The sequence below is a fragment of the Oceanicaulis sp. UBA2681 genome, from assembly GCF_002354675.1.
Lineage (GTDB): Bacteria > Pseudomonadota > Alphaproteobacteria > Caulobacterales > Maricaulaceae > Oceanicaulis > Oceanicaulis alexandrii.
The window spans coordinates 1-57671 of record NZ_DEMB01000003.1; the positions used below are offsets into that span (position 1 = coordinate 1).

Annotated in this window: 44 protein-coding genes (1 of these 44 running past the window's edge); 25 read left to right on the forward strand and 19 right to left on the reverse strand. The window is 63.6% G+C overall.

Annotation, left to right across the window (positions count from 1 at the left end; genetic code table 11):
- The first annotated feature begins 12 nt into the window (after positions 1-12).
- The 3 genes from B3M53_RS14730 to B3M53_RS00690 are packed head-to-tail and all read left to right on the forward strand — an operon-like array spanning position 13 to position 1332.
- The gene (locus B3M53_RS14730) at positions 13-147 is read left to right on the forward strand and encodes a hypothetical protein (protein ID WP_414690690.1); all 135 of its coding nucleotides are present in this window, start codon (positions 13-15) and stop codon (positions 145-147) included.
- Positions 144-503 carry a copper resistance CopC family protein gene (locus B3M53_RS00685; protein WP_286799460.1) on the forward strand — a complete coding sequence of 120 codons (360 nt, stop codon included), beginning with the start codon at positions 144-146 and terminating at the stop codon, positions 501-503. Before B3M53_RS14730 ends, B3M53_RS00685 begins: the two co-directional genes overlap by 4 nt.
- Positions 496-1332 carry a CopD family protein gene (locus B3M53_RS00690; protein WP_273145858.1) on the forward strand — a complete coding sequence of 279 codons (837 nt, stop codon included), beginning with the start codon at positions 496-498 and terminating at the stop codon, positions 1330-1332. The genes B3M53_RS00685 and B3M53_RS00690 overlap by 8 nt, the downstream gene beginning before the upstream one ends.
- On the opposite strand, the gene B3M53_RS00695 is transcribed toward B3M53_RS00690, so the two are convergent.
- The 4 genes from B3M53_RS00695 to B3M53_RS00710 form a co-directional block, all read right to left on the reverse strand.
- On the reverse strand, positions 1329-2672 hold the full coding sequence (locus B3M53_RS00695) for an APC family permease (RefSeq protein ID WP_286799461.1): 1344 nt from the start codon (positions 2670-2672) through the stop codon (positions 1329-1331). The genes B3M53_RS00690 and B3M53_RS00695 overlap by 4 nt on opposite strands.
- Before the next feature lie 21 nt (positions 2673-2693).
- Positions 2694-4952 carry a copper-transporting P-type ATPase gene (locus B3M53_RS00700; RefSeq protein WP_273019455.1) on the reverse strand — a complete coding sequence of 753 codons (2259 nt, stop codon included), beginning with the start codon at positions 4950-4952 and terminating at the stop codon, positions 2694-2696.
- Between the two features lie 291 nt (positions 4953-5243).
- On the reverse strand, positions 5244-5594 hold the full coding sequence (locus tag B3M53_RS00705) for a DUF3147 family protein (RefSeq protein WP_273019453.1): 351 nt from the start codon (positions 5592-5594) through the stop codon (positions 5244-5246).
- A 19-nt stretch (positions 5595-5613) separates the two neighbouring features.
- Positions 5614-6021 carry a hypothetical protein gene (locus B3M53_RS00710; protein WP_286799462.1) on the reverse strand — a complete coding sequence of 136 codons (408 nt, stop codon included), beginning with the start codon at positions 6019-6021 and terminating at the stop codon, positions 5614-5616.
- A 12-nt stretch (positions 6022-6033) separates the two neighbouring features.
- On the opposite strand from B3M53_RS00710, the gene B3M53_RS00715 reads away from it, so the two are divergent.
- Positions 6034-6657 carry a hypothetical protein gene (locus B3M53_RS00715; RefSeq protein ID WP_286799464.1) on the forward strand — a complete coding sequence of 208 codons (624 nt, stop codon included), beginning with the start codon at positions 6034-6036 and terminating at the stop codon, positions 6655-6657.
- Here the strand turns inward: B3M53_RS00715 and B3M53_RS00720 are convergent.
- A complete protein-coding gene (locus B3M53_RS00720; RefSeq protein WP_273019449.1) occupies positions 6654-9791 on the reverse strand; it encodes an efflux RND transporter permease subunit in 3138 nt (1045 codons plus the stop codon). The genes B3M53_RS00715 and B3M53_RS00720 overlap by 4 nt on opposite strands.
- A gap of 12 nt (positions 9792-9803) precedes the next feature.
- Entirely contained in the window at positions 9804-10991 is a 1188-nt protein-coding gene (locus B3M53_RS00725) for an efflux RND transporter periplasmic adaptor subunit (RefSeq protein ID WP_273019447.1), read from the reverse strand.
- 6 nt (positions 10992-10997) lie between these two features.
- Between B3M53_RS00725 and B3M53_RS00730 the strand changes: the two genes are divergently transcribed.
- Positions 10998-11450: a hypothetical protein gene (locus B3M53_RS00730; RefSeq protein WP_286799465.1), complete on the forward strand. Its 453-nt coding sequence runs from the start codon at positions 10998-11000 to the stop codon at positions 11448-11450.
- On the opposite strand, the gene B3M53_RS00735 is transcribed toward B3M53_RS00730, so the two are convergent.
- The 3 genes from B3M53_RS00735 to B3M53_RS00745 all read right to left on the reverse strand — a co-directional run bounded on the left by B3M53_RS00735 (position 11423) and on the right by B3M53_RS00745 (position 14034).
- A complete protein-coding gene (locus B3M53_RS00735; protein WP_160093331.1) occupies positions 11423-12601 on the reverse strand; it encodes a TolC family protein in 1179 nt (392 codons plus the stop codon). The two genes, B3M53_RS00730 and B3M53_RS00735, sit on opposite strands and share 28 nt — an antisense overlap.
- Before the next feature lie 72 nt (positions 12602-12673).
- Entirely contained in the window at positions 12674-13534 is an 861-nt protein-coding gene (locus B3M53_RS00740; RefSeq protein ID WP_273019443.1) for a M56 family metallopeptidase, read from the reverse strand.
- A gap of 98 nt (positions 13535-13632) precedes the next feature.
- The gene (locus B3M53_RS00745; protein ID WP_160093511.1) at positions 13633-14034 is read right to left on the reverse strand and encodes a BlaI/MecI/CopY family transcriptional regulator; all 402 of its coding nucleotides are present in this window, start codon (positions 14032-14034) and stop codon (positions 13633-13635) included.
- 462 nt (positions 14035-14496) lie between these two features.
- Between B3M53_RS00745 and B3M53_RS00750 the strand changes: the two genes are divergently transcribed.
- The 9 genes from B3M53_RS00750 (at position 14497) to B3M53_RS00790 (ending at position 25897) form a co-directional block, all read left to right on the forward strand.
- Positions 14497-14811: a hypothetical protein gene (locus B3M53_RS00750; RefSeq protein ID WP_160093362.1), complete on the forward strand. Its 315-nt coding sequence runs from the start codon at positions 14497-14499 to the stop codon at positions 14809-14811.
- A 35-nt stretch (positions 14812-14846) separates the two neighbouring features.
- The gene (locus B3M53_RS00755) at positions 14847-16112 is read left to right on the forward strand and encodes an efflux RND transporter periplasmic adaptor subunit (RefSeq protein ID WP_273019441.1); all 1266 of its coding nucleotides are present in this window, start codon (positions 14847-14849) and stop codon (positions 16110-16112) included.
- A complete protein-coding gene (locus B3M53_RS00760) occupies positions 16096-19254 on the forward strand; it encodes an efflux RND transporter permease subunit (protein ID WP_273019439.1) in 3159 nt (1052 codons plus the stop codon). Before B3M53_RS00755 ends, B3M53_RS00760 begins: the two co-directional genes overlap by 17 nt.
- Before the next feature lie 29 nt (positions 19255-19283).
- Positions 19284-19958: a hypothetical protein gene (locus B3M53_RS00765; protein ID WP_273019437.1), complete on the forward strand. Its 675-nt coding sequence runs from the start codon at positions 19284-19286 to the stop codon at positions 19956-19958.
- Positions 19955-20818 (forward strand): M23 family metallopeptidase, encoded by an 864-nt coding sequence (locus B3M53_RS00770; RefSeq protein WP_273019435.1) that lies wholly within the window; start codon positions 19955-19957, stop codon positions 20816-20818. The genes B3M53_RS00765 and B3M53_RS00770 overlap by 4 nt, the downstream gene beginning before the upstream one ends.
- Positions 20819-20895: 77 nt before the next feature.
- The gene (locus B3M53_RS00775; RefSeq protein ID WP_273019433.1) at positions 20896-22887 is read left to right on the forward strand and encodes a methyl-accepting chemotaxis protein; all 1992 of its coding nucleotides are present in this window, start codon (positions 20896-20898) and stop codon (positions 22885-22887) included.
- 222 nt (positions 22888-23109) lie between these two features.
- Positions 23110-23640 (forward strand): hypothetical protein, encoded by a 531-nt coding sequence (locus B3M53_RS00780; protein ID WP_022701456.1) that lies wholly within the window; start codon positions 23110-23112, stop codon positions 23638-23640.
- A gap of 95 nt (positions 23641-23735) precedes the next feature.
- Entirely contained in the window at positions 23736-24659 is a 924-nt protein-coding gene (locus tag B3M53_RS00785; protein ID WP_273019431.1) for an SDR family NAD(P)-dependent oxidoreductase, read from the forward strand.
- 35 nt (positions 24660-24694) lie between these two features.
- Positions 24695-25897: an acetyl-CoA C-acyltransferase gene (locus tag B3M53_RS00790; protein WP_273019429.1), complete on the forward strand. Its 1203-nt coding sequence runs from the start codon at positions 24695-24697 to the stop codon at positions 25895-25897.
- 104 nt (positions 25898-26001) lie between these two features.
- Here the strand turns inward: B3M53_RS00790 and phoB are convergent, their stop codons facing one another.
- The 6 genes from phoB to B3M53_RS00820 all read right to left on the reverse strand — a co-directional run bounded on the left by phoB (position 26002) and on the right by B3M53_RS00820 (position 33276).
- Positions 26002-26688, reverse strand: coding sequence for a phosphate regulon transcriptional regulator PhoB (gene phoB, locus B3M53_RS00795; RefSeq protein WP_022701459.1), 687 nt, complete (start codon positions 26686-26688; stop codon positions 26002-26004).
- Between the two features lie 14 nt (positions 26689-26702).
- Entirely contained in the window at positions 26703-27410 is a 708-nt protein-coding gene (gene phoU / locus B3M53_RS00800; protein WP_022701460.1) for a phosphate signaling complex protein PhoU, read from the reverse strand.
- Between the two features lie 37 nt (positions 27411-27447).
- On the reverse strand, positions 27448-28266 hold the full coding sequence (pstB, locus tag B3M53_RS00805) for a phosphate ABC transporter ATP-binding protein PstB (RefSeq protein WP_273019428.1): 819 nt from the start codon (positions 28264-28266) through the stop codon (positions 27448-27450).
- 13 nt (positions 28267-28279) lie between these two features.
- On the reverse strand, positions 28280-30025 hold the full coding sequence (pstA, locus tag B3M53_RS00810) for a phosphate ABC transporter permease PstA (protein WP_273019426.1): 1746 nt from the start codon (positions 30023-30025) through the stop codon (positions 28280-28282).
- On the reverse strand, positions 30018-31709 hold the full coding sequence (gene pstC / locus B3M53_RS00815) for a phosphate ABC transporter permease subunit PstC (RefSeq protein WP_273019424.1): 1692 nt from the start codon (positions 31707-31709) through the stop codon (positions 30018-30020). The genes pstA and pstC overlap by 8 nt, the downstream gene beginning before the upstream one ends.
- A gap of 136 nt (positions 31710-31845) precedes the next feature.
- Positions 31846-33276: a sensor histidine kinase gene (locus B3M53_RS00820; protein ID WP_273019423.1), complete on the reverse strand. Its 1431-nt coding sequence runs from the start codon at positions 33274-33276 to the stop codon at positions 31846-31848.
- Between the two features lie 202 nt (positions 33277-33478).
- On the opposite strand from B3M53_RS00820, the gene B3M53_RS00825 reads away from it, so the two are divergent.
- The 6 genes from B3M53_RS00825 to B3M53_RS00850 all read left to right on the forward strand — a co-directional run bounded on the left by B3M53_RS00825 (position 33479) and on the right by B3M53_RS00850 (position 45643).
- Positions 33479-34861 carry an efflux transporter outer membrane subunit gene (locus tag B3M53_RS00825; RefSeq protein WP_273019422.1) on the forward strand — a complete coding sequence of 461 codons (1383 nt, stop codon included), beginning with the start codon at positions 33479-33481 and terminating at the stop codon, positions 34859-34861.
- A 46-nt stretch (positions 34862-34907) separates the two neighbouring features.
- Entirely contained in the window at positions 34908-36185 is a 1278-nt protein-coding gene (locus B3M53_RS00830) for an efflux RND transporter periplasmic adaptor subunit (RefSeq protein ID WP_022701466.1), read from the forward strand.
- Positions 36186-36206: 21 nt separating this feature from the next.
- The gene (locus tag B3M53_RS00835; RefSeq protein WP_022701467.1) at positions 36207-39428 is read left to right on the forward strand and encodes an efflux RND transporter permease subunit; all 3222 of its coding nucleotides are present in this window, start codon (positions 36207-36209) and stop codon (positions 39426-39428) included.
- A 112-nt stretch (positions 39429-39540) separates the two neighbouring features.
- Complete coding sequence (locus tag B3M53_RS00840) at positions 39541-41571, forward strand: M13 family metallopeptidase (RefSeq protein WP_273019418.1); 2031 nt, start codon at positions 39541-39543, stop codon at positions 41569-41571.
- A gap of 184 nt (positions 41572-41755) precedes the next feature.
- Complete coding sequence (locus B3M53_RS00845; protein WP_160093376.1) at positions 41756-43837, forward strand: M13 family metallopeptidase; 2082 nt, start codon at positions 41756-41758, stop codon at positions 43835-43837.
- 117 nt (positions 43838-43954) lie between these two features.
- Entirely contained in the window at positions 43955-45643 is a 1689-nt protein-coding gene (locus B3M53_RS00850) for a serine hydrolase domain-containing protein (protein ID WP_286799468.1), read from the forward strand.
- A gap of 75 nt (positions 45644-45718) precedes the next feature.
- Here the strand turns inward: B3M53_RS00850 and B3M53_RS00855 are convergent, their stop codons facing one another.
- Together B3M53_RS00855 and B3M53_RS00860 are read right to left on the reverse strand one after the other, a co-directional pair.
- The gene (locus B3M53_RS00855) at positions 45719-46501 is read right to left on the reverse strand and encodes a metallophosphoesterase family protein (protein WP_273019414.1); all 783 of its coding nucleotides are present in this window, start codon (positions 46499-46501) and stop codon (positions 45719-45721) included.
- Positions 46498-47391: a diacylglycerol/lipid kinase family protein gene (locus tag B3M53_RS00860; protein WP_273019412.1), complete on the reverse strand. Its 894-nt coding sequence runs from the start codon at positions 47389-47391 to the stop codon at positions 46498-46500. The genes B3M53_RS00855 and B3M53_RS00860 overlap by 4 nt, the downstream gene beginning before the upstream one ends.
- Positions 47392-47510: 119 nt before the next feature.
- Here B3M53_RS00860 and B3M53_RS00865 point away from each other — a divergent pair, with 119 nt between their 5' ends.
- Positions 47511-49112 (forward strand): alkaline phosphatase, encoded by a 1602-nt coding sequence (locus B3M53_RS00865; protein ID WP_273019410.1) that lies wholly within the window; start codon positions 47511-47513, stop codon positions 49110-49112.
- Positions 49113-49506: 394 nt separating this feature from the next.
- Here the strand turns inward: B3M53_RS00865 and B3M53_RS00870 are convergent, their stop codons facing one another.
- Positions 49507-52101 (reverse strand): bifunctional aspartate kinase/diaminopimelate decarboxylase, encoded by a 2595-nt coding sequence (locus B3M53_RS00870; protein WP_273019408.1) that lies wholly within the window; start codon positions 52099-52101, stop codon positions 49507-49509.
- A gap of 146 nt (positions 52102-52247) precedes the next feature.
- On the opposite strand from B3M53_RS00870, the gene B3M53_RS00875 reads away from it, so the two are divergent.
- The 3 genes from B3M53_RS00875 to B3M53_RS00885 all read left to right on the forward strand — a co-directional run bounded on the left by B3M53_RS00875 (position 52248) and on the right by B3M53_RS00885 (position 55373).
- Positions 52248-53549, forward strand: coding sequence for an ectonucleotide pyrophosphatase/phosphodiesterase (locus B3M53_RS00875; RefSeq protein WP_273019406.1), 1302 nt, complete (start codon positions 52248-52250; stop codon positions 53547-53549).
- A 102-nt stretch (positions 53550-53651) separates the two neighbouring features.
- Positions 53652-53867: a hypothetical protein gene (locus tag B3M53_RS00880; protein ID WP_022701476.1), complete on the forward strand. Its 216-nt coding sequence runs from the start codon at positions 53652-53654 to the stop codon at positions 53865-53867.
- A gap of 3 nt (positions 53868-53870) precedes the next feature.
- Positions 53871-55373 (forward strand): AMP nucleosidase, encoded by a 1503-nt coding sequence (locus B3M53_RS00885; RefSeq protein WP_273019404.1) that lies wholly within the window; start codon positions 53871-53873, stop codon positions 55371-55373.
- A 9-nt stretch (positions 55374-55382) separates the two neighbouring features.
- Here B3M53_RS00885 and B3M53_RS00890 read toward each other — a convergent pair whose 3' ends face one another.
- Positions 55383-57434 (reverse strand): putative bifunctional diguanylate cyclase/phosphodiesterase, encoded by a 2052-nt coding sequence (locus tag B3M53_RS00890; protein ID WP_160093383.1) that lies wholly within the window; start codon positions 57432-57434, stop codon positions 55383-55385.
- Between the two features lie 114 nt (positions 57435-57548).
- Between B3M53_RS00890 and B3M53_RS00895 the strand changes: the two genes are divergently transcribed.
- A protein-coding gene (locus B3M53_RS00895) for a tyrosine-protein phosphatase (RefSeq protein WP_273019402.1) crosses the window boundary here: on the forward strand, positions 57549-57671 show its beginning. 651 nt of this gene lie beyond the right edge of the window; only the first 123 of its 774 coding nucleotides appear in the window; the start codon lies at positions 57549-57551; the stop codon falls past the right edge of the window.

Below are 57671 nucleotides of genomic sequence, written 5' to 3' on the forward strand. Positions count from 1 at the left end.
CCGGAAATGACCATGGACATTCCAGTAACCGGCACGGTCGACCTCTCCGGGTTCAGCGAGGGCGACACGGTGCGCTTCACCGTCCGGCGCGGACGCGACGACGTCTTCCGAATCGTCGACATGGCCCCGACCGAGGCGGACGAATGATGGTGCGCAGTCTTACCGCTGCGATCGCATTGGTCAGTTTCACCGCGGCCGCCTACGCCCATGCCGGCCTCAGGTCATCCTCGATCGAGGATGGCGCGACGCTGGTAACGGCGCCGAGCGAGATCACGCTCGAATTCACCGCAGAGGTCGGATTGGCGTCGGTGCAATTGGAGACCGCCGATGGTCGTTCCCTCGAAACCGGGTTTTCGCCAGACCGGTCGTTCGCGGTCGAGCACACCGCGCCGCTTCCTGAACTGTCCGAAGGCGCATACGTCCTTGAATGGCGCGCGCTTGCACGAGATGGCCACGTCATGACCAGAGAGATCAGCTTCTCCGTGACCGGCGGCGATGCCTGACGCATTTACGCTGGCTGTCTTCGCGACGAAGCTCTGCGTCCTTGCCGCTGCGCTTATGTCGGCGGGCCTGGGCTGGGCGATCGCGCTCGGCGGCGATCTAAGCCGCCGCGTGAGGTCGAGCGTTGTCGCCGGCTCCGCCCTGGCGGCAGCTCTTTGCTACGCGGTCCTCCTCCTTACGACAAACGCCCAGCTCGGCGGCGCGTGGGCCTCTGCGCTCGATCCTATGACGTTCGCCTGGATATGGCCCGGCCGGCAAGCTCAGGTTCTGGTGCTCAGCCTTGGACTTGTGGCGGCGGTCGCGGCCTCCCTCGCCAAGCTGCGCTTGCTCGGTCTCACCGCGGCGGTACTTATCGGCGTGTCGTTCTCCCTGAGTGGCCATGCCGCGGGTCTGGAAGACGGGCTCTCCGCCCAGATCGGCGTGGCGATTCATGGGCTCGCCGCGTCGTTCTGGTTCATCGCCCCGCTGCTCCTTTGGCCTCAGGGCGATGGCTACGACGCGAGCGTCGTCCGCCGCTTCAGCGAAGCGGCGGTCTGGATCGTCTCGATGGTCTTCGCTGCAGGCGGATATCTCGTCTGGCGCCTCGCCGGTGGGCTGGCCGAACTCTTCACCACCGCGTACGGCCAGCTCCTGACCGCCAAACTCGCTGTCGCCTTGGTCGCGCTCGCACTCGGCGCCGTCAACAAGCATCTAGTGAGCCGAATACTCGCCGCCGATCTGCCTCGTGGACGCCGTCTGCTGCAAATCACGCTTGGTGCTGACGCAGTGCTGTTCCTGTCAGCGCTCGCCCTCGTCACGTGGGTGACGACGGTCAGCGGTCCAGCTTCCTAGCTCGAGCTTTCATCTTCCGGCCTACCCTCAGCTTGAACGCGGCGCAGGAACCAACTTTCAAATGCGAAGATCGCGACGATGCCTCCGAGTGAGATCAAGATGATCAGCGGGTCGTTCAGCGCCTTCACCACGATGAAAGCGGTTAGAGCGACGGCGTCGAGAATGATTGCGCTGACCAGGATGACCGGGTTCGCGTCGACCTCCTCGCGCATGCGCCGGAGCACGCCCCAATGGATGATGATGTCCATCACCAGATAGAAGATCGCCCCCATCGACGCGATGCGGCCCAGGTCGAAGAAGGCGGCCAGGATGCCCGCAGCGACCACTGTATAGACCAAGGTATGCTTCTGGATGTCGCCGGGCATCCCGAAATGCTTGTGCGGTACCAGCTTCATGTCGGTCAGCATGGCGATCATGCGCGAGACGGCGAAGATGCTTGCGATGACGCCGGACGCGGTCGCAATGATGGCGAGCGCCACGGTGAACTGGACCCCGAGATCCCCCACAGCCGGCCGAGCAGCTTCAGCCAGCGAATAGTCTCGCGCGGCGATGATTTCCTCAATGGAAAGCGTCGAGCCGACCGCCCAGGCGACCAGCATGTAGACCACGAGGCAGATAGCGAGCGCGATGATGATCGCGCGGCCGACATTGCGGTGCGGATTTTTAAGCTCCGAGCCGCTGTTGGTGATAGTCGTGAAGCCCTTGTAGGCGAGAATGGCGAGAGCGACGCCGGCGAGAAAGCCGCCGATCGAACCCGCTTGCGCCGGTTCATCGCTTGTCGCCGGCTCGAAATTGAATCCGGCCGCGGCCAGCGCGACGATTGCGAAGATCAGAATGCCGCCGATCTTCACCACCGCTGCGACCTTGGAAAGGCCTCCAACGAACCGGTTGCCGGCGACGTTCACGATGAAGGCGAACATGATGAGTCCGACCGCCAGAACCGGAATGAGCACAGACGGCGTGTCACCTTGAAAGAGCTGCAGCGTGTAGGTGGCGAACGTGCGCGCCACGAGGCTCTCGTTGATGATCATGGAGAAGGCCATGAGCAGAGCTGATCCGCCGGTCACGGCGACAGGACCATAGGCCTTGTTGAGGATCATCGCGATGCCACCCGCCGAAGGGTAGCGGTTGGACACCTTGATATAGGTGTAGGCGCTGAAGCCGCTGATGATGGCGGCCACGAGGAAGGCGAGAGGGAACCAGGGACCGGCGAACTCGGCGATCTGGCCGGTCAGTGCGAATATCCCCGCGCCTATCATAACCCCGGTTCCCATCGCCACTGCGCCGGCGAGGGTCAGACTGTTTGCAACGTATCTCGCCGAGCGTTCGTCGTTCTTCAAGGGAAGGCCTCCTGCTTCTGCCTAGAGCCGAACGCTGCGAAGACGCAGCGCGTTGCCGATCACGGAGACCGAAGACAGGCTCATCGCCGCGGCTGCTATCATCGGGCTGAGGAGAACGCCGAAGACGGGATATAGGAGCCCAGCAGCCACCGGTACGCCGGCCGCGTTGTATATGAAGGCGAAGAATAGATTCTGGCGGATATTGGCCATCGTGGCGCGGCTAAGGCGGACTGCTTTCGCGACACCGCGCAAGTCACCGCTCATCAGGGTGACGCTCGCGCTTTCCATCGCGACGTCAGCGCCGGTGCCCATGGCGATGCCCACATTCGCACCGGCGAGCGCAGGTGCGTCGTTCACGCCGTCGCCAGCCATGGCGACGATGAAGCCCTTCGCCTGAAACTCTTTGACGATGCGGCTCTTGTCCTGAGGCAAGACATCGGCGTGAATTTCGTCAATACCGAGCTTGGCGCCGATGGCTTCGGCTGTGCGCCGGTTGTCGCCTGTCAGCATCACCACACGGATATCCGCGCCATGGAGGTCGGCAAGCGCCTCGCTCGTCGTTTCCTTGATCGGATCGGCGACGCCTATCATTCCGGCGACCGTGCCGTCGATGGCGGCGAACATCACTGTCTGGCCCTCTGCTCGCCAGGAGTCGGCCTCTGCAGCGATTTCGGCGGACATTCCGCCGAACGCCTCCATCATCGCCGCATTGCCAACCGCGACCGTATGCTCACGAACCTCGCCGGCCACACCCTTGCCGGTTGTGGACTGAAACCCAGAAACATCGCTGATAGAGGCGCCACGCGCTTGGGCGCCAGCAACGATCGCGGCGGCGAGCGGGTGCTCGCTGCCTTGCTCGAGTGAGGCGACAAGGCCCAATACTTCATCCTCTGAAAGCTCGCTGAAACACTTGATCGAGGTGAGCTTGGGGCGGCCTTCTGTCAGGGTGCCGGTCTTGTCGACGACGAGAAGGTCAACCTTCTCCAGAGTTTCAAGGGCCTCTGCGTTCTTCACAAGGACGCCGCGCTTCGCCCCCTGACCGGTCGCCACCATGATCGACATGGGTGTAGCGAGCCCGAGTGCGCACGGACAGGCGATGATGAGGACGGCGACTGCGTTGACCAGCGCATAGGTCATCGCGGGTTCAGGGCCGAAGGTCGACCAAGCAATGAAGGAGATCACTGCGACTCCGATAACAGCTGGAACGAACCAGCCCGATACCGTATCGGCCAGTCTCTGGATCGGTGCACGGCTTCGCTGTGCTTCGGCGACCATCTGAACGATCTGTGAGAGGGTTGAGTCTTCGCCAACCCTTGTAGCTTTGATGATCAGCCCACCGGTCTGGTTCACGGTGCCTCCCGTGACTGCATCGCCATTCTGCTTGGCCACAGGTATGGCTTCGCCGGTGATCATGGATTCGTCGACCGTGCTGGAGCCGTCCTCGACTGTCGCGTCCACCGGAATTTTCTCGCCAGGGCGCACCCGCAGCCGGTCGCCCTCCGCTAGTTCGTCGAGAGACACTTCCGCTTCCGATCCGTCTGTTTCGATCCGCCGCGCGGTCGGCGGTGCAAGTTCCAGGAGCGCGCGGATCGCCCCCGAAGTCGCGTTGCGTGCTCGAAGCTCAAGCACTTGCCCAAGGAGAACCAGCGTCGTGATGACCGCTGCGGCCTCGAAATAGACCCCGACCTCGCCGTTGGCGTGACGGAACGCGTCTGGAAACAAGCCTGGCGCCACGGTGGCGACGACGCTGTAAATATAGGCGACAGAAACACCCAGCCCTATGAGGGTGAACATGTTCAGGTTCATGGTGCGAACCGACTGCGTTCCGCGCACCAGGAAGGGCCAGCCGCCCCACAGGACGACGGGAGAGGCCAGAAGAAGCTGTAGCCATTGGGCTGACGCGCCCCTGATCAGCGCGTGTAACGGGCTGCCTGGCACCATTTCGGCCATAGTGTAGAGGAACAAGGGAAGTGTGAACGCCGCGCTGACCCAGAAGCGCCGGGTCATGTCAGCCAATTCCTCGCTGTCCTGCTCGCCCCCGGCGACCGCGCTCTCGGGCTCAAGCGCCATACCGCAGATCGGGCAGGGTCCCGGTTTCTGCTCACGAACGCCTGGATGCATGGGACAGGTGTAGACCACGCCGTCAAAGTCGTTGGGGATGCGATCGTACTTCCCGCCGGGCTGCTGCCCCGGATCGCGCTTGTCAGACGGGGCGTCGTGCTCATGACATTGATGATCCAACTTTCCCTCCCATGGGCGTGCAGCGCTCTTATCCTTCATACGCGGCGCAACCGGCCCTCCCTCAGGATTGCTGAAACGCCTATCCGGCAGGCTCTCTGCGTTGCCGCTGGCCCGTGAAACGAAAACAGGCAGAGGAAAGGCGCGTCATGCAAACCGCACCCGGACCCTGTCGGCTTGAGGACAGAGCCAATAACTTCACCGCCATGCGGATCGGGTTCGCCGTCCTGCTTCTCTACGGGCACGCGCTCATGCTGCCGCAGGGACTGCCCACGACCGGGGCTTGCGCCCCGGTCTGGACGGTGTGCTCGCGCTGCGCCGCGCCCGCTCGCTTCAGAGCTGAACCCCGAAGCGTGACACGATTGCGGCTGTGATCAGGTAGAGGACGACCGTGAGCGCAAGCCCGGCGCCGAGGGAGGGATAGAAGTCCACGCCCCGCCGGATCAGGGCCGGGATCAGCAGGAACATGGGAAGGCTCGGCAGGACGTACCAGAAGGTCGCCTCGGCATGGGCGGCCATGCGCTGAGGGTCGGGGGCGTCACGCCACAGCCAGATCATGCCCAGAACCGAAATAAGCGGGAGCGAGGCGAGGAGCGCCGCCATGGCCGGGCTACGCTTGGCCAGTTCGGATACGGCGACGATGATCAGGGCCGAAATGACCGCTTTGACCGCCAGATAGACCATGGCGTGCGCTCCTTTATCGCTACTCCGCGACGACGAGCGTGAAGGGTGCGGTCACCAGCTCGCCGTCATGGCGGATTTCGACGAAGAGACGATGCACGCCCCGCTCTTCGAACCCGACTTCGAAGGCCAGGTCCGGCCCCGCGCGCTCGTCCGCGCTCAGCGGCGCGTCGCCCAGGGGATGGGCGTGGGCCATGCTCGTCGCGGCCGGACCGAATCCGACAATGTGGGCGTATGCGCCGAGATGAGGCTCGAGGCTTCCGTCCGCACCGGCGACCGACAGCGCCATTGAAACCGTCCCCCCGGCGCGGGCATCGCTCTGCGGGGACAGGGTGAAGGCGAGGCCGCCGGCGTCCGCGGTCAGCACGTCTGCAGGGATGATGAAGGGCGCGGCTTCATCGCCGACCCGGACCCAGTCGGTGGCGCGCACCGCACCCTCGCCATGGGCTTCATGATCACCGTGGCCGTCTTCATGCCCATGATCCTCATAGCCGTGATCGGCGTGGTGGTCACCGCCATGATCATCATGGCCGTGCCCGTGATCGTCGTCGTGTCCGGCGTCGTCATGATGGTCGGACTGCGCGGCCGTCATGTCGAACGGTTCGGCGAGCCGGCCGTCCACCCAGACCCGGTAGATACGGGCATGAGCGGGCGTGAAGCTGAGCGTAGTGCGCCCCTCGGCGTCCGGCTCTACATGCAAGTGGTGGAAGTCCTCAAGACCTTCATCAACGATCAGCACGTGAACCAGGCGCTCATGACTGTCCACGAAGTCCGCGGCAGTCACCGGCGCGCCATCAGGACCAGAAAGCTGCAAGCTCAACGTCGCCGAACGGCCTGGGACGAGATCGCCGGCCGGTTCCACATCGAGACGAAGCCCGCTCGGGTGATGCTCGTCTTCATGGGCGTGAGCGCCATGGCCCTGATCATCGTGGGCGTGGCCATGATCATCATGCTGGTGTCCGTGATCGTCGTGATCATGGCCATGCTCCTGAGCGATGGCCGGAGCCGCGAGAAGCGCTGTGCTAAGAGCGGCGAGGCTGATGAGAGAAAGACGCATGGGGTTTAGCTCCGTGAGGGATCAGGGATCGGGTCAGACGGCATGTCGCGCGTGTCGGCGCCGAGATGGCGCACGGCGCCGAAGCGGGCGTAGAGCGCAGGCAGGACGATCATGTTGAGCAATGTGGAGGATACAAGGCCGAATAGGATCACCACCGCCATGGGGGCCTGGATTTCGCTGCCCGGTTCACCGCCGCGCAGAGCGAGCGGCACGAGCGCAAGCGCCGTGGCGAGCGCGGTCATCAGGATCGGCACCAGCCGCTCCATTGCGCCGCGGCGCACAGCCTCATCGAAGCTCTTCGCTTCCCCGCTCAGGGTGAGATGCCGGATATGGGAGACCATCATCACGCCATTTCGGGTGGCGATGCCGAACAGGGTGATGAAGCCAATGATCGAGGCGACCGACAGCACGCCGCCGGCTGCAAAGACGCCGACCACGCCGCCGATGAGAGCGAACGGCAGGTTCGCCATGACAAGTGCGGCGTCACGACCTGAACTGAACGCCATATAGAGCAGCAGGAAAACGCCCACCACCACGCCGGCCGACAGGATTGAGAGCCGGGCCGTGGCTTCATTGGCGCTCTCGAACTGACCTCCGTACTCGATAAAATAGCCCTGCGGCAGGGTCAGGTTGGTCGCGACATTGTCCTGAATATCGCCGACTACACCGAGCAGGTCGCGCCCGGCTACGTTGGACATGATGACGATCTTGCGCTGGACGTTTTCACGACTGATCGTGTTCGGTCCGCGGTCGCGGCGAATATCCGCAAGGGCTCTCAAAGGCACTTCCGCTCCGGATGGCGTGAGGAAGCGCGTATCACCCACCGCCTGGAGGTCTTCCCGATTTTCCTGGGCATAGCGCACGACGAGATCGTAGGCGGCCCCGGCTTCAAGCACCTGGCTGACCTCGGCTCCGGCGAAGGCGGCTTCCACAGCCTCAGCGACATCGCGGACCTGCAGTCCGTGCCGGGCGATTGCGTCGCGCCGGAAATCTACCGTCAAAACGGGCACATCGGCCTGCTGTTCGACCGACAGGTCGACAACGCCGTCCACGTTTTCCATCTGCGCGCGGACCTGCTCGGCGATCCGGCGCAGCTCGTAGAGGTCCGGGCCAAAGAGTTTCACAGCGATATTGGCTCGGGTGCCCGAGAGCATGTGGTCGATCCGGTGAGAGATCGGCTGGCCAATGGTGATGTTCATGCCCGGAAGGACGCTGAGCGAGGCGCGCAAATCTTCAAGGAAGGCGTCCTTGGAACGGTCTCCCATGGAGAGGGTCACTTCGATTTCCGACGCGCTCACCGCCTGAGCGTGTTCGTCCAGCTCTGCGCGGCCGGTGCGTCGGGCGGTCGCCACGACTTCCGGCTGATCAAGCAGGATGCGCTCCACCATGGCGCCCAACGCGTCAGATTGCTCGAGCGATGTGCCGGGCAGGGTGACGGCGCTGACGGTCAGACTGCCCTCGTTGAAGTCGGGCAGGAAGGCGCGCCCCGCGCTCGCCAGCAAGGCCAACGCCCCTAGAAGAGCGACCAGCGACAGCCCGCCAAGGGTCGCCCAGCGCTGGAGAGAAACGTCTAGGACCGGCCGGTAGGCCGCCTGGGTCATGCGCGCCAGCCAGGGTTCGCGCTTGGATCGGATAGTCTTCGAGCCCGGCATCAGGATGGCGGCCAGCGCAGGCGTGACCGTAACTGCGACGAGCAGCGAAGCTGCAAGGGCGATTACATACGCGAGACCCAGGGGCTGTAGCAGGCGGCCCTCCACGCCCGACAGGAAGAAAAGCGGCAGGAAGACCAGCATGATGATCAGGGTCGCAAACACGATTGACCCTTGAATTTCACGTGTGGCCTCTTCGACTACCTTCAGGACCGGTTGCGGTTCGGATTTCACGAGATTGCCGCGCAGGCGGCGCACCACGTTTTCCACCACGATGATAGCATCGTCCACAAGAGCGCCGAGCGCGATCGCCATGCCACCGAGCGTCATCGTGTTGATGCTCGCGCCCAGCAGGCGCAAAGTCAGGATGGAGACGACCAGCGAGAGCGGAATGGCCAGTAGCGAGATTAATGTCGCCCGCCCGCTCATAAGGAAGGCGAAGACAATCACTACGACGAGGATCGCCCCGTCGCGCAAGGCGTGGAGCACATTGGTGACCGCCACCTCGATGAAGTTCGCCTGACGGAACAGATTAGTCTCGATGAACATGCCGTCGGGCAGGCCCGCCTCGACCTCGCCGATGACGCGGTCCAGCTCTTCAGTGAGGGTGAGCGTATTGGTGTCTGGTTGCTTCTGTATGCCGATGACTACAGCCGGATCGCCGTTCTGAGAACCTGTCCCGCGCGTGATCGCTGCGCCCATGCGCACCTCGGCCACGTCGCGCACCAGAACGGGTACGCCGTCCACCTGACCCACCGCAGTAGCGGCGATGTCGTCCAGGGACTCAATACGCCCCAATCCCCGGATCAGGTATTCTTGCCCGCCTTGGGAGACGAAGCCGGCTGCAGAGTTGGCGTTCGTCTCGGACACCGCCTCTATCACCGCTTCCAGGGTGACGCCAAAAGCGGCGAGGCGTTCGGGGCGGACATCCACTTGATACTGACGCACTTCGCCGCCGATGGGGATGACCTGGGCGACGCCTGGAACGGCTAGCAGCCTTCTGCGCAAATTCCAGTCCGCTGCGGTGCGTATGTCCATCTCGCTATGCCGGTCGGAGCCGAGCGCAATGAACATGACCTCGCCCATGATCGACGAGACTGGGGCCAGCACCGGGGCGGGTACATCAGGGGGCAAAGTCTCGCGCACCAGCTGAAGCTTCTCTGCAACGATCTGGCGGGCGCGGTAGATGTCTGTTCCCCATTCGAAATCGGCCCAGACCACCGCGCTGCCCACTGAGGTGGACGACCGGACGCGGCGCACTCCCGATGCGCCGTTCAGCGCGGTTTCGATGGGAAGGGTGATGAGGGTCTCTACCTCCTCAGGGGCCATGCCGTGCGCTTCGGCGACCACCGTCACGGTGGGTGCAGTCAGATCGGGAAATACGTCCACCGGCATGCGCGTGGCTTCCCATGCGCCCCATAGCAGCATTGCGAGGCCGCCGATTAGCACAAAGGCGCGGTTCAGAAGCGAGAAGCGTATGGTCTGATGTATCATGATCGTCCCGGTTCAGTGTGCATGGCCGTGGCCGGCTTCCGCCGGACCACTGGCGGCCAGGTGAACCAGATAAGCGCCCTGGCTGACGACCCTGTCTCCAGGCTCAACGCCGGACGCCACACCGATGAGGTCACCGTCTCTGACGGAAATGCGGATGGGCTGGCGGCGCCAGTTCTCTCCATTCTCCATCACGAAGACAACGCTCACGCCGGCCTCGTCCACGATGGCGCTCGCTGGAATGACCGGTCCGTCAAAACGCCGAGATGTGCGTACGCGCGCGGAGGCCAAGGCCCCCGCGGCGAAGCCGGACGCGTTCTCGAACTCGAAAATCACGGGCATGGTGCGTCGGACCGTGTCCACCGCGCCGCCAGCCGCGACCAAACGGCCGCCATAATCAGCTAGGTCATAAGCGGCGTCTTGTCCAAGTAGGGTGAACCACGCGCCTTGCGGCTGGCCAAGGTTGGGCGCGTCTATTTCAGCGACCTGGGCAACAAGCCGCATACGGCTCGGATCGACAATCCGGAACAGCTGTTCGCCTGCCTGAGCGTAGCTTCCGGGGCCCACATTGACCCTTGCGATGCGTCCGGCGACAGGGGCGCGCACGGCGACGCCGCCTTCCAGGCTACCCTGCGAACCTTCCAGACGAGCCTGAGCGGCGGACAGGCGCGCGCGCGTTGTTTCGAGATCGGCGCTGGCTTGTTCGACCCTGCTTTGCGCCACCGCACCCGCCTCGAACAGGCCTTCAACACGTTCAAACTCGGCCTGAGCCACCGAATAGGCGGCACGCGCAGCGTCGCGCTCGGCGAGAAGGCTCGCGAAGTCGCGCTCGCCGCCCAGATTTGGGGCGATGCGTGCAATCACTTGACCGGGCTCGACGCTGTCACCGATTTCAGGAAACCCGTCTTCTGCGGCCAGCACGACCCCTTCGGCCTGTGCGGTCAGTGTGGCGTCGCCGCCGGGGGCGGGCTCAAGAGTGGCTGGCGCGCGGACAGAGTGGAACAGGACGGCCTCACGCACCGGGGCGGTCGCGAAATCGACCTGCCATTGCTGCTCTTTCAGGAAGGCGATCAGGCCTTCTCCCGCCGCCTCGTCCGGCAAAGAAGCGTCTGCGTCTGCGACCGTTTCAAAAACCTGAAAGTTCCCAAGCTGATGCACGGATACCAGGTCGCCTGACTGAAGGATCACGGTCACTTCGCGCATGGCGGCATGTCTTGGCCTCGCGATTGGTCTAAATATGCCCGCCGTGGGCGAGGGGCCTGCGGTGAAGATTTCCTCTGGCGCGCCTCCTCCCGCCAGTCGAATCATGACGCTTCCTTCGGCTACAGGCGTGAAGTCATTCAGCCGTGTGAAGTGGGCCGCAAAAGGCGACTCTCGTCCCACAGCGAATGGCGGAAACTCGACGAACAGCTCGGTCGCATCGGTGAAGTCAGTGACTACAACGCCGCCACCATGGCCGTGCTCGTCTTCTCCATGGGCGTGTTCGTCATCTCCATGGTCGCCATCGCCATGACCATGGTCGTCCGCGCCATGGCTGTGCCCGCCATCTTCGTGATTATGTGTCTCGCCGGAACCATTGCAGCCGGCGAGGAGGCCGGAGAGAAGTCCGGTCAAAAGCAAAAAGTCGCGGCGCATCATTCGGTCTCCGCAAGAAGGGCGTGAAGCGCAATTTCAGCTTCGCGCATGCGATGTTTAAGGGAAATGGCCTGCCGCTCGGCTTCAAATGCCGCGCGCATGGCGTCTATGGCTTCAAGCGCGCCTATCTCGCCGGCGCTGTAGGAAACAAGCGCGATCCGGCGCAGCTCGCGTGCCGAGGTCAGCGCTTCAGCTTCATAGCTCTGCGCAGTCTCATGCAATGCGAGGGATCGGCGGGCAAGAAGCGCGGCCTCCGCCTCCAGGCGACGGCGCTCGCGACGCAGACGAGCTTCGGCCAGCCTAGCGTCAGCCGCACGCGCGTGTTGCTCGCCCCGGTTCCTGTCGAACAAGGGAAGCGGAACGCTGGCGCTCATAAGGACGCCGGTCTCCTCGCCCATGCCTTCAATATGACGCACGCCCACACCCAGCGTTACCTCAGGGGCGATCCTAGAAGCCGCGTCTTCTCGGGCCTCAGCCGCTGCGACTTCGGCTTCGAGCACGCTAAGCCGTGCCGAGCCGTCCAGCGAGGACAGTGCTTCAGCTGAAACCGTTTCCGGCAGTAAGTCGCCGACCGGATTAGCTGTAGTGACGAGGTCCGCTCCGGTCGCCACGAAAAGCGCGTCGCGCGCCGCTTGCACTGCAAGCCGCGCCTCTGCGGTCAAAGCCGGAAGGCGCAGTGTCTCCTGACGCACTCGCTCAAGCTCCAGACGTGACGCGTCGCCCGCATCGACCCTGCGCCGCGTTGCGTCTTCAAGGGCGGACAGCTGGTCGCTAAGCGCAGTGACCGCCGCCTGTTCGGCTTCGGCCGCGAGTACGGCATAGAACGCGGTGAGCGTTTCGGCCCTAAGCTCTGCGAGCGTGATCCGCCCTGCATTTCGTGCGGCGAGCAGTTCAGCCTGGGCGCTGCGGATTTCCAGAGTGCGACGACCTGAAAAGTCGAAATCGCGTTCAATGGACACTGAAGTCTCCGACCCGTCACCGCCAAAGCCGTCCTCGCCTTCCCGGTCCACAGACAGCACCGGATTGCGCCAGGTCTCTGCGGAGATTACCGCACCCTGCGCTGCTTCAGCCGGGGCTTCTGCGAACACTCGGTTCTCTGCATTTTCTAGGGCCAGCTGAACGGCCTGCTCGGCGGTCAGCGTCTGGGCCGTGGCGACGCTCGTCCAGATGAGCGTCACCGCTGTAGCAGCGAAACACCGAGCCAGGATCGGCCTTTTCAACACGGGTCGTCGGTCTGGGGAACGCACGGCTTAGCCTCCAAGCATGAGGAAAAGGGCTTCGATCTTGTGGTGAAGCGGCTCCAGCGCCACAAAAACTGCTGCGATCAAGACGGCGCTGATCGCGCTGGTGCGCATCATCGAGCGATTGAGAGGTTCGAAATCCGGCTCAAGCAATGCGCGGACTCGCAGGGCGATGTCCGCATTCTGAAACCCGGCGCAAAGATGAGAGCGCACACCCCGGCTCCGCTCCATGCGCACAAGCGTTTCTGCGATCTCCAGACGCGAATGGCTGTTCGAGACGGCGGCGTCACAGGCTTGTTCCTGGGCCAGGATCAACGCTTGCTGGAGCGTGGCCACGACCCGGTCGGGATACAGCCCGCAGACCACGGTCATCGCGAAGCGCGCCCAGAGGTCGCCGCGGGCAAGGTGGGCCCGCTCATGTGCTTCAACGATTTCGCATCCATCAGGACCCAGGTGCTCCGCCACGGCGTTGCTGATGAAGATAGAGGGCCGAAACAGACCGACGGCTAGCGCGATAGGCTCAGCGTAAGGCACATTCCAGCGCCCCGAAGCAGTTCGGGTCGCGCTACGCTCCAGGAGCCGCCTGATGCGGCGTATCGCAAGAATGCTCTCGGTGGTCACCTGCACAAGACGCAGCATCAACAGGGACGCCGTGATCAGCGTAACCCATGCGATCACGCCAGAGCCGGTGAATGCCCGATGGGTCGACCAACCTGCGAGGCTGCCGTGTCGATGGACCGGGGCGAGGTCCAGGGGAGATGCATGCGGGAACAGAATGACGCCCACCAGTCCGAACGCGCCGAACAGGAAGGGGGTTGTGGCCAGAAGGAGCACCATGACGGCCCGAAGATCAGGGCGGGTATGGCTCAAATTCCGCGTCACAGGTTCGGCCATAATCGACACCGCACCCCATGAGACCGCGAAGACAAACATGCCTGCGGCAAGCGCTATGATCGCCTCGCCGCCGGTCACCGGTCTTCTCCAGCGATCATGCGCTTATGTTTCGCTATGAGCGCCTCAAGCTCGTCGAGCAGATCGGGGTCGGCCTGCGAGGCGTAGCCGGCGAACGCCGCCATAAGCCCGCCCTCATGTCCGCTGCTGAAACGGCTGAGCGAACCCTCTATGAGGCGCGCCATGACCGCCTCGCGGGTTTCGGTCGACCGATACACATAGGCATGGCTGACCCGCTCACGTGTCAGCAGTCCCTTGCGATGCAAGCGCTCCAACGTCGATTGAATTGTCTGAAGCGAGTTGCCGCGCTGCGTTCCGATGCGTCTATGAAGATCGCGCGCTTCGACCTCGTCATGGCGCCAGATATCCTCTAGCACCGCAACTTCCAGCTCACCCAGATTCAACTCCGAACACGACATGCCGGTCTCCTTGAAGTCTAGGGGATACCCGCTGAAAGACCGACTGGCAATCGGTGTTTCGCTCAAATCCGAAACTCATATGGGTCAAATCGATTTCAGAGGTGATTTACACCCGAAGGACCCGGGTTATTGAGCCGGTTTTTTTCTAAGACTTCTCTGTTCTGGACGTGCGGTCATCAGGAACGGACCCGGCACGGGCCGGGAACAGGGCTGGCGGGAGCATGCTGCACGTATGCTGCATGGAGCAGTTAAGGTATTGAAATTATTATCTTGAAGTCAGACTACGAATCTGGGGGTCGGGAGTTCGAATCTTCCCCGGCGCGCCATTCTTCCCAAAACTCAAATCTATAATCTTTGATCTTTCAGCTCGTCAGAAACTTGGCGGGCTCTGTTCCGTTCGTGAATGTGCAGTCTGTTCGGCCCGGCTTGCCCGCGAAGACGCTGCTGTCTAGTTTCACGATCATGATGTTTCGCGCGTTCAAAATCGTGTTTGTTTCGCTGGCCCTCATCCTGCTCGGCGGACAGATCGCGTGCGCGGCTGTGGACGCGGTGACCGAAGCGGGACCCGGGCATTCCATCCATCACGCCGAAGAAGAGCATGACGCGGACGGGCCGTGCGCGGATGTATGCGCGACGCACCATCTGGTGATTTTCCCCGATCTGGCCGTCACAGAAGCGCGCGCCGCTTTGCCGATCCGTCGGGTTTTGAAGCCTATGGCGTTCACCTCCATCCCCGCTGCGCCGCCATTTTCACCGCCCCGGAGCGTCACCGTCTGATCCGTTTGAAGACGCACTGACCTCCAGGGACTGACATGACATTGACTTATGAACTGGGGCGGTTCGCCCTCTTCCTCGCCGCGTGCAGCGCGGCGGGAAGCTTGGCTTTGATCGGTTGCAGCGATGCAGCGCCGGGAGAGCTTTCACATTCCCATGCGGACGAGAATGGTCACGCTGACGGCCACGCGCCTCATGGTGAGGCGGAGGAGTCTGAACCGTCCGGCCACGCTGACTCTCACACCGAAATCGCGCTGACCGACGCCGAGCGCGATGCGCTGGGCGTGGTGCTGGGCGCGGTCAGCCGCGGGCCGGTCGAGGGCTGGGTCGAGCTGCCTGGCGAGGTGCGCTTTGATGAGAACCGCATCGCTCTGGTCTCGGCGCCGGTTGAGGGCGTGATCCGTGACGTGTTCGCCAGCGTCGGCGATCAGGTGCGGCAAGGCGATGTGCTGGCGGTGCTCGACAGCCGGGAGCTGGCCGAAGCCAAGGCGGCCTATCTGTCGACCCTGGCGTCGATGGAGCTGGTGCGCCCCGAGTTTGAGCGCGAGCGCGCCTTGTTTGATCGCGGCGTGTCCACCGAAAGCCGGTTCCAGACCGCACGGCGAGAGCTGGAAGAAGCCCGCATCGCCGTCAGGAGCGCGCAATACCAGCTGGACGCGCTGGGCGTGGATGAGACCGCCCGCGACGCCTTGGCGGATCCCGAGACGGGGGCGCTCAGCCGTTACGCCTTGATCGCGCCCATGGACGGCGTGATCACCGAGCGCCATGCGGTGCGCGGTGAATTCGCCGAGGCTGGCGATGTGGAGCCGACCTTCGTCATCGCCGATTCCCGTCAGGTCTGGGTGGATGCGGCGATCTACGGGCCGGACATGCTGCGGGTCCGCCAAGGGGCCCGCGCCCGCATCCGTCTCAATGACGCCGGGCTGATCCGTTCAGAGGTCAGTTTCGTGGCGCCCCAGATCGGTGAGGCGACCCGCACCGGTCTGGCGCGCCTGATCGTGGACAATGAGGACGGGCGGCTGATGCCCGGCGCGTTCGTGACGGTCGAGCTTGAAGACGCGGCGGCGGCGCAAAGCCTGCGGGCGCCGGCGAGCGCCATCCAGATGCTGGAGGGCGAGACGGTGGTGTTCGTCCCTGAGGGCGACAGATTTGAGGCGCGCCCGGTCCGTCTGGGCCGTCGCGGGCCGGACTTTGTCGAGATCGTCTCCGGGCTCGCTTTGGGCGATGCGCTTGTGGTGGAGGGCGCCTTTGCGCTCAAGGCCGAACTTCAAAAAGGGGAGTTTGGTGATGGCCACGCCCATTAACGCCGCGCATTCGGCGGCTTTCAGCCTGGTTCGACAGATTGTCTCGGCGCGCAGCATCGCGGCGCTGGTTTTCCTGGCCGTGCTGGCGGCGGGCGTCTGGGCCTGGCGCACCACGCCGGTGGACGCCTTTCCCGACATCACCCCGCCGCTGGTTCAGGTCTTCACGACGACGGACGGGCTGTCGCCCCAGGAGGTGGAGCGCTATGTGACCTTCCCGGTGGAGACCGTGATGAGCGGCCTGCCCGGCGTGCGGCAGGTGCGCTCGAACTCAAGCTTCGGCCTGTCCGTGGTGACGGTGTATTTCGAAGACGGGACGGATATTTATCTGGCGCGCCAGCTGGTGTCTGAACGTCTGGCGGCGGCGCGAGACGCTATCCCGGACGGCTTTGGCGAGCCTGAACTCGGGCCGCTCGCCTCGGGGCTGGGCCAGGTCCTGTTTTACTATCTCGACAGCGCGGATGGCGATCTGATCGGTCTGCGCACGGTGCAGGACTGGCTGGTGAAGCTTGACCTCCAGACCGTGCCGGGGGTCGCTGAAGTGTTGTCGCTGGGCGGGTTTGAGCGCCAGTACCAGGTCAATGTGCGCCCCCAGGCGCTGGTCCAGTACGATCTGAGCATGAGCGAAGTCGTAACCGCGCTTGAACGCGCGAACCTGAACGCCGGCGCGCAATACATTGTGGAGAATGACGAGCAATACACGGTGCGCGCCGAGGGGCTTTTGCAAGGTGAGGCGGATTTGCGCCAGGTGGTCGTCAAGGCTGTGGACGGTGTGCCGGTGCTGATGAGCCAGATCGCCGAGATCGCCGTAGGCGGCGCCCCGAGGCAGGGGCTCGCCACCATGAATGGCGAGGGCGAGGTCGTGGCCGGACTGGTCCTCAAACTGATCGGCGCCAATACGACCGCCGTTATCGAGGGCGTCCAGGCGCGCCTCGACGCCATTAATGCGGCCTTGCCCGACGGTGTGGTGGCGCGGCCCTATTATGACCAGTCCGAACTGGTCGGGCAGGCGGTCTCCACCATGACGACCGCGCTCTGGCAGGGGGCGTTGCTGGTGGGGCTGGTCCTGATGGTGTTCATGGGCGGCTGGCGACCTGGACTTATCGTCGCCGCTTCGATCCCGTTTTCGGTCGCCTTCGCCCTGATCGCCATGCGGGGCTTCGGGGTGTCTGTGAACCTGATGTCTCTGGGCGGGATCGCCATCGCCATCGGCATGATGGTGGATGGCGCCGTGGTCATCGTCGAGAACGCTCGTCGGCATGTGTCCGAGACGGCGCACAGCGATCGCGCGAGCGTCATCGCGGGTGCGGTGACGGAAGTGCTCAAACCCTTGAGCGTCTCCATCGCCATTGTGATGCTGGTCTTCCTGCCGATTCTCACCTTGCAGGGTGTGGAGGGCAAGACCTTCCGGCCGCTCGCTTTCTCCGTCATCCTCGCCATGGCGGGGTCTTTGGTGTTTGCGCTGGTGATCGCGCCGTCCGCATCGCGGTTTTTGAAAGTATCGCGCGCTCAGGCGGTCAGCGCAGGACGGATCGACCGGCTGATGGGGCGGGCGATCGGGTTTTTCGTGGGTCGGAGCAGCCTGGCCGCCGGATTGGCGGCGGTGATGCTGCTCATGGGCGGTCTGGCGTATACCCGGCTCGGTTCGGAGTTCTCGCCGCGTCTGAACGAGGGCGATATCCTGGTGCGTCTGACCATGGCGCCGTCTATTTCACTCGAAGCGGCGGGCGAGACGGTCACGCGGTTTGAACGGCAAGTGCTTGAGCGCTTTCCCGAGGTCGAGCGTGTGGTGACGCGCGTGGGCCGCGGCGAAGTGGGCGCCCATGCCGATCCAGTCAACAATGCGGAAGCCTTTCTGGCGCTCAAACCGCGATCAGACTGGCTGACGGCCCGCAATCAGGCCCAGCTGCTTGATGTGATGAGTGAAGCGTTCGAGGATTTCCCCGGCGTCCAGTTCAACTTCACCCAGCCGATCGCCGCTGCGACCGATGAGCTGCTGACGGGATCGCGCGCCGAGATCGCCATCAAGCTGTTTGGTCCTGATACGGATGTGCTGGCGCGACAGGCGAGCCGCATCGCTTCGGTCGTGGGCGGCGTCCGCGGCGCAGCGGATGTGCAGGTGGAACAGGTCACCGGCGCGCCGCAAATCCGCATTGTGGTGGATCGCGCCGCCATCGCCCGCTACGGCCTGCAGGTCGCAGACGTGCTGGAGACGGTCCGACAGGCGGTCGGCGGCGCCCAGGCCGGGCAGGTCTATGACGGGGTGCGCCGGTTTGACATTGTCGCCCGCTATGCCGAAGCTGATCGGGACACGCCTGAACGCATCGCCCGCACCCTGATAGAGGGGCCCAATGGCGAGCGTATGCCGCTGGGCGCTCTGGCGCGGGTGGAGCGCATTGAAGGGCCACGTCAGGTGACGCGCGAGAACGGACGGCGTTTCATCACTATTCAGAGCAATGTGAGGGCGCGCGATATCGGCTCCTTCGTGGAAGCGGCGCGCGCCGCCGTAGAGCAAGAGGTGGATCTGCCGCCCGGCTATCTCGTGGAATGGGGCGGCCAGTTCGAGCTGCAGCAGCAGGCGAACGCCCGGTTCGCCATGATCATCCCGGTGACTTTGGCGCTGGTCTTTGTCTTGTTGCTCATGGCGTTCAACCGCCTCAAAAGCGCGGTCCTGATCGTGTTGAACATCCCGCTGGCGCTGGTTGGCGGGCTGGTGGCGCTATGGGCGTCGGGGCTGAATCTGTCGGTGCCAGCGTCCGTGGGCTTTATCGCCCTGTTCGGCATTGCGCTGGGCAACGCCATGGTCCTGGTGTCCTTTCTGGACCGTCTGGCGGTCACGCAGCGCGATCGCCGCGCGTTGAGCGTGACGGGCGCGCTGTTGCGGGTCCGGCCTGTTCTGATGACGGCCTCCACCACCTTGCTGGGATTGGCGCCCTTATTGTTCGCCGATGGCGTGGGCTCGGAAGTGCAGCGCCCGCTAGCGGTTGTTGTGATCGGCGGTCTGGTCAGTTCGACCCTGGTGACCCTGTTCATCCTGCCTGCGGTCTACGCCTGGTTCGCGCCAGCCTATCCCGAACACCCGCAAGATCTTGAAATACAAGGAGGGCCGACAGGATCGCAAAAAACCGCGCCAGAATTAGGGTAAATCTGGTATTCTGGCGTCGGGAGGCGCGCATGTCTGACGGGCGCAGTCGAGGTTTGGGAGCCATGCTGGCGGGGCTGAGTCTCGCCATCTGCAGCGGATTTGCGGCGCAGGCCCAGACCGCTCAGCCGGCCCGTCTCGCCCAGCCCCAGAGTATCCCTCGGCCAGACCAGCCGGTCGCGGCCGAGGTGGACTGGGACGCGGTGCGCGCTGATGTCGCCCGAAGCCAGAGCGCCGGGCGGCTGACAGCGGCGCGGCCTGTGATCTTTCCGGTGCTGCCGCGCAATCTTGAGGCTGGCCAATCCATCGAGACAGAGGTTCCGATCCTGACGCCGAGCACTGCGTCGCTGGGGTTTGAGCGTCAGGCCGAGGTCCTTCTGTTCGCCCGCGGAGACTTTTACACGCTCGTCATCCAGGGCGAGGGCGTCATCATCGAGGTGTTCGGCACCCGGCTGGCCCATGCACCGGTCGAGGATGCGAGAACTGCGCGCTTCCTGCGCGGATCAGGCCCTGAAGGCTACCGGACGACGCGCACGCGTTCGGGGCGGGAGCTCAGCTTCAATCGCTACAATGCAGCCTATTCCATCACGCTCGAGTGTGACGCCCCGGAGCAGGATGTGCGCTGCGTCGAGCCGGAGTATGGCGAGCGTTTGATGCAATCGCTGCAAGTCATGCCCGGAACACGGGGACGGGAGGGCGCGGGATGAGCCGGCGTCCTGTCGAATACGGGCTTGCGCTTTTGGTCGCTTTGGTTGGTGGCGCCGTCCTGGTGTTCTGGCCGCACGCTTCGGACACGCCGCCCCCTGATACGCCTGCCGAACAGGAAGCGCCCGCTGAAGAGGCCGAGCCGTCCGAGGAAGAGGCTGAACCTCCCGTCGAACCGCCTGAGGAGCCTGAGCCGGAAGGGCCTGTTGTTGATGCGTCGGGGGACCCAGTGTCATTCATGCCGCCGGGCGATCTGACGCCGGGCAGTGGATCGGGGCAGACCGAGCAGATCAATTATGCCCCGCAGATGCGGTTTCCGCTGGAGGCCGGACAGGCCTACGCCAATTCCCAGGTCTATGGGCATGGCGGTTATCTGGGGCCGGGCGGCGGCCAGTGCGACGCCGCGAATTATTCGTATGCCTGGCGCGATAATTTTTGCGAAACGCGGTCGTATTCCGCGCCGCTCTGTCCGTCCGGCACGGGGCATCAGGGGCAGGATATCCGTCCCGCAACCTGTCAGGACGCGGTGCACTGGGCCGTCGCCGCTGATGACGGCGTGATCACGTCTGTGGGCAGTTACTCGGTCCGCCTGATGAGCGAGACCGGCGTTCGCTACACCTATCTGCATCTGGAGCGCGACAGCTTGCAGGTGGCGCCGGGTGACACTGTGAGCAAAGGCGAGCGCTTGGGCTTCGTGTCTAACGAGTTTGGCGGCACGCCCACCACCATTCACTTGCATTTCGAGATCAAGATGGCGCTTGAGACGCCTCATGGCCTGCAGAACGTCAATGTTCCGCCCTATGTCGCGCTTGTGGACAGCTATCAGCAGCTGTTGTCTGAAGGCGAGAGCGATCACGGTTAAGCGCCTGACGCGTATGATTAACACATCTACAAGTGGAATGGTGGTCCGTTCTGAACCTCTGTGACCGGGAGGTGAACATGGCGGCGGCGCTCTCAACCCAGGCTGCGACGGACCAGGCCCCTCAAGAGGGTGCGGCGTCGGGACGGCAATTACTGAGCTTTCTGGACAAGGCCGACCCCAATGGGGGCCGAGCCAAGGCGATCTGGTCGCAACTGGAACCGGCCTTGCCGCGGATTCTGGATCATTTTTACGCGCATATTCAGAACCAGCCGCACCTGAACGCGATTCTGCAAGGCTCCCAGCAGGGCGTGGCCAAGCTCAAGGCGTCACAGACCGAGCACTGGCGCGCCATGTTCTGCAGCCCGGTTGATGACGCCTTTGACGCGCGCGCCCGTAAAGTCGGCGAAGCGCATGTGCGCATCGGGCTTTCCTCTGACTGGTTCATCGCCGGGTATGGCGTCGTTTTGATGGAGGCGATCCCGGCCATCTTGCAGGCGCACCGCTTTACGCCGCAGCGCGCGGCGGGTGATTTGCAGATCCTGATTTCACGCATGTTTCTGGACATGGGAGTGGCGGACGCGACCTATTCCATGGGCGTCAACCAGCAAGAAAGCCAGAGCTGGCGCGAGGAGAACGACTATACGAGCCTGAGAACCGTCGCGAGCACGATTGTCGAGCTCAATGAGGTGATGCTCAACCTGGCGGTGCTCAGCAGCTCGACTGCAAAAACCACCACGGGCAGTCATGCGATTTCGGACTCCGTAGGCCAACTGGTCGAGGCCATGCAGCAGATCGCGGAGACCTCGCAATCGGCGTCCAGTGAGGCTGAGCAGACCCATGAAGCGCTGCGCGACGGCGTGCAGAGCATGATGCAGGCCAAATCCGCCATCACGAGCGTGACCGGTGCGGCGCAACGGTCAACAGAGAGCCTCAAGGCGTTGCAACAGGCCTCCCAGGAGATCACCGACTTTCTGGGGGTGATCCAGTCCATTTCCGATCAGACCAATCTTCTGGCGCTGAACGCGACGATCGAAGCCGCGCGCGCCGGTGAAGCGGGCAAGGGGTTTGCGGTGGTGGCCAGCGAGGTGAAGGCGCTCGCCAGTCAGGCCGCCTCCGCCACCGAGGATATCGGCGGCAAGATCGAGGCGCTGCAGCGCGGGATTGAAGCGATCAGCGCCGGATTCGCTGAAACCCATGAGGCTTTGCAGACAGGCGAGAGCACGCTCGATGAAACCAGCGTTCAGATCGAAGAAGCGGGCAGCCGGATGGGCTCTGTGACGCGCGGGATGAGTGAAGTCGCCGGGATTCTCGAACAGCAAAAGGACTCAAGCACCAAAATCTCCGAACACGCCGGAGAGATGTCGGATCTGACTGAAGATAACGCCGAGCGCCTGTCCGCCATCGCAGAGGCCTTGCGGGCGAGCAATTCGCGCTTCGCCGGGACGGCGGCTCAATGGCACCGCAATGGCTCTGACCGGTCCTTGTGCGAGATGGCGAAAATCGATCACGTCTTGTTCAAGAAGCGCGTGGTCGAGGTCGTGCTCGGCAAGGAGACCTGGCCGTCAGCAGATGTGCCGGACCATCATAGCTGCCGGCTGGGCCGGTGGTTTGATTCAACCGCCGATGAGTCGCTGAAGCGGATCGCCCCGATGCAAGCGCTCGAAGCGCCGCACGCCAGGGTCCATGAAGTCGCCCGCGCTGCGTTGAAGGCCTATGAAGCCGGCGATCAGGATCGAGCCATTGAAGAGCTCAAAGCGCTTGAGACCGCCAGCAGCGAAGTGGTCAGCTTGCTTGAAGAGGTGTCGAAGCATCTCAGTGCAGGCGAGACCAAGACGGATCGTCGCCAGTCAAACCGGACTCCTGTCGTTGGCGATACGATCGTGCTGACAAGCGGTGATGAACGGCGTGAAGTGAAGCTGGTGGATCAGAGCGAGGGCGGTTTCAAAGTCAAAGGGTTGACGTCAATCGATATCGGACGCCATTTCCAGTTGGAATATGAAGGAAAAACAATGTCTTGCCAGGTGCGCTGGTCGGATGGAAAAGGCGGCGGATTGCAAGTGCGCTTCTAGCAATACACGCTTAGGTGATTTTATTTTCGTGCCCCGGAAATGCCCGTTTCCGGGGTTTTTATATTTAATCCAAGGGGTTAATCGAGTTTTCTGAGAGTTATTTGCGTATAACTCAGGAATCGTGGAAATGCTTCGTTAAGACAATTCGACGAATCTGTTTATTAGACGAACTCAATATATGTATTCAATATTGAGATTCGCACGGATAAATAGGGGGCAGATATGCCAGCTTTCGCCGAACGGACGGATTTCACCCTGCGTGACCCTGGCGCTCTTGGGGCCTTGCTTGTTTACGATTGGCGTTTGCGAAAACTGCTCACTGATGACGAAGTGATCACCGAAGCGGTGGATCGGCCCGTCTCGACCGGCGTATTGCGTCACCTGCAGCGTCTGGGTTTCATCAAAGCTGTTCATGGCGTGCGCCCCCATGGCGGGCGCATGAGACTCTGGCCGATTGTAGAGGTGCTCAAGCTTCAGATTGTGCTCGACCTGCGCCATATGACGGGCGCGCGGTTGTCCGCCTGTGTGGATGCGCTCAACCTGGACCCGACCGCTATCGAACTGGCGATTGAGGACTGGGAGCGTCATGTGGGCGCCAAAGGCGATGAGCGCAGCGCTGTCAGCCGATCGTCCGATGGCGGACACCCGCTCGCCGATACGGCCTTTATCGCCGGGCTCTCCGCCGCGTCGGTACAGGCCTTTATCAGCCGCAGCGGTTTTGACACCGTGTCTGAACCGGCATTTCTTTTATAGCTTAACTAGCTTGCGCGGCGCCGCAGCAATTGCTTTCCTGATCAAAACCGGTTCGCATAAGCGAAAAGACCGATTGATCAGGGAGGCATATTGCCATGAGCGATATTCGTTTTGACGGGCGCGTAGCCATCGTCACGGGCGCAGGCGCCGGTTTGGGCCGGTCTCATGCGCTGGAGCTGGCGCGTCGCGGCGCCAAAGTCGTCGTCAATGATCTGGGCGGCGCCGTGGATGGCACAGGCTCTTCGCTCAGCGCCGCCGAAACCGTCGTCGAAGAGATCAAGGCCGCTGGCGGCGAGGCGATGGCCAACGGCGCCAATGTCACCAACCCCGATGAAGTCGCCGCCATGGTCGCCGCCGCGCGCGAGACTTGGGGCAAGGTCGACATCCTGGTGAACAATGCCGGGATCTTGCGCGACAAGAGCTTCACAAAAATGAGCCTTGAGGACTTCCGCGCCGTGATGGAGGTCCATCTGTGGGGTGCGGTTGTCTGCACCAAAGCGGTCTGGGATCACATGAAAGAGGCGGGTTATGGCCGAATCGTGATGACCAGCTCATCCTCTGGAATCTATGGCAATTTCGGCCAATCCAACTATGGCGCCGCCAAGATGGGGGTTGTGGGCCTGATGAACGTCCTCCATCTGGAAGGGCGCAAGAACAACATCAAGGTCAACACCCTGTCGCCCACCGCCCATACCCGCATGACCGAAGGGCTGATCCCTGAAGAGGCCGCCAAGCTGATGACGCCCGAAAGCGTCACGGCGGGCCTGATCGCGTTGTGCGCCGAAAACGCGCCAGACCGCACCATTCTGTGCGCCGGAGCCGGCGGGTACGCCGCCACCAAGATTTACGAGACGCCGGGCGTCTATCTGCCGCCTGAAGACCAGACGGCGGAGAACGTCATGGCCAACATGGACAAGATCACCTCTGATCATGGCCAGGAAGAATATGAAGAAGGCGCGCGCCAGACCTTCAAATTCATCCAGTACGCCGCCAAGCATTTCGACCTCGCCCTGGGCTAGGTCCACCCCCTTAACGCCAGCAAAGGAGCCTCACCATGCGTGAAGCGCTTATCGTCTCCACCGCCCGTACGCCGATCGGCAAGGCCTATCGCGGCGCCTTTAACGACACCCAGGCCCAGGAACTGGGCGGCCACGCCATCAAGCACGCCGTCGAACGCTCCAAGGTCGCGCCCGACGAGATCGAGGACGTGATCATCGGCGCCGCCATGCAGCAGGGCTCGACCTTCCAGAATATCGGCCGTCAGGCCGCCATTCGCGCCGGCCTGCCCACCGCCGTGTCCGGCATGAGCATGGACCGCCAGTGCGCCTCGGGGATGATGGCCATCGCCACCGCCGCCAAGCAGATCATCTCTGACGGCATGAACGTCACCGTCGGCGGCGGCCTGGAATCCATCTCTCTGGTGCAGAACGAGCATATGAATCTGCACAAGGCGTTTGATCCGTGGATCAACGAACACCGCCCGGACCTGTACATGTCCATGCTGGAAACCGCCGAGATCGTCGCCGAGCGCTATGGCGTGTCCCGCGAAGCCCAGGACGAATACGCCCTGCAATCGCAACAGCGCACCGCAGCCGCGCAGGCGGCGGGCAAGTTTGACGACGAGATCGTGCCGTTGCCCTCCACCATGTTGGTGAAGGACAAGGCGACGGGCGAGATCTCCAAGCAACAGGTCACGCTTGAGAAGGACGAGGGCAATCGCCCGTCCACCACGCTTGAGAATCTGCAATCTCTGAACCCGGTCTTCTCCAACGGCCAGCAGATCAAGGAAGGCAAGTTCATCACGGCGGGCAACGCGTCCCAGCTGTCTGATGGCGGCTCCGCCGCCGTGCTGATGGAAGGCAAAGAGGCTGAAAAACGTGGTCTTGAGCCGCTGGGCGCCTATCGCGGCATGGCCGTGGCGGGCCTGGACCCCGACGAGATGGGCATTGGCCCGGTCTACGCCGTGCCCAAGCTTCTGAAAGCGAATGGCCTGACCATGGATGATATCGGCCTGTGGGAGCTCAATGAAGCCTTCGCCGTGCAGGTCCTGTACAGCCGCGACAAGCTGGGCATCCCCAATGAGAATCTCAACGTCAATGGCGGCGCGATCTCGGTGGGTCACCCCTATGGCATGTCCGGCGCGCGCATGGTCGGCCACGCGCTGATCGAGGGCAAACGCCGCGGCGTGAAATACGTCGTCTGCACCATGTGCGTCGGCGGCGGCATGGGCGCTGCGGGCTTGTTTGAAGTGCTGTAAGGCGCTCAATATCCCGAAATGTTAAAGGCCGGCCTGGTGATCCAGGCCGGCCTTTTGTAACAGCGTTTCAGGGTCTGCAGTTCCCAAATCGCCGCATTTGAATTCTATCCGGCGTTCAGCGCATATCCGGCTGACCGCACGGTGCGGATCGGGTCGAGTTCGCCCCCGATGCTCAACGCCTTCCGCAGGCGACCAATATGCACGTCGACGGTGCGCGCCTCTACATAAACATCAGAGCCCCACACAGCATCAAGCAGTTGCTCGCGTGAGAACACCCGTCCGGGGTGCTGCATCAGATAGTCGAGCAGCCTGAATTCGGTCGGGCCGAGATGGATTTCCGTGTCAGCCCGCACCACGCGGTGGGCCACCCGGTCGATGGTGATGTCGCCGACATTGACGGTGTCTTCGGCCAGGCCCGGCCGGATGCGGCGCAGAACGGCGCGGACACGGGCGAACAGCTCTTTCATCAAGAAGGGTTTGACGATGTAGTCGTCCGCCCCGGTGTCGAGCCCGCGAATCCGGTCCGCTTCCTCGCCGCGTGCGGTCAGCATGATGATCGGCAGATTGCGCGTCTCATGACGGCTGCGCAGCCGGCGGCAGACTTCGATGCCCGAGATTTTCGGCAGCATCCAGTCGAGCACCACCACATCGGGCTGGCGCTCCTCCACCAGCATCATCGCCTCTTCGCCATCGGCGGCGAGCGAGACCCGGAAGCCTTCTTTTTTCAGATTGTACTGAAGCAGCTCGGACAGAGCGTCTTCGTCTTCTACGACCAGGACATGCGGTTGCATGGCGATCCCCTTCGTCAGGACGTTTCAGGACGAGGGCCGCGCGGCCGATCAGCCGTCAGCTCTTGCCCGGTAACCAGGTAATGGACCACTTCGGCGACATTGGTTGCATGGTCGCCGATACGCTCAAGATTCTTCGCGATGAAGAGAAGGTGCGCGCCCGGTTCGATCATCGAACCGTCTTCGCGCATGGCGGTGACGAGATCGCGGAACAGAGCATTGTAATGCTCGTCCACATCGTCATCGCGTTCCCAGACAGCGACGGCCCGGCTGGCTTCGCCGGTCGCGTAGGCGTCCAGAACCTGATGGAGATGGCTTTGCACCACACGCCCCATCCGTTCCACCGCGCTGTTGAGCGCGGTGGGTTCGGACGCGTTCAGCGTATGAACGCGGCGGGCGATGGATTTGGCCAGATCGCCAACGCGTTCGAGATCGGACACGATCTTCAGCGCTGCAATGCACACGCGCAGATCCTGCGCGATGGGCTGGCGCAGAGCCAGCAGGCGGATGATCTTCTTCTCGATATCACGCTGCATCTGGTCGACTCGGGCGTCACGAAGGCGCACCTCGTCGGCCAGATCGCCGTCACGACTGGTCGCGGCATGCAGCGCATCCCTGACCATGCTTTCGGCCAGACCGCCCATGGCCGCGACATCTGCGGTCAATTGTTCAAGCTCTTCAGAGAAGGCTTTGACGATGTGCGGCGCATTATGCGTCGTGTTCATTGCGATGGCCTTTCAAAGGTCCGTTGCCGCGTGAGGCTTATCCAAAACGTCCGGTGATGTAGTCCTGCGTACGTTGGTCGAGCGGGTTGGTGAAAATCTCTTCGGTCGGCCCGTACTCGACGAGCTTTCCAAGGTGGAAGAAGGCGGTCATTTGCGACACCCGCGCCGCCTGGGCCATGGAGTGGGTGACGATGATCAGCGTGTAATTCTCGCGCAGTTCGTCGATCAGCTCTTCAATGCGCGCGGTGGCGATGGGATCGAGCGCCGAACACGGCTCGTCCATCAAGATGACTTCGGGGTTCACCGCGATAGCGCGCGCGATCACCAGGCGTTGCTGCTGGCCGCCCGACAGCGAGGTGCCGGGATGGTGCAGACGGTCTGAGACTTCAGCCCAGAGCCCGGCCTTGACCAGGCTGGTCTCGACAATGTCTTCAAGCTCGCTCTTGGTGTCCGCCAGTCCGTGAATGCGGGCGCCATAGGCCACGTTCTCGAAAATGGATTTCGGGAAGGGGTTGGGCTTCTGGAACACCATGCCGACCCGGGCGCGCAGCACCACCGGGTCCACATCGCGTCCGTTCACCTCTTCTGAGTCGATGCGGATGGAGCCGGAGACACGCGCATTGTCGATGGTGTCGTTCATGCGGTTCAGGCAGCGCAAGAATGTGGACTTGCCACAGCCAGACGGACCGATGCAGGCGGTGACCGCCCGGTCTGGAATTTCCAGCGAGACGCTTTCCAGCGCCGGCTTGTCGCCATACCGCACGCTGACATCTTGCGTCGCCACCTTGATGGGACTCTGCGTTGTCAGCGGGTGATAGCGCGTCGGCTCACCCTGAGCTTGGAAATCAGGTTTCATCAGTGTGTTCACCTTACCAGCGCCTCTCAAAGCGGCGCCGCAGATAGATGGCGACGGCGTTGAAGCTGATCAGCAGCGTCAACAGCGCCAGGATCGCTGCGGCGGTGCGCGCTTCGAAGGCGCGCTCTGCGCTTGAAGACCAGATATAAATCTGAACCGGCATGACCGTGGCCGGTTCCGTGAAGCCCGCGAGCCCCAGCGTGGGCGGGTCGGCGATAAACGCCACCATGCCGATCATAAGCAAAGGGGCGGTCTCGCCCAAGGCCTGCGCCAGACCGATGATCGAACCGGTCAGGATGCCCGGCATGGCCAGCGGCAGAACGTGGTGGAAGACCGCCTGGGTCCGCGAGGCGCCCACGCCCAGAGCCGCCTCGCGGATGGAGGGCGGCACCGCTTTCAGTGAAGCGCGGGCCGAAATGATCACCGTGGGCAGCGTCATCAAGGCGAGCACCATGCCGCCCACCAGCGGCGCGGACCGCGGCAGGCCGAACAGGTTTATGAAAACCGCCAGCCCCAACAGCCCGAACACGATGGAGGGCACGGCGGCGAGATTGTTGATGTTCACCTCGATGAAATCGGTCAGTCGGTTCTTGGGCGCGAATTCTTCCAGATAAATCGCCGCGCCCACCCCGATCGGCACCGCCAGGAACATGGTGATGATCATGGTCAGCACCGAGCCCGCCAGCGCGCCGGCCACGCCCGCCAGTTCCGGCTCGCGGCTGTCTGCGCTGGTGAACAGGGTGGTGTTGAGCCCATTCTTGACCAGGCCGCGCTCTTTCAGCGCCCGCGCCCAGACGATCTGGCGATCACTGATGCGCCGGGCGATGGCCGGCGTTTCAATGACCCAGAGCGACCAGCGCTCGACGGTGCGCGCCGCGTCGTCCGGAGCGATCAGCCATTCGCCGGTCGCCTGCCGGGCGTCCGCACGGATTTCATTGACCCGCAGCACTCCGCCTTGCGCTCGCAACATCAGGGATGCGGTTTGCGGGCCCAGCGTGATCACGTTGTCTGATCGGGCTTCTGCGCTCAGTCGCTCCGCCAGGGCCTCGGCCCGCCGGGCTTCAAAGTCCAGGCTGTCGCGGGCGTCGGAGTCCAGTTCGGCCTGGGCGTCTTCGCGGGCTCGCGCGGCGCGCAGCCGGGCCTCATCGGCAGCGACTTCCAGGCGGGTGCGCACGCTGTTGACGAAATCCGCGAAGACCGGGTCTGAGCTTGCGGACTGAATCTCGACGGGGCCGTTCGCGCTTTGACTCAATGTGATCGGCGCGTCGCCCGACAGACGGCGTTCATCTGTGGCCAGGCCTTTGAGATACAGGTCGGCGTCATCAGACAGTGGAAAAGAGAAAGACACGCGTTCGCCGATCAATTCAGGTGCGTTGACGACCTGATTGAGCAGGCGTGCGGCGTTGACCGCGCTATAGAGCCCGTACAGTTCGCGCAGCTCGCTGACCGTGTCAGCTTCCGGAAACTGTTCTCGCAGGCTGTTCTGGATCAAGGTGTTATACGCGCCGCGCCTGAGCGAGGCTTCGCTGCGATCGCCGCGCGGATCGGCGATCTCGGCGTGGATTTGCACATCCAGCACCATCCTGTGCGCCGTGAAGGCGGGCAGCGACTGCACGATGATCGAGCCCAGAAGCAGGCACAAAAACAACACGGCTGCGCTGATCGCCGCCAGTCCGTAGAACTGGAAACGTTGCTCGGCGCGATGCCGGCGGGCCAGGCGCGCCTGAACCGCGTCGCGTATGGACGGCGCGTTACTCATAGCGTTCCCGGAAGCGTTGCACCACGCGCAGCGCGATGATGTTCAAGATCAGCGTCATGACAAACAGCACCAGTCCCAGCGCGAAGGCGGAGAGAGTTTTGGGGCTGTCGAATTCCTGGTCGCCGGTCAGCAGCATGACGATCTGAACGGTGATGGTGGTGACCGATTCCAGCGGGTTCGCGGTCAGGTTCGCGCCCTGTCCGGCGGCCATCACCACGATCATGGTTTCGCCTACCGCGCGCGACACCGCCAGCAGCAGCGCGCCGACTATGCCGGGCAGGGCGGCGGGAAACACCACATGCCGGACGGTCTCGGACTTCGTCGCGCCCATGGCGTAGCTGCCGTCGCGCAGCGCCTGAGGCACGGCGTTGATGACGTCATCAGACAGCGAGGAGACGAACGGAATGATCATCACGCCCATCACCAGCCCGGCGGACAGGGCGGACTGGGTGACGGCGTCTTCATAGCCCAGCATCAGGGCGAATTGGCGCAGGAACGGGCCCACCGTCAACAGCGCGAAGAAGCCGTAGACCACGGTGGGCACGCCCGCCAGAATCTCGAGCGCAGGCTTGGCCCAGGCGCGCATGCGGGGGCTGGCGTATTCCGACAGATAGATCGCGGAGAGCAAGCCGATGGGCGCGGCCACGGTCATGGCGATCAGGGTGATCAAGGCCGTGCCAGCGAACAGCGGCACAGCGCCGAAGGCGCCCGACTGGCCAATCTGGTCCGCGCGAATGGCGATTTGCGGGCTCCAGTGAAGACCGAACAGGAACTCGTGTATGCGCCAGTCGATGGAGGCGAAGAAGCGGATCGATTCAAACAACAGCGAGAAGACAATGCCCAATGTGGTCAGGATCGCGATGGCCGAGGTCATCATCAGCGCCAGGCTGACCACGCCTTCCACACGGTCGCGGGCGCGGAAGTCCGTCTTGATGCGGGTGCGGGCGAAGGCCAGCCCCGCCAGCGCCAGGGACAGGGCGACGCCCGCCGCGCTCCAGCGAAACAGGTCCTCCCAGGGGCGCAGCGCCAGCGCGGCGGCGCGCACATCTTCGGTGTTGCGGCTGGCGAGGCCCTCATTGAAGGCCAGCGCGCGGGCGTCAGCGATGAAAAGCTCGCGCCGCTCTCTGGGCGCCCGCCAGTACTCAAAACCGGCGCGGGCGCGTACGCCTGGAACGGTATGCGGCGCGCGGGCGGCGACGGAGGTTGCGATCAGGGTCCGCCGTGCTTCACGCTCGGCGGCGATTTCATTGCGCTCGGCGGTCAACGCCCCGAGCGCACGCAAATAACGCTCGGCGTCGCCGCCCTCACGTTCGGCGCGGGACATGGCGTCGCGCGCCGATTGCGCCTCGGCCTCAATGCGCAGCGCTTGCTCGGCCAGAGCTTGATAATCCGTGTCGGCGGCGATCTGGGCTTCGTATTCGCGGATCAGCGGCGCGGCTTCTCGCTCAAGCTCGCCAAAGGCCAGCGTGTTGACCAGGCTTGCGCCGAACAGGCCATACACAGCCAGCAAAATGAAGGCGGGCAGTCCGGTCCACAGCGCCAGATAATAGCCGTAGTAATTGGGCAGGGAATGCAACCAGGACGCACGCCCGTTCGACACCGCGACAGCGCGGCGACGACCGACCAGAAATCCGACAGCTGTCAGCACCAAAAGCGCCAGGACAGCAAAGAGAGACGATTGCATGAACCCACCGGGTGAGGGCTCGGTTCCGTAAGAAACGGATCAGGGCCCTTTCAGACTGATTGAGCCGGGAACATGGTCGGGATCGATCAATCCAATATGAAGGAACGATGACAGTTTCGTGACGCAGGCGGTCGACTTATCGCCCTGCGCTGGTTTCGATCCGTTGCCCTTCAGCCTGCGTTGAGCCTTTTGACTCTGTGGCGACCGGGAAGAAGACCGTGAAAACCGAACCGATATCGGGGGCGCTTTCAACAGTGAAGCCGCCGCGGTGGCGATTGACGATGTGTTTGACGATCGCCAGCCCCAATCCGGTCCCCGAGGTTGGTCCGCTTTTCTGACCGTCCACACGGAAGAACCGTTCCGCCAGCCGGGGCAGATAGCGCCGCTCGATGCCGCCGCCCTGGTCTTGCACGCGGACAACGCCAAAGCGGGCGTCTGGATCCAGCGCGGGTGCGGTCAGGGTCAACCGTCCTGAATCCGGGGCGATGCGCGCGCCCAGATGCTCGGCGGCGTCGCGCGAAATGCTATGGCTGACGCTGATGTCGATCCGGGAGCCGTCGGGCGAATACTTGATGGCGTTTTGCACCAGGTTCTCGATCACTTCGTAGAGTTGATCACGCTCGCCACGAACCGGCGCGACGCCGTTCTCGGTTTCATCAAGCTTCAAGGTGATTTTCCGGCTCGTCGCCACGGGAGCCAGCGCTTCGGCCACGTCGACGGTCAACGCGTTAAGATCAACCAGCCCGGTGGGCGGCATGTGTTCGTTCATCTCGACGCGGCTCAGCGACAGAAGGTCATTGATCAGGCGACGCATGCGCTCGGTCTGGACGGTCATGATGCCCAGGAACCGGTCTCGGGCTTCTTCATCGTCCCGCGCCGGGCCGGACAGGGTTTCGATAAAGCCCGCCAGTGAGGCGAGCGGCGTGCGCAATTCGTGACTGGCATTGGCCAGAAAATCTGCGCGCATCCGTTCGGCGCGCTTGGAGTTGGTGTCGTCGGCCAGCACCAGCATGGCGCGAAACGGCATCGGGCCAGGCGCAGACAGGCGGATCGGCTCCACAAAAGCGCGCACATGGCTTTCCAGGGGCGCCAGGGTGGAATATTCGACCGTCGCGCCTCGATCGCCGCGCAGGGCCGCGCTCACCGCTTCCAGCACGCGGGGCTGCCGCAGCACGGTCGATAGAAGCCCGCGTTCCGATCCCAAGCCCAGAAAGGTCCGAGCAGCAGGGTTGGCGCGCTCGATTCGCCCGCCCGCGCCGATCAGCAGAACCGGGATGGGCAGACGCTCCAGCATGGTGACGCTGGCCTCGCCCTCCAGGTCGCGCGGCGTGTTCACTGTCGCCGGCCGCGGGCGAGGCTCGGCGGTGGTCAGGGCGGTGAGATAATAGATCAATCCCAAGGCGATAAAGGCCAGGCTTCCCCCTAGAAACGCGCCCGCTGACAATTCGCCAGCCAGGGTCAGAACCAGCATGACGCTGAGTCCGATCGAGGCGGTCAGGGCGATGTCGCGCCGACGCGGACGATCACCGGTGAGGCGCTTTGGAGCAGGGGTGCGGTCTTCAGCCATGCCTTTTGGTAGCACGGGAATGTGACACCTCGGAAACCCTTGTTGTTTTATGGATTCAACATGTCTGACGCTAAGTGTGAGCGCCTAAATTTTTTGTAATTCGAGAAACTTTTAGCGTTTTTCGATAATCTTTGATTGACTTTCGAGAGCGCGCTTATAGGGTGCAATTCAGGTTTTGTACTTTTTGTTCGGGGGAGGGCCCGTGTCCCTTTTGCGTATTTCACCGTTTTTTGCGCCTTTGCTGCTGGGCGCTTGCGCCAGCGTCGTCACGCCAGGCGCATCGGACCTTGTCGTTTCTCCTGAAACGTTTTCAGCGATCCCGTCGGAGATGGATGCGTCCGCGTCTGACTGGGTGGCGGCGTTTGAGGATCCCATTTTGCAGGCTCTGGTGTCTGAAGCGCTCGACGCCAACCCCACCGTCGCTGCGGCGCTCGCCAACTATGATGCGGCGCAGGCCGGGGCGCGGGTTTCCGGCGCAGCGCGTTTGCCGTCTCTGGACGCGTCTGGCGGATATACCGACCAGACGCCGGGCAATACGGGCTGGTCCTCAGGTCTTGAAGCCAGCTGGCAGGCGGATGTCTGGGGCCGGTTAAGCGATCAGGCCCGGTCCGGCGCGCTGACGGCTGACGCCGCCCGCGCGGACTGGTACGGGGCGCGGCTGTCGATCGCCGCCTCCGTGGCGCGGTCCTGGTACGCCCTGATCGGCGCCAGCCAGCAGGCCGCGCTCGCCCAGGCCGATGTCGAGGCGCGCACCAATCAGCTTGAAATCGTCGAGCGTCGCTTCCAGCGCGGGGTTGTCCGCTCTTCGGACGTGCGCACAGCGCGCTCTGCTCTGGCGTCGTCTGAAGCCACCTTGGCCTCGCGCCAGCGGGCGGTGTCTAACGCAGCGCGCGCTCTGGAGGTCAATCTGGGCCGGTATCCCTCCGCCCAGATCCTGCCCGCCGAAGATCTGCCGACGCTGGGCGCTTTGCCCAATCCGGGGCGTCCTGAAGCCATGCTGGCGCGTCGTCCTGACGTGGTGGCGGCTCAGGCGCGTCTGGCGGCGGCGGGCTATTCCGCCTCTGCGGCGCAAAAAGCGCTCTATCCCGGTCTGAGCCTGCGGGCCAGCCTGGGCGATGGCGGCGCGGATCTGGCCGATGCGCTCGATTTTGACGATCTGGTCCGCACGGTCGCAGGGTCCATCACCGCGCCGATCTTCCAGGGCGGCCGCCTGCGCGCACAGCGCGATCAGGCTGACGCCCAGGCCGAGCAACTGTCCGCCCGGCTGGTGAGCACGGCGCTGACGGCGCTGCGTGAAGCGGAGGACGCCATCGAGGCGGACCGCCGTCTGGACCAGCGGGTCGCAGCGCTGACCGTTGCGGCGGATGAAGCCCGCGAAGCGCTGGCGCTGGTCGAGCGTCAGTACGCGTCGGGATTGTCCACGATCTTTGAACTGATTGACGCGCAGACACGACAGATCTCCGCGCAGTCGCAGCTGATCACAGCGCGCAATGACCGGGTCGACAACCGGATCGCGCTGCATCTGGCCATTGCGGGCGATTTTCGCGCCGGCGGCGGCGTCACTGCATCCAATATCGATAACTAGGACATCATAAGACCGGCATACCGGTCAGGCATAATAGAGGTTGGTCATGAGCAAGTTTGTTGGTCGTTTGTTGATTATAGGGTTGCCGGTCGCGGTGCTCTTCGCATTCATCGTTCTGTACGTCGTGCTGGCGGCGGCTGCGCCGCAGGCTGAGCGCGCTGAAGTCGTCGCGCGGCCGTCTGCGGTGTTCGTCACCGAAGCCGAGTTGAGCCCGGTGCAATTGTCGGTCACCACCCAGGGCGAGGTCACCCCGCTCACCGAGATCGATTTGACGGCGCAAGTGTCGGGCCGGATCACCTATGTGAACCCCAATTTCGTGGATGGCGGTTTCTTTGAAGCGGGCGAAGTGCTCGTTCGCCTGGAAGACGCCGACTACCGCCTCGCCGTCACCCGTGCGGAAGCCCTTGTCGCCCAGAGCCGCCAGGCGCTGGTGCGTGAACAGGCCGAAGCCGAGCTGGCGCGTGAAGAATGGGCCTCTCTGGGTGAAGGCGAAGCCAGCCCGCTGACTTTGCGTGAACCGCAAATGGCCGAAGCGCGTGCCCAATTGGCGTCTGCTCAGGCCACCCTGGATGAAGCCCGCCTCAATCTGAGCCGCACCCGCATCACCGCCCCGTTTGAAGGCCGGGTGCGCGCCAAGTCCGCTGACTTGGGCCAGTATGTGGGCCCGGGCGCACGACTGGGTCGCGTGTTCGCCACGAACCGGGTGCAGGTGCGTCTGCCGTTGACGAATGCCGAGCTGGCCACCTTGAACCTGCCGCTGGCCTTCCACGCCAATGAAACCAATCCGGGCCGCCCGGCGCATCTGAGCGCGAACGTGGCCGGCCAGGTGCGCAACTGGGAAGGCCTGCTGGTGCGCTCTGAAAGCGCCATCGACCCGCAGACCCGCACCATGAGCGCCATCATCGAGGTTGAAGACCCTTATGGTGAAGCGGCTGAAGCCGCCGGCGCCCCGCTGGCTGTGGGCCTGTTCGTCACGGCTCGCATTGACGGGCGCGAGCTGGAGAACGCCATCGTGCTGCCGCGCAGCGCCTTGCGCGGCGCGGACCAGGTGTTCGTGGCGCAGCTGGACGGCACGTTGGCCATCCATCGCGTGACGGTGATCGACACCAGCGCGGAGCGCGTTGTGGTCACCGCTGGCGTTGAGCCGGGCGACCGCATCGTCACCTCGCCGCTGCGCGGCGCAGCCGACGGCATGCTGGTGCGCGCGCTGGACGCCAATGGCGATCCGCTCGACCCCGAGCCTGAGGCCGAAGACGAGTCCGAAGATGAACCCGCCACGGATGCGATGGTCGAACAGACCACCACCGCATCGCGGGCCAATTAATCAGGATTGAGGAGAACGATCATGGTTCATAATCCTGAACATGACCAACACACCGGCATCCTGGCCTGGTGGGCCAAGAATTCGGTGGCCGCCAACCTTCTGATGCTGATCGCGCTGATCGGCGGCGTCGTGGGGTATTTCTCCATGCAACGGGAGAACAACCCCGGCGCCGTCTTCCCCGGTGCATCGATCTCGGTCGCCTGGCCGGGCGCGTCGCCCCAGGAGATTGAAGAACAGATCATTGTGCGCATTGAAGAAGCGCTGAGCGATCTGGACGGGGTGGACGAACTCTCCGCCGTCGCCCGTGAAGGCTCAGGCTCGGTCTATGTGTCCGGTCTGCCCAGCCAGGAAGCCTCGGCCTTTATTGACGAGATCAAGCTGCGCGTGGACTCCATCAACAACCTGCCGCGCGAATCCTATCGCCCGCAGGTCTCGCGCTGGCAGAACTCCGACCAGATCGCCGGCTTCGCCTTGCATGGTGAGATTGACCGCCGTGATCTGCAACGGATCGCCCGTGAAATCCGCAACGAGATTTCCTCCACCATCCCCGGCGCCTCTCTGGTCGAGATCATGGGCACGCTGGGCGAGGAAGTCGCGATTGAAGTGTCGGAAGAAGACATGCGCCGCTATGGCGTGGGCTTCGCCGAGATCGCCCAGGCGATCGCCAGCACCTCCATCAACACCTCGGCCGGCTCGGTCCGGACGGATCTGGGCGATGTGCGCATCGCCTCGCGAGAGCTGGCGGACACCGCTTACGACTTTGAAAACATCATCGTGCGTCAGACGCCTGATGGCGGCGTGGTGCGCGTCGGCGATGTGGCGACCGTGATTGACGGTCTGGTGGACGCCAATCTGAACGCCACCTTTGATGGCGAGCAGATGGTGATCATCGCGATCCGCTCCACCGGCAGCTCGGACATTATCGACGTGTCCAACGCCATGAAGGAGTATCTCGAGCGCAAGAACACCGAACTGCCCTCCACCGTTCAGCTGTCGGTGTGGTGGGACGGCGCCGACCAGTTCAATTCGCAATTGCAGGTGATCGGCTCGTCCGCCCTGCTGGGTCTGGTGCTGGTGCTGGGCATTCTGGTGCTCTTCCTGCGGCCCATCGTGGCCTTCTGGGTGACTATCGGCATCGCCACGGCCTTCGCCGGCGCCTTCCTGGTGCTGCCGATGATCGGTCTGACGCTGAACTTCCTGTCGCTGTTCGCCTTCCTGATCGTGATCGGGGTGGTGGTCGATGACGCCATCATCGTGGGTGAGAACATTCACGCCCGTGTGGAACGGGGCGAACAGGGCCTGACGGCCGCAGTCGTGGGCACCCAGATGGTGGCCAAGCCTGTGGTGTTCGCCGTGATCACCACCATGATGGCGTTCGCGCCCTGGATGATGCTGTCGGGACCCGAGGTTCAGTTCACCCGTCAGATCTCGCTGGTGATCATTGCGGCCCTGGGCTTCTCGCTGATTGAATCGCTTTTGATCCTGCCGGCGCACCTGGCGCATATCAAACCGCAGCGCACGGACGGGTTCTTCGGGCCTTTCATCAAGTTCCAGGCGATGATCGCCGATAGCCTGCTCGGGTTCGCGCACGCCGTTTACGGGCCGATCCTGGCGACGGCGATCCGCTTGCGCTACGCCACCTTGATGTTCTTCATCGGCGTGTTCGGCCTGGCCATCGCCCTGCAGGCGAACGGCTATGTGAAATCTGCCTTCATGCCGGAAATCGAGAGCGATCTGATCCGGGTGAACATCCAGCTGGCCGAAGGCACGCCCTGGTCGCGCACCGATGAAATCCGGGCGCGTCTGGACGAGGCCGAGCTGGAAGTTCAGCAGGCGTATCGCGAGGAGTTTCCGGACGAAGACGACATGATCCGCTCGCGCTCCACCCTCGCCGTGGACGGCGCGGTGCGCGCCTGGATCAACATCGCCCCGCCGGAAAACCGTCCGGGACGGATCCCGACAGCGGATGTGGCGCAGCGTCTGCGCGATGCGCTCGGCCCTGTGCCGGACGCGGAGGAAATCCGTTTCGAAGCGACGCTGAACGGCAATGGTCCGGCGATCCAGTTCGCCATCAACCACCCCGATCTCGACGTTCTGCGAGCGGCGGCGGCGGAGCTGCGCCAGCATCTGGCGACGTTCGAGACCACCTATGACATCGTGGACAATCTGCAGTCCTCCGCGGACGAGCTGCGTCTGACGCTGCGGCCCGACGCACGGGCTCTGGGCCTGACGCTGGCGGACGTGACCCGTCAGGTCGGCCAGGCGTTCTACGGTTATGAAGTCCAGCGCTTGCCGCGTGACGGCGAGGATGTGCGGGTGATGGTTCGCTATCCCCGGGAGGCTCGCAACAGCCTGGATGCGGTGAACAATCTGCGCATCCGCACCAGCGACGGCCGGGAAGTGCCGCTGGCGGCCGTGGTCGACGCCGAGTTTGCGCCGGGGATCAACCAGATCCGCCGTCGTGAGCGTCAGCGCACCGTGACGGTCAGCGCCGAGCTGACCGACAATGACGCGGCGGCCAGCATCCGCGAGGAATTGCAGGAAGAGTTCTTCCCGCAGTGGGAAGAGCGCTTTCCGGGCATCTCCACCGGGGCCATCGGCGAGGCGGAGGGCGAAGCCCAGTTCCTGGCCGAAGTCATCAAGTATCAGCTGATGATGCTGGTGATGATGTATGTCCTGCTGGCGGTGGCGTTCCGGTCCTACGCCCAGCCCATCATGATCATGACCGCCATCCCCATGGCCTATGCCGGGGCGGTGTTCGGCCACCTGATCCTGGGCGAGCCCTTCGCGCTGTTCTCCATGTTCGGCATCGGGGCGGCGGCCGGGATCGTGATCAACGACAACCTGGTGCTGGTGGACTTTGTGAACCGGCTGCGCGATCGCGGCGTGGGGGCCATGCAGGCCCTGGTGGATGCGGGCGTGCAACGCTTCCGTCCGATCCTGCTGACCACGGTCACCACCTTTATCGGCATCCTGCCGATGATCGCGGAACGCTCCACCGCGGCGCAGTTCCTCAAGCCCATGGTGATCTCGCTGGGCTTCGCGGTGATCTTCGCCCTGTTCCTGACCTTGCTGATGGTGCCGGCGCTCTATGCCATCGGCGCGGATATCGGCCGCTTCTTCAAGGGCATGTGGACCGGTGAGAAACAGCCCCGCGTCGGCGACAGCTATAGTGGTCATGACTCTGGCCTGGACGGCGTTGATGTGGGCCATCCTGAAGAGGGCGCGGCTCCGGCCGAATGAACCCTCCGGATTGTCGCGCGGAGTGCTGCCTCACAGGCTCCGCGCGACAACTTTTACCTCTGACGCCGATCTTTTTGAGGCGCCTGCAATAAAAATCTCAAAGGGGAAAATGATGAAACATCTTATGACCGGCGCCGCGTTCATCGCGCTCGCCGCCGCCACGCCCGCCTTCGCCATTCAGGAACCGGTGCTGGGTGATTTCGGCTTTGACGCCACCGGCATGAACGCCACGCTTGATCCCGGCGACGACTTTTTCCAGTACGCCAACCAGGCTTGGCTTGAGCGTACGGAAATTCCGTCCGACCGCTCCAATTACGGCATGTTCACCAAGCTCGCCATCGAAGCGGACGAGCATGTGCGCGAAATTGTCGACGAAGCCGCCGCCACAGACGCCGCACCGGGCTCCAACGCCCAGCTGGTGGGTGATCTGTTCAAGTCCTGGATGGATGCCGACACGATCAATGCGCGCGGCCTGGCGCCGGCGCAGCCCTATCTCGACGAAATCAACGCCTCCAATAGCTGGGAGGATGTGGCGCGTCTGTTCGCCAGCGTGCATTACGCCTCTCCCTGGGGCGTTGGCGTGATCCCCGACCCTGCCGACACCAGCCGCTACACCCTCTATATGGGGCAGGGCGGTCTGGGGCTGCCCGATCGCGATTACTATCTGGAAGACGATGAGTCCTCCGCCCGTTATCGCGAGGCTTATCTCGCCTATATCGAGCGCATTTTCGATCTGGCCGGCATTGACAGCGGCGCCGACAAGGCCCAGGCGGTCATGGCGCTGGAAACGGCGCTGGCCGAGGTTCACTGGACCCAGGAGCGCACCCGCGAGATCACCGAGATCTACAATGTGCTGAGCCTGGATGAAGTGGAGGCGCTCGCGCCGCCATTTGATTTCCGCGCCAATCTCGAGCGTTTCGGCCTGGGCGGCCAGGAACGCTTCATGGTCGCCACGCCGAGCGCCATCGCGGACGCCGGTGAGATTTTCTCCGAAACGGATCTGGACACGCTGAAGGCCTATATGACCTTCCACTTCCTGTCTGACCGGGCCAGCTGGCTGGGCGATGACTTTGATCAGGCCAGTTTCGAGTTCTTCTCGCGCACCCTCAATGGCGTCGAAGAACAGCGCGATCGCGACAAGCGCGGCGTGGATCTGATCGGTGGGGCGCTGGGCCATGCCGTGGGCCAGATCTATGTGGACCGGCACTTCCCGCCGGAATCCAAAACCCAGATGGACGAGCTGGTGCTCGGCCTGCGCGACGCGTTCCGCATTCGCCTTGAAAACCTCAGCTGGATGGATGACGAGACCCGCGAGCAGGCGCTGGAGAAACTCTCCACCTTTGAATCGCGCGTGGGCTATCCGGAAGTCTGGGACACTTATGAAGGTCTCGAGATTTCAGCGGACGACTATTTTGGCAACCGCATGCGCATGGCCGAATTCGCCTGGGCGGAACAGCTGGAAGATCTCGCCGGTCCCGTGGATCGTCGCGAATGGAGCTGGCCGCCGCAAATCGTCAACGCCAGCTATAATCCGCTTTTGAACCAGATCACCTTCCCCGCCGGCATCCTGCAGGCGCCGTTCTTTGACCCGAACGCCGACATGGCGGTCAATTTCGGCGGCATCGGCGCGGTGATCGGGCACGAAATCGGCCACGGCTTTGATGATCAGGGCCGCCGCTTCGACGCTCAGGGCCGCATCCGCGACTGGTGGACGGCGGAGACCAATGAGCGCTTTGTCGAACGCTCGGACGCTCTGGTCGCCCAGTATGACCAGTTCGAACCGCTCGAAGGCCACACCGTCAATGGCCGTTTCACCCTGGGTGAGAACATCGGCGATCTGGGCGGTATGGAAATGGCGTACTCCGCCTGGCGCGCCTATGTGGACGAGCATTATGACGGCGAAGCGCCGGTCATTGACGGCTTCACCGGCGATCAGCGCTTCTTCCTGGGCTGGGCTCAGGTCTGGCGTCGCCTGTATCGCGAGGACAATCTGATCAGCCGTCTGCGGACCGACCCGCACAGCCCGTCCGAGTATCGGGTCAACGGCGTGGTGCGCAATATCGACGCCTGGTACGCCGCGTTCGACGTGGATGAGAGCGATGAGCTCTATCTGCCGCCCGAACAACGCGTTTCGATCTGGTAGACCAACCTCTGATCGGAACCGTTGAAGCCCGGCGCCTCGGCGCCGGGCTTTTTCATGGGGTTAGCCCAGACTTTCAGCAATTTCACTTGCTATCCATCTTGGCGAACGTGAGGGTGCGGCACAATTATGACATCACCCGGCGCGCCGGGCAGACGTCATCTGTGACGATCAAGGGGAAAATCATATGAAACAAATGCTGCTGTCATGCTCGGCGCTCGCCGTGCTCAGCCTTGCGGCGTGCGGCCCGGCCGACGCGCCTGCTGACTCAAACTCTGGCGCGCAAGTCGCCGCCACCGAAACCGCCGCCGCGCCGGTCTATGGCACGTTCGGTTTTGACGTGGACGGCATGGATTCCAGCGTTCACGCCGGTGACGACTTCAACCAGTTCGCCAACGGGACCTGGCTGACGGAAACCGAGATTCCGGGCGAGTTTTCTCGCTACGGCACCTTCTCGATCCTGGCGCTGGAAGCGGAAGAACAGGTTCAGGCGATCATTGATGACGCCGCGGCTGAAGGCGGTGAAGCCGGCTCCAACAGCCAGCTGGTGGGCGATCTGTACGCCTCCTGGATGAACGCCGACGCCATCGAAGCGGCGGGCGTCGCCCCGCTTCAGCCGTATCTGGCTGAAATCGACGCGGTCGAGACGCTGGACGATGCAGCGGCCCTGTTCAACTCGATCCACCATCAGTCGCCTTACGGCTTCGCGGTCTGGGCGGATCCGTCCGATCCCACGGTCAACGCGCTGCGCCTGTTCCAGGGCGGTCTGGGCCTTGGCAATCGCGACTATTATCTCGAAGACACCGAGCGCTTCCAGCAGTATCGCGACGGCTATCGCAACTACATCATCCGCCTGCATGAGCTGGCGGGCCTTGAGAACGGCGAAGCCAACGCCGACGCCATTCTGGCGCTGGAAACCCGCATCGCCGAGGCGCACTGGACCCGCGAAGACAGCCGCGACGTGACGCAGACCTATAACGTCATGACCATGGACGAGCTGGACGCGCTGGCGCCGTCCTTCAACTTCGTCGAAGGCGCTCAGGCGCTGGGTCTGGACGTTGAAAACCTGATCGTGGTGCAGCCCACCGCCATCGAGCAGACCTCCGCAATCTTCGCCGAGACCGACATCGACACCATCAAGGCGTGGATGACCTTCCACTTCATCTCCGACCGCGCCTCCTGGCTGCCGGCCGAATTTGATCAGGCGAGCTTTGAGTTCTTCGGCCAGACCCTGCGCGGTCAGACCGAACAGCGTCCGCGCGACCGCCGGGGCGTGAACCTGGTGGGCGGCGCCCTGGGCCACGCCGTGGGCCAGATCTATGTGCAGCGTCACTTCCCGCCGAGCTCGAAAACCCAGATGGAAGACCTGGTCAACCGTCTGACCACCGCCTTCCGCGGCCGCCTCGAGCAGCTGGAATGGATGGATGACGAGACCCGCGAACAGGCGCTGACCAAGCTGTCCACCTTCGAACCGCGCATCGGCTATCCGGAAATCTGGGACACCTATGAGGGCCTTGAGATTTCCGCCGATGACTATTTCGGCAACCGGGTGAGCATGGCCGAACGCGGCTGGGCCGAGCAGCTGGAAGACCTGGCCAATCCGGTCGACCCGCGTGAATGGGGCTGGCCGCCGCAGATCGTCAACGCCAGCTACAATCCACTGCAAAACCAGATCACCTTCCCTGCCGGCATCCTGCAGGCGCCGTTCTTTGACCCGAACGCGGACCCGGCGCTGAACTTTGGCGGCATTGGCGGCGTGATCGGTCACGAGATCGGCCACGGCTTTGACGATAACGGCCGCCGGTACGACTCTGAGGGTCGTCTGCGCGACTGGTGGACGGAAGAAACCAACAGCCGCTTTGAAGAGCGCTCCTCCGTGCTCGCCGAGCAGTATGACGGCTTCTGCCCGATCGACGACATGTGCGTGTCCGGCCGGTTGAGCATGGGCGAAAACATCGGTGATCTGGGCGGCCTGCAAATGGCCTACACCGCCTGGCGTGACTATGTGGACGAAGTCTATGGCGGCGAAGCGCCGGTGATCGACGGTCTGACCGGCGATCAGCGTTTCTTCCTGGGCTGGGCGCAAGTCTGGCGCAACCTGTACACCGACGACGCCCTGCGCGCTCAGCTGGTGCAAGGACCTCATAGCCCGCCGCAATACCGCATCAACGGCGTCGTTCGGAACCTGGACGCCTGGTACGAAGCGTTCGGCGTCACCGAAGAGCATGAGCTTTATCTGCCGCCAGAACAGCGCGTGCGCATCTGGTAAGCGCACTTCGTGCATCATTATGACTGACGACCCCGGGTGGCTCGCCGCCCGGGGTTATTTTTTGCCCCGCAACAGGGTGGGGCGCCGGGACCAGGCCTTGAAAGAAGGAAGAGACGAATGCCAAGCATGTTACGCGCCGGACTATCCGCCGTCGCCTTGATGGGCGCGGGCTTCAACGCAGGTTTTGCTCAATCCGATCCCGCGCCGGATTGGGCCGACCAGGCCGACGCCCTGATTGAGGCCCACTGGACGGCGCAAACGCCGGGCGTTTCGGTTCTGGTGCGCCAGAATGGCGATGTCGTTTACGCGCGCGGGGCCGGGCTGGCGAATCTGGAAACGGGGGACGCTGTGACGCCTGACACCGTCTTCCGCCTCGCCTCCATCACCAAACAATTCACCGCCGCCGTGATCTTGCAGCTCGTGGACGAGGGCGCACTCTCCCTCGACGACACCATCGGTGACCTGTTTGAGGGCTTTGATGCGCCGGGCGCCAGCGCAACCGTGCGCCAGCTTCTCAACCACACCTCCGGTATTCAGTCCTATACGAGCATTCCGGGCTGGATGGTCGAGGCCAACACCAACAGGGCGTATACGACCGACGCGCTGATCGCCGAGTTTTCCGGCCTGCCTTCGCCCAACGCGCCGGGCGAGACCTATGCCTATAACAATTCAGGCTATGTCCTTCTCGGCGCCATCATCGAGATGAAGACCGGGATGGCCTGGCACGAGGCTGTCGAGGCGCGCATCGCTGAACCGCTCGGTCTTGAGACGCTGAGTTATGGCGAGGACAGCGCGTCCATGGCGAACATGGCGTCTGGCTACACCCTCAACGATGACGGTGAGATTGAAGCGTCCACACCCATTCACATGAGCGTGCCCCACGCTGCAGGGGCGCTGATCGCAAACACCCAAGACCTGGCGCTCTGGCTTGAAGCGCTTCATGGCGGCGAGATCGTTTCGCCGGAGCTCTATCAGCAAATGACGGCGCCGACCCAGATGGCGGACGGGACGGAGATTCCCTATGGCTTCGGCCTGACTGTGGACGATGTGCGCGGCCATCCCGCGATCGGCCATAGCGGCGGGATCTTCGGCTTCAACACTGACAGCGTCTATGTGCCGGACGACAATCTGTACGTCACCGTGCTGGCCAATTCAGATCAACCGCCGCTTGATGCGGGCGTCTTGATGCGGCGGATCGCCAGTTATGCGCTGAACGATCCCTATCCGCTGTTTGAAGCGGTCGAGACCGATCTGACGAGCCTGGAAGATCTGTACGGGGTCTATGCGATTGAGGGCACGGACGACACGCGTCAGTTCTTCGCTCGTGACGGCCAGCTGTACACGCTGCGCTCTGGCGCCAGCGCCAGCGAGGTCTTTCCGGCGGGCGACAATCGGTTCTTTTACGGCCCCAACAGCCTGACCTGGTTTGAGATCGTGTCATCACCCGATGGGACGTCCCAGATGAATATGTATCAGCAAGGCGCCAGCGAGGCGGAACCCGCGCTCTGGTCCGGCCCCGTGCCCGAGCAGCCTGACGTCATCGAACTGCCCGCCAGCACGCTTGAAGCCTATGTGGGCGCATATGCGCTGGGCGCTGCGGTGCTTGAGATCCGGTTCACCGAGACCGGCGTTCTGGAAGCCCAGCTCACAGGCCAGGACCCCATCGCCATCAACGCCATCAGCGACGTTGAGTTTCTGGTGTCCGGCGTGGATGCGCGCCTTGTCTTCTCACCAGGCGATCCGGCTCCGTCTGTCACGCTGCAACAGAGTGGTCAGGAAATCCTGGCGGAGCGCGTCACCGAGTAAGCGTTTGACGCGACTGCAACTGGATCAGCCCCGGGCGCGCCGCGTCCGGGGTTTTTCATCAGTGGGCGGGATGCGCTAGCCGTGCAGAGCCTGGGTCTTGATCGGGGCGAAGCGGTTCTCGCCGTCTTGTGCGGCATAGACGGTCAGGCTCAGGCCTTCCAGGGAATGCTCAAACAGGTTGAAGCTGGGCGGTTCGCCGCGTGTGCGGTGAGACAGCGCCGTGCCCGCGCCGACAAACCAGCACGCCTTGCCGTCGGGGCGGCGTTGGGGCAGGGCGAACACCTGGTGCAGATGGCCTGTCACCACCAGGTCGACGCCGCATTGGGCGAAGATCTCTGCGGCTTCGCGACCGCCATGAGTCTTCGCGCGTCCATGCAGGCCGCCCGGCGCAACCAGCGGATGGTGGGCGGCGACGACTTTGAGACCATTAAAATCAGACAGCATCTGTCCGATTTTGGCGGCTTGCCTGGGATTGGCCCGGCCCAGCGACCAGTCGAGCTGGGCTTGCAGGCCACGCGCTGTCAGAAAGGATTCCACCGCCGCCAGCGGAGAACGCCAGCTGGGCGTGACGCCCTGGCCGAGCCGTTTTTCAAAGCGCGCCCAGGGCGCGGCGACACGGGCGGCGAGGTTAAGATAGGGCGTATCGTGATTGCCCGGCGCCGCGATCACGGGCGCATCAATGGCGCTGAAGAAATCGCGTGCGGCGTCAAACTCGCGCCGGCGGCCATATTGGGTGAAATCGCCCGATGCGATCACCGCGTCGGGTTTGAGCGCGGCGAGGCTCTCCAGCAAGGCGTCGGGCAGGCCGGGGGATTCCGCGCCGAAATGCAGGTCTGAAATCTGCGCCAGTCGAGTCATGCCTGGGCCTCCGGAGCAGCGAACAGGGCGGCGTTGGGCCTTAAGGTGATGCGCAGCGGAGTCTTCAGGGTCAGGGTTTCGCCGTCCAGCATCACCGTGACTTTTGACGGGCCGTCCAGCACTGCGCTTTCATAGGAGCGTTGGGGCGCGAGCTCCCCCATGTTCAGCATCTCACCCAGAAATCCGGTCATCGCGCCCAGAGCGTCGCCCAGATCATCGGTATGGGTGAAAATGTGCTCGAGCACCTCATCGCCCGGACGGGCGCCGTGGATCATAGTCATGGCGCCGCCGGGAATGGTCATCAAGGCGTTGGCGCGGCTCAGCTTGCGCACCTCGTCATCATCCAGGGTCAATCGCAACCGGGTCTTCAGGAATGCGCGCAGCGCCTGACGCAACCGGGTCAGGGCGCGCAACGGACGGCGGCCGTCTCCGTCGGGGCGCAGGGCCTCGCGAGCCTGGCCGACCCGGACGGGAAAGCCCGCCATCAGGGCGCAGAAAAACAGATGCCCCTCCACCTCGCCGGCGTGCAGCGGCTCGATGGGATAAGCAGGCGCTTCTTTCAGAATGGTCTCGATGGAGCGGTCGCCATAAAGCCGTTTGGGCAAAAGGTTCGCCGTCCCCAGCGGCAAGGCGATCACCGGCGTCTTGCATTGGGTTTTCACGAGCTGGTTGAGCACCGCCGCCGCGGTGCCGTCCCCACCCGCCACCGCGATATAGTCTGACGCAGCGGCGCAAGCCTGGCTGATGCAGTCTTCAAACCCGTCTTCGCAGTCATGCACGATCACCTTCGCCCAGTCGGCGGACCGCGTGACGGCGTCGAGCACTTTGTCCCGTCCCAGCTCTCGGGTGGTTCCAGAATGGGCGTTGAGCACAAGGGACAAGGTTTTCAAGCGTCTACTCTCCAAGAAGGCGATCACCCTAGGCCACGCGTGCAGGGAAGTCAGGGGAGATGCTTTGATCCGTCACATTCCCGCGCTAAACAACGCTCAAGTTTGAGAAGGGATCCATCATGATCGTCCGCGCCATACTTTTATCCGTCAGCGCCCTGGCGCTCACCGCCTGTCAGTCCGTCAATGTTCAGTCCGATATCGATTGGTCGGGCCGTGATGATGACGCACCCGAGGCCGCCGCCGTCGCTCCCGCCGAATTTGACGGACCGGGCGCAGACTGGCGCACGCTGGCGCAAAGCGAAATTCTGGATCGTCTGGCGCGGCCCGAACGCGAAGGTCGGGCGCGTAACGTCATCGTCTTTATCGGTGATGGTCTGAACCTCAGCACGATCACCGCCGCCCGCATCCTCGACGGCCAGAACCGCGGCATGAGCGGCGAGGAGAATTACCTGCCGTTCGAGCGCTGGGGCCATTCGGCGCTGATCAAGACCTATTCCGACAATGCGCAAGTGCCTGACAGCGCCGCGACCGCGACCGCCATTCATGCCGGTGTGAAAACCCATTCAGGCGCCATCTCGGTCTATGCACGCGACACCATCGAACCCTGTCAGGGCGGCCCGGTGCCGCAGACGCTTGTCGAGATGGCGGAAGCGCGCGGCCTGTCCACGGGCATCGTCTCCTCGGCGCGGCTGACGCACGCCACCCCCGCCACCACCTACGCCCATGTCACCAGCCGCAACTGGGAAACCGACACGGCGCTGCCGGCGGATGCCGCAGCGGCGGGCTGCACCGACATCGCCGCGCAGCTGATCGGCACGCGCACAGGGGAGTATGGCGATGGCCTTGATCTGGCGCTGGGGGGCGGCCGGGCGGCCTTTGTCACCCAGGAGCAGGGCGGCCAGCGCGCCGACCGCGATCTCACTGCCGAATGGGCGAATCTGGGCGGCGTCTATATCGAGGATCGCGCCGGGTTTGACGCGCTGGATGCAGACGACGACGCGCCGGTGCTGGGCTTGTTCACCAACTCCCATCTCAGCTTTGAACTGGATCGCGATGCGGCGGTGGAGCCGTCTCTGGCCGAGCTGACCGAGTTCGCCATCGAGCGGCTCTCCAACAATGACGACGGCTATTATTTGCTGGTTGAGGGTGGCCGGATCGACCACGCCCACCATGGCGCCAACGCCGCGCGCGCGCTCAATGACGCGCTGGCGTTCTCTGAAGCCATTGATCGGGCGCAGCAGATGGTGGATCTCGACGAGACGCTGATCCTGGTCACCGCCGACCACGGCCATGTGTTCACCATTGCGGGCTATCCGCGTCGCGGCAATCCGATCCTCGGGCTGGTGCGACCGCCCGCCCCGAACCTCAGTGACGCTGAAACCCCGCCGCTGCCGGCGGGCGACGGTCGTCCCTACACCACGCTGGGCTATCACAATGGCGGACCGCTGCGTCCGCGCGGCGACGATGCCGAGCCCCTGACCGACGAAATCGTCATGGACCCTGATTATCGCCAGCAAGCGGCGGTGCCCATGGGCTCTGAAACCCATTCGGGCGAAGACGTCATCGCCTACGCTGTCGGCCCCTGGGCCCATCTGGTGGACGGCTCCATGGAGCAACACACCCTCCATCACGTCATCACCCATGCCTATGGCTGGAGCGCCACCGCCGCGATGGTGGATGCGGATTATGACGACGATGAAGACGAGGATGATGACGACTAGGCCGCGTCATCCCTGAAACGACAAAGCCCCGGTCGATGTGACCGGGGCTTTTTTGTTCATCTCCTCTTTCCCGGCGCAGGCCGGGATCCAGAGATCATGGAACGCAGCCTATCTGTCTCTGGGCCCCGGTCGGTGTTTACCCTCAACTCGATTGGGGCCGGGGAAGAGAAGAGGTGGCGAATAAATTCCCGGACGCGCAGCGATCCGGGACCTCCCTCCGCGTCTGGCGCTCAATCCTGATTGAGGCCCCGGCTCGGCGCTGAGCTTGGCCGGGGTTTCAGTCCCTATGAGTGTCATTCGCCGGTTCACCCGGCGAACTCACGCCGTGACCTGAGATCATTACAACCGGCATGGATCCCCCGCATAAAGCGGGGGATGACAGGGGCAGGAGGAGTTAAATCACCACCTCGTCCGCCGGTTCGCGCAAATTATACCGGCTGGCCATGACCGCGCCATAGGCGCCGGTTTCGGCGATGGCGATGACGTCGCCTTCCTGCGTGTCGGGCATCAGGCGGTCGGCGCCCAGAAGGTCCGCGCTTTCGCAGATCGGGCCGACGATGGAGGCCATGCCTGCGCCCTCTTCATCATAGCGCGTGAGGTTCACGATCTCATGCCGCGCGCCATAGAGCGCCGGGCGGATCAGCGAGTTCATGCCGGTCCCAAGGCCGATAAAGCGCGTGCCGAAGGCGTGCTTGATCTGGGTGACGCCCGACAGCAGCACGCCCGCCTCGGCCACCGGATAGCGGCCCGGCTCCATCCAGATTTCATAATCAGGCAGGGCCTGTTTGAGCGTGGCGAGTTCGGCGTCCACTTTTGACAGGTCGAGCGCGGGCGCTTCCGCGCTTTCGGGCACGCCCAGGCCGCCGCCCACATTGAGGATGCGGATATCGTCAAAGCCCTCGGCGGCGCGAGCCAGGATCGCCCCGATCTCGCGCCAATGGTTCGCCTCCACCACGCCCGAGCCCGCATGGGCGTGCAGGCCGATGACTTTGGCGCCGGCTTTGGCGGCGGCCTCGCGCGCGGCGTCGAGCTGGTCGAGCGGAATGCCGAATTTCGCTTTCGGCCCGGCGGTCTGAACATGCTGGTGGTGGCCGCGCGGACGGTCTGGATTGATGCGCAGGATGATCTCCGCGCCCCTGAACATGTCAGGCCAGTGAGTCAGCGGATGCAGGCCGTCAATGGTGAGGTTCGTGCCCAGCTCGATCGCGGCGGCGTATTCATGGCGCGAGGCGAAATTGGGGGTGAACAGCACTTTCTTCGGATCAAGCCCGGGGAAGGTGTCTTTCAGGCGCATCAGCTCGCCCGGCGACACGCACTCAAAGCCGAGGCCCGCCTCGAAAATGGTCTTGAGGACCTCCGGGTGCGGATTGGCCTTCATGGCGTAAAAGGCGCGATTGACGCTCTTGATGCCCGCCACCGCGCTGGCGCGGGCCTTGATCGTCTCAAGGTCATAGACATAGCGCCCGCCGGTTTGCGGGGTCAGCTTGATCAGCTGGTCGCGCTTGGTCGCCCACCAGGGCGTGGGGCGCTGTGGCTTGGCGGCGGCGGTGTCATTGAGCTCCGCCCAGCTCGGCCCGAAGACGGGGCCGGAGGGGGCGGGCGCGATCAGCTCTTCATGCAGGCGGGCGGCGAGGGTGCGGCCCTCGCTTTCATCCACCACCACGGTGAAGTTGAGATCATTGGCGGCCTGGCTGACCAGCCGGATCGGCTTGTCCTGAAACATTTCCAGCGCCGGGGCGAGCTTGTGCAGGATGCGCCGCACGCCATAACCCACGAGCGACACGGCGGCGCCGTCCTCGATGATCTTCACCCGGCAGAACGGCTCAAGCCGCGCGCGCAGGGCGTCGAGCCGCGCCTGGTCGAGGCTGGGGTCGGGGTCCAGGCTGACGGTGATGTTGGTTTCGGATGTGGAGACGAGATCCACCGACACGCCGCACGCCTTGAAACAGGCGAACACATCAGCGAGGAAGCCCGCCTGCCGCCACATGCCCGCGCCTTCCATGGCGACGATGCGCACGCCTGTCTTCACCGACACGGCTTTGAGCTGCGGCGCGTCATCGCCGGGCTCGGACGTGATCAAGGTGCCGGCGAGTTCCGGCCGCAAGGTGGAGCGCACTTCCACAGGGACATTCGCCCGGCGGGCCGGGCCGATGCAGCGCGGATGCAGCACCTTGCCGCCCATGGTCGCGATTTCCTGCGCCTCGTCATAGGACAGCGCCTGCAGCAGGCGCGCGCCCTCGGTCAGGCGCGGATCGGCGCTGAAGAGTCCCGGCACGTCGGTCCAGATCTCGAGCTTCGCCGCTTCGAGCTTGTTGGCGAAATAGGCCGCCGAGGTGTCCGACCCGCCCCGGCCCAGCAAGACGGTCTCGCCGCGGCTATTGCGGGCGATGAAGCCCTGGGTCAGCACGAGGTCGGCGTCTTTGAGCCGCGCCTGCAGCGTCTTGTCGGCGCCTTCGATGACGGAATTGGACAGATAGCCGCTGGCGTCGGTGCTGTCAGACGAGGCTTTCAGCGCATCACGGGCGTCCAGCAGAACCGGGCTCAGCCCTTCCTGACGCAGGCGTTCCATGCCCAGAACGCTCGCCATCTGTTCGCCCAGCGCCAGCAATTCCGCGCGCACGCGCGGACTGGCTTCACGCACCAGCGCAATGCCGGCGGCCAGGCGATCCAGTGTCTCAAAATGGGACGCCAGCAAAGTGGGGCCGTCGAGCGCGGCGTTCTCGGCGAAATCCAGATGCACCGCCTTGATGGCGGCGATCTCGACGCTGACATCGCCTTTGAGCGCCTTGTCGGGCAGGGCTTCGAGCCGGTTTGAGACGCCGGACAGGGCTGAATGGACGATCAGCACCTTGCCGCCCGGTTTGTCCTGTTTGATCCGGGCCTTCGCAAGCTTTGCGATAACCGCCCAGTTTTCCGGCTTGGCCACGGAGGTGCCGCCGAATTTCAAAACAGTCCAGATACGCGAGGAAGGCAGGGATTGATCAGTCATCGGATCGTCCAGAATTTCAACAGGACGATGGACATAGCCCGCCATGCTGCAGTGCGAAAGTTTCTTGTCGAGACCGTCACTTTACCCCGGCGGCGCCATGGGGTAGGGCGAGCGCAGATTTTACTGTCATCGCATGGGGATGCGTCATGTTCCGGTCATTTGTAAATACCGCCGCCGTTTGCAGTGCGCTGGTGCTGGCGAGCTGCGCCAGCGTCTCTGAGACCGCCTCTGCGCCAGATGTTGCTGCGACCGAGCAGCCTGAGCGCGTCCTGATGATCGGGCTCGACGGCGTCCGAGCCGACTTCCTGGATCTGTATGATGCGCCGACCCTTGAGGCGCTGGCCGAGCGCGGGGTGCGCGCCGAGCGGATGATCCCGGTCATGCCGTCCAAAACCTTCGTGAACTTCTACTCCATCGCCACCGGGCTCTATCCTGAAAACCATGGCATGACAGAAAACGCGCCCTATGACCGCGAGGCGCGCACCGGGTTTGTGAACCCGATGTCGGCGCAGGATCCGTTCTGGTGGCAGGGCGAGCCCATCTGGACCACCGCCGAACGTGAGGGGCTCACCAGCGCCATCATGTTCTGGCTGGGCTCGGAAGTGGAGCATGACGGCCTGCGCCCGTCGATCTGGACGCCGTACGAGCATGAGAAGCCCTATCAGGAGCGCGTGGACGAGGTGCTGGCCTGGTATGACGCGCCAGCCGAAGACATGCCGCGGCTGGCGGCGGTCTATTTCGATCGCGTGGACAGCGTCGCGCATCGTAACGGGCCCGAGAACGAGGCGGTCGCCGAAGCCGTCGCGGAAGTGGACGGCTATGTGGCCCAGCTGGTGGCCGGGCTTGAAGCGCGCGGCCTTCTGGACACCACCAACATCATCATCGTCTCCGACCATGGCATGGCCCAGCTTTCAGATGAGCGCATCGTCGCGGTCGATGACTGGATCGATTTTGAGCGCGTGTACTCGCCGCACATGGAAGGGCGCTGGGGCGCCGGCGCGCAGCCTTACATCTTCCTGTTCTCCGAAGACGGGGATGACGCCGCCATTGATGAGGCGCATGACGCCATCAACGCATCGGGCAATGATCATGTGGTCGCCTACAAGGCGGGCGAGATGCCCGATCATTACCATCTCGACCATCCCACGCGCGGCCCTGACCTGCTGGTGGTGGCGGAGGCGGGCTGGTCTCTGGTCGCGCCGAGCCTCGAGCAATCGCCGCGCCGGATCATTCCGGGCAATCACGGTTATGACAATCTGGACCCGGTCATGGGCGCGACCTTCGTCGCCGCTGGTCCCCGCTTTGACGGGGTGGGCGAGGTCGCTCCGTTCGAGAACGTCAACGTCTATCTGATGATCGCCTGCGCGCTGGGGCTGGACCCTGCTGAGACCGACGGCGATCCGTCAGAGGTGGCGCGCGTGACCGGCGGGCGCTGCCCCGCGCAGTAAGTCGCACGCTCTGGGTGGTCATCCCGGCTTGGAAGCGCGCGGAGATAGCGGTACGACTTAGAGACCGCGCTTCGCGCGCACCTGAGTTTTAAGGAGGCCGTCATGGCAGACGAACCGCATCGCATCACTTTCCTGGCCAAGACGTTTTCGGCGGCGGCTCTCGAATTTCATCGCGGCCGCATGGCCGAACGCGGCTATCGCATGGAAGGCCGGATCGAGCCCACCGCCTTTCAGATGATTGACGAAGACGGCAAGACCGAGAAGGTGTTTGACGGCGAGCCGCTGTTCACGGTGACTTTCGTCAAGCGCGAGGACTAGGCCTTGGGCGATACTGACATCGTGTCACACGAGGCTGTCGAGAAGACCTTCAAACGCGCCGCCACCGCCGCCGAGGCGGTGGACCGGCTGTGCGTGATGTTTGAAGCGTCGGTCAAGGCGCTGCGCGAAGAGCTGAAAATCTATCTCGAGGGCGGCCCGCCGCCGTCCGAGGCGGACCGGTTCTCGGGCGCCTTCGCCTATCCGGCCCTGCGCATCATCTACCAGCCTGACGGAGCCGTGCCGCCTATCAGCCGCGCCTTCGGCAAGTTTTCCGAAGCGGGCGTCTATGAGCAGACGATCACCCATCCCGAACAGTTCCGCCGCTATCTGACCGAGCAGATCGAGCTGTTGTCGGACATGTATCCGGTGAAAATCGAAACCGGCCTGTCGGTGCAGGAGATACCCTTCTCCTATGTGCTCGACGGTGCGGACGATCTGGACATGGACGCCGCCTCGCCCGCCGAGCTGGTGCGCCATTTTCCCTATGCGGATTTGGCGGGCATCGACGATGCGCTGCCCAATGGCGAGCGTCCTTCGATACCCGGACGTCCGCGGCCTCTGAGCCTGTTTGACGCGGTGCGCACCGATTACTCGCTGCAACGCATCCGGCACTATACCGGCACGCCCTACGAGGATGTGCAGCCCTTCATCCTGTTTACGAACTATCATCGCTACGTGGATGCGTTCGTGGATTGGGCGGTCGAGCAGGTCAAGGACGAGAACACCGAATACGACTCCCTGTCTGCGGCGGGCTTCGTCCATGTAGACGCCAGCAGCGAAGATCCTGTGGGCGAGATCAGCGCGGCGCCCTGGCGGCGCTTCCAGATGCCGGCCTATCATTTGAAGACCAAGGATGGCCGCGGCATCACCCTGGTGAATATCGGGGTCGGACCGTCGAACGCCAAGAACATCACCGACCATCTGGCCGTGCTGCGGCCTGAATGCTGGATGATGATCGGCCATTGCGGCGGTCTGCGTCATTCCCAGCGTCTGGGCGATTACGTGCTGGCGCACGCCTATCTGCGTTATGACAGCGTGCTGGACCGCGAATTGCCGGTGGAGATCCCGATCCCGCCGATCGCGGAAATCCAGGTCGCCTTGCAAGAAGCTGTGGAGACGGTCAGCGGCGATGATGCGGGCGAGCTCAAGCGCCGTTTGCGCACGGGCACCGTGGTGACCTATGCCGACCGGAACTGGGAGCTGCGCTATACGCAGGAAGCGCGGCGCATCAACCAGTCGCGCTCCATCGCCGTGGATATGGAAAGCGCCACCATCGCGGCCAACGGCTTCCGCTTGCGGGTGCCTTACGGAACGCTGTTGTGCGTGTCCGACAAGCCCTTGCATGGCGAGTTGAAACTGCCCGGCGCGGCCAATCGCTTCTACGCCAAATCGGTGTCTGAACACCTGGCGGCGGGGATCGAAGCGGTGGAAATCCTCAAGCGTCAGGGCGCGGATGCGCTGCATTCGCGCAAGCTGCGCAGCTTTGACGAGCCGCCGTTCCGCTAGGCGCTGTGATCAGGTTCCAGTCTGAGTGGCGGCCGGGTCAGCCGGTCGCCACATCACGTCCTGCACCGCGGGCGGCGCGCCGTTCTCTCCGGGCGCCGGGCGGCCGATCAGATAGCCTTGCGCCTGCTCACAGCCGACCATGTTGAGAAGTTCGAGCTGATCCGCCGTCTCGACGCCTTCAGCCAGCACAGGAACGCCGAGATTGCGCGCCAGCGTCACCACGGCGCTGATCACCGCGCGGGAGCGCCCGCCGTCTGACAGGCCGTCCGTGAATCCCTTGTCGAGCTTGATCTTGTCGAACGGGAATTGCCGCAAGGTCTCCAGCGCCGAATACCCGGTGCCAAAATCATCGAGCGCCATGGAGACGCCGAGCGCCTTGATCCGCCGCAGGACGCTCAGTGACTGTCGCAAATCATGGATCAGGGCGGTTTCAGTCAGCTCGATTTCCAGCTGGCTGGCGCTCAGCCCGGTCGACACCATCGCCTGCAGCACCTTGCCCACCAGATGCGGGTCGTTGAGCTGGATGGCGGACAGGTTGATCGCCACCTTGGGCGAACCCGGCCAGCGCGCCACTTCCTCGCACGTGGTCTCCAGCACCCAGTCGCCCAGGCGTCCGATCAGGCCGTTCGCTTCGGCCAGCGGAATGAACTCGGCGGGCGACACCATGCCCCGGACCGGGTGGGGCCAGCGCACCAGCGCTTCATAGCCGCAGACCTCGCCCGTCTTGAGATCGATCTGCGGCTGGTAATGCATTTTCAGCTGGTCGAGCTCGAGCGCCCGGCGCAAATCCTGCGCCAGCTCGCGCCGCTGCCGGACGGCCTCGCCCAGGGCGTGTTCATAATGCTGGATGCGGTGCAGCGGGTCGGTCTTGGCCTTGTACATGGCCAGATCCGCATTGCGCATCAGGGTTTCGCGATCTTCCCCGTCGTCAGGATAGAGCGCCACGCCCAGGCTGGCGCTGGTGACGATCTCGAAATCAGCGTGACGCACCGGCGTCTGGAACAGCGAATCGATCAGGTTCAGCTCTTCAGTCAGCGCCGCTTCGTCCTCGACCGGAATGACGATGCCGAACTCGTCGCCGCCCAGACGCGCCGCGAACCCGCCCGGTCGCTCATGCCCGCGCAACCGGTCGGCGATGTCGCACAACACGGTGTCGCCGGCCTGGTGGCCCCAGACATCGTTGATTTCCTTGAACCGGTTGAGGTCGATCATCAGGACGGCGAGGCGCTTGTCTTTACGCGTTTCAATCGCGTGATCGACCATGGCGGAAAAACAGGCCCGGTTGGGAAGATCGGTGACGATGTCATGCAGCGCCAGATGCCGCATGCGCCGGTCCGCGCGTTCGCGCAGCCCCGCTTCGACCGCATAGCCGATGCCCCCGGCGCCCACCACCACAAGCGTGGTGACGGCGGTGGTGAAGGCGAGGATCTGGAAGGTGACCGGGTTCAGGCCTTCTGACACGCCCAGGGGGATCACCATCATCGCCCCCATGCCTGTGAAGTGCAGGCTGACCACGCCCAAGGCCAACATCAGCCCCGGAATGAGCTTTTTCAGGCCTTTGTCGAAACGGCCTGACACTTCAAACGCCAGCGAGGCGAAGAAGACGCCCAGCACGACCGAGGCGATCACATACCGCAAATCCCAGGTCACAATGGCGTCCAGGTGATAGGCCGCCATGCCCACATAATGCATGCCGGTGACGGACAGCCCGACCACGGCGCCGGCCAGAGCGCGCGCGAACGACCATGACAGGGTGGCCAGATAACTGCCGACAATCGTGCCGCACATAATGATCAGGGCGGACAGCGCCGTCTGGTCCACATCCAGAGTGACAGTCGCAGAGGGACGATATCCCAGCATGGCGATGAAATGGGTGGACCAGATCCCGGCGCTCAGACAGATGGCCGTGATCACCAGCCACGCCACTTGCACGCCGCCATCGCTCTGTTCGCTTCGCCGCTGCAGACGCATGCTGAGCAAACAGCTCAGCAGACACACCAGCCCCGCCAGCAGGACGCTTGGGAAATGGTGTTCAAGGGCGAGGCAGGTGAGGACGCGCAAAGGATTCTCCTTAAGGTGTAAACTTGCTAGCAGCACACCCTTAACTCGCGCTTATGGTTGGGAACTTTTTGGCGCCCTCTTGCTCATAAACGTATTCAGATTTACCTCATCTGCATGACAGATCGCGTTTTGCCTCTCGCCGGCGTTTATAACTTTCGCCATTTCGGCGCCTACCCGCTCAACGGCGGGGGACAGGTGCGTGACCGCCTTTATCGTTCGGGCCAGTTTTCCCGCGCG

What these genes read in the sequence shown, in the direction of transcription:
- B3M53_RS00845 (WP_160093376.1), top strand. Translation starts at nt 41,756, where the DNA reads ATGAAACAAATGCTGCTGTCATGCTCGGCGCTCGCCGTGCTCAGCCTT.
- B3M53_RS00690 (WP_273145858.1), top strand. Translation starts at nt 496, where the DNA reads ATGCCTGACGCATTTACGCTGGCTGTCTTCGCGACGAAGCTCTGCGTC.
- phoB (WP_022701459.1), bottom strand. Translation starts at nt 26,688, where the DNA reads ATGCAACCGCATGTCCTGGTCGTAGAAGACGAAGACGCTCTGTCCGAG.
- B3M53_RS00770 (WP_273019435.1), top strand. Translation starts at nt 19,955, where the DNA reads ATGAGCCGGCGTCCTGTCGAATACGGGCTTGCGCTTTTGGTCGCTTTG.
- B3M53_RS00765 (WP_273019437.1), top strand. Translation starts at nt 19,284, where the DNA reads ATGTCTGACGGGCGCAGTCGAGGTTTGGGAGCCATGCTGGCGGGGCTG.
- B3M53_RS00780 (WP_022701456.1), top strand. Translation starts at nt 23,110, where the DNA reads ATGCCAGCTTTCGCCGAACGGACGGATTTCACCCTGCGTGACCCTGGC.
- B3M53_RS00790 (WP_273019429.1), top strand. Translation starts at nt 24,695, where the DNA reads ATGCGTGAAGCGCTTATCGTCTCCACCGCCCGTACGCCGATCGGCAAG.
- B3M53_RS00760 (WP_273019439.1), top strand. Translation starts at nt 16,096, where the DNA reads ATGGCCACGCCCATTAACGCCGCGCATTCGGCGGCTTTCAGCCTGGTT.
- B3M53_RS00725 (WP_273019447.1), bottom strand. Translation starts at nt 10,991, where the DNA reads ATGCGCGAAGTGACCGTGATCCTTCAGTCAGGCGACCTGGTATCCGTG.
- B3M53_RS00840 (WP_273019418.1), top strand. Translation starts at nt 39,541, where the DNA reads ATGAAACATCTTATGACCGGCGCCGCGTTCATCGCGCTCGCCGCCGCC.
- B3M53_RS00875 (WP_273019406.1), top strand. Translation starts at nt 52,248, where the DNA reads ATGTTCCGGTCATTTGTAAATACCGCCGCCGTTTGCAGTGCGCTGGTG.
- B3M53_RS00705 (WP_273019453.1), bottom strand. Translation starts at nt 5,594, where the DNA reads ATGGTCTATCTGGCGGTCAAAGCGGTCATTTCGGCCCTGATCATCGTC.
- B3M53_RS00715 (WP_286799464.1), top strand. Translation starts at nt 6,034, where the DNA reads ATGGGCTTCATGATCACCGTGGCCGTCTTCATGCCCATGATCCTCATA.
- B3M53_RS00820 (WP_273019423.1), bottom strand. Translation starts at nt 33,276, where the DNA reads ATGGCTGAAGACCGCACCCCTGCTCCAAAGCGCCTCACCGGTGATCGT.
- B3M53_RS00785 (WP_273019431.1), top strand. Translation starts at nt 23,736, where the DNA reads ATGAGCGATATTCGTTTTGACGGGCGCGTAGCCATCGTCACGGGCGCA.
- B3M53_RS00730 (WP_286799465.1), top strand. Translation starts at nt 10,998, where the DNA reads ATGTCTTGGCCTCGCGATTGGTCTAAATATGCCCGCCGTGGGCGAGGG.
- pstC (WP_273019424.1), bottom strand. Translation starts at nt 31,709, where the DNA reads ATGCAATCGTCTCTCTTTGCTGTCCTGGCGCTTTTGGTGCTGACAGCT.
- pstA (WP_273019426.1), bottom strand. Translation starts at nt 30,025, where the DNA reads ATGAGTAACGCGCCGTCCATACGCGACGCGGTTCAGGCGCGCCTGGCC.
- B3M53_RS00850 (WP_286799468.1), top strand. Translation starts at nt 43,955, where the DNA reads ATGCCAAGCATGTTACGCGCCGGACTATCCGCCGTCGCCTTGATGGGC.
- B3M53_RS00775 (WP_273019433.1), top strand. Translation starts at nt 20,896, where the DNA reads ATGGCGGCGGCGCTCTCAACCCAGGCTGCGACGGACCAGGCCCCTCAA.
- B3M53_RS14730 (WP_414690690.1), top strand. Translation starts at nt 13, where the DNA reads ATGGACATTCCAGTAACCGGCACGGTCGACCTCTCCGGGTTCAGCGAG.
- B3M53_RS00755 (WP_273019441.1), top strand. Translation starts at nt 14,847, where the DNA reads ATGACATTGACTTATGAACTGGGGCGGTTCGCCCTCTTCCTCGCCGCG.
- B3M53_RS00880 (WP_022701476.1), top strand. Translation starts at nt 53,652, where the DNA reads ATGGCAGACGAACCGCATCGCATCACTTTCCTGGCCAAGACGTTTTCG.
- B3M53_RS00745 (WP_160093511.1), bottom strand. Translation starts at nt 14,034, where the DNA reads ATGTCGTGTTCGGAGTTGAATCTGGGTGAGCTGGAAGTTGCGGTGCTA.
- B3M53_RS00750 (WP_160093362.1), top strand. Translation starts at nt 14,497, where the DNA reads ATGATGTTTCGCGCGTTCAAAATCGTGTTTGTTTCGCTGGCCCTCATC.
- B3M53_RS00700 (WP_273019455.1), bottom strand. Translation starts at nt 4,952, where the DNA reads ATGAAGGATAAGAGCGCTGCACGCCCATGGGAGGGAAAGTTGGATCAT.
- phoU (WP_022701460.1), bottom strand. Translation starts at nt 27,410, where the DNA reads ATGAACACGACGCATAATGCGCCGCACATCGTCAAAGCCTTCTCTGAA.
- B3M53_RS00835 (WP_022701467.1), top strand. Translation starts at nt 36,207, where the DNA reads ATGGTTCATAATCCTGAACATGACCAACACACCGGCATCCTGGCCTGG.
- B3M53_RS00855 (WP_273019414.1), bottom strand. Translation starts at nt 46,501, where the DNA reads ATGACTCGACTGGCGCAGATTTCAGACCTGCATTTCGGCGCGGAATCC.
- B3M53_RS00865 (WP_273019410.1), top strand. Translation starts at nt 47,511, where the DNA reads ATGATCGTCCGCGCCATACTTTTATCCGTCAGCGCCCTGGCGCTCACC.
- B3M53_RS00685 (WP_286799460.1), top strand. Translation starts at nt 144, where the DNA reads ATGATGGTGCGCAGTCTTACCGCTGCGATCGCATTGGTCAGTTTCACC.
- pstB (WP_273019428.1), bottom strand. Translation starts at nt 28,266, where the DNA reads ATGAAACCTGATTTCCAAGCTCAGGGTGAGCCGACGCGCTATCACCCG.
- B3M53_RS00720 (WP_273019449.1), bottom strand. Translation starts at nt 9,791, where the DNA reads ATGATACATCAGACCATACGCTTCTCGCTTCTGAACCGCGCCTTTGTG.
- B3M53_RS00830 (WP_022701466.1), top strand. Translation starts at nt 34,908, where the DNA reads ATGAGCAAGTTTGTTGGTCGTTTGTTGATTATAGGGTTGCCGGTCGCG.
- B3M53_RS00870 (WP_273019408.1), bottom strand. Translation starts at nt 52,101, where the DNA reads ATGACTGATCAATCCCTGCCTTCCTCGCGTATCTGGACTGTTTTGAAA.